51 protein-coding genes (1 of these 51 running past the window's edge) are annotated in these 56,918 nt (G+C 56.3%); 21 read left to right on the top strand and 30 right to left on the bottom strand.

The genetic code is table 11. The features are described from left to right. From RBB63_RS16980 to RBB63_RS16955, 6 genes are all read left to right on the top strand, one after another. Positions 1–783, top strand: the 3' portion of a protein-coding gene (locus tag RBB63_RS16980) for an ABC transporter ATP-binding protein (protein ID WP_309386179.1). The gene continues 75 nt to the left of window position 1, outside the view; the window shows 783 of its 858 coding nt (coding positions 76–858); its start codon lies beyond the left edge, outside the window; the stop codon is at positions 781–783. A gap of 28 nt (positions 784–811) precedes the next feature. After that, entirely contained in the window at positions 812–1,681 is an 870-nt protein-coding gene (locus RBB63_RS16975) for an ABC transporter ATP-binding protein (protein WP_309386178.1), read from the top strand. Between the two features lie 275 nt (positions 1,682–1,956). Beyond that, positions 1,957–3,513, top strand: a complete 1,557-nt coding sequence (locus RBB63_RS16970) for a DmsC/YnfH family molybdoenzyme membrane anchor subunit (RefSeq protein WP_309386177.1) — start codon at positions 1,957–1,959, stop codon at positions 3,511–3,513. Beyond that, entirely contained in the window at positions 3,510–5,726 is a 2,217-nt protein-coding gene (locus RBB63_RS16965) for a molybdopterin oxidoreductase family protein (RefSeq protein ID WP_309386176.1), read from the top strand. The genes RBB63_RS16970 and RBB63_RS16965 overlap by 4 nt, the downstream gene beginning before the upstream one ends. A 37-nt stretch (positions 5,727–5,763) precedes the next feature. Next, positions 5,764–7,527, top strand: a complete 1,764-nt coding sequence (locus RBB63_RS16960; protein ID WP_309386174.1) for a NirA family protein — start codon at positions 5,764–5,766, stop codon at positions 7,525–7,527. After that, entirely contained in the window at positions 7,514–9,295 is a 1,782-nt protein-coding gene (locus tag RBB63_RS16955; protein WP_309386173.1) for a sulfite reductase subunit alpha, read from the top strand. The genes RBB63_RS16960 and RBB63_RS16955 overlap by 14 nt, the downstream gene beginning before the upstream one ends. Here the strand turns inward: RBB63_RS16955 and aroQ are convergent. Together aroQ and RBB63_RS16945 are read right to left on the bottom strand one after the other, a co-directional pair. Beyond that, positions 9,292–9,741 (bottom strand): type II 3-dehydroquinate dehydratase, encoded by a 450-nt coding sequence (aroQ, locus tag RBB63_RS16950; RefSeq protein WP_309386172.1) that lies wholly within the window; start codon positions 9,739–9,741, stop codon positions 9,292–9,294. The two genes, RBB63_RS16955 and aroQ, sit on opposite strands and share 4 nt — an antisense overlap. Before the next feature lie 74 nt (positions 9,742–9,815). Continuing rightward, positions 9,816–10,571 carry a Nif3-like dinuclear metal center hexameric protein gene (locus RBB63_RS16945; protein WP_309386171.1) on the bottom strand — a complete coding sequence of 252 codons (756 nt, stop codon included), beginning with the start codon at positions 10,569–10,571 and terminating at the stop codon, positions 9,816–9,818. A 161-nt stretch (positions 10,572–10,732) separates the two neighbouring features. Between RBB63_RS16945 and coaD the strand changes: the two genes are divergently transcribed. Together coaD and RBB63_RS16935 are read left to right on the top strand one after the other, a co-directional pair. After that, entirely contained in the window at positions 10,733–11,221 is a 489-nt protein-coding gene (gene coaD, locus RBB63_RS16940) for a pantetheine-phosphate adenylyltransferase (RefSeq protein ID WP_309386170.1), read from the top strand. Between the two features lie 7 nt (positions 11,222–11,228). Next, positions 11,229–11,726 (top strand): hypothetical protein, encoded by a 498-nt coding sequence (locus tag RBB63_RS16935; RefSeq protein WP_309386169.1) that lies wholly within the window; start codon positions 11,229–11,231, stop codon positions 11,724–11,726. Between the two features lie 318 nt (positions 11,727–12,044). Here the strand turns inward: RBB63_RS16935 and RBB63_RS16930 are convergent, their stop codons facing one another. The 7 genes from RBB63_RS16930 to rpsB form a co-directional block, all read right to left on the bottom strand. Beyond that, entirely contained in the window at positions 12,045–12,569 is a 525-nt protein-coding gene (locus RBB63_RS16930; RefSeq protein WP_309386168.1) for a DUF456 domain-containing protein, read from the bottom strand. Positions 12,570–12,649: 80 nt separating this feature from the next. Next, positions 12,650–14,773, bottom strand: coding sequence for a hypothetical protein (locus RBB63_RS16925; RefSeq protein ID WP_309386167.1), 2,124 nt, complete (start codon positions 14,771–14,773; stop codon positions 12,650–12,652). A 99-nt stretch (positions 14,774–14,872) separates the two neighbouring features. Beyond that, complete coding sequence (locus RBB63_RS16920; protein WP_309386166.1) at positions 14,873–15,535, bottom strand: leucine-rich repeat domain-containing protein; 663 nt, start codon at positions 15,533–15,535, stop codon at positions 14,873–14,875. A gap of 2 nt (positions 15,536–15,537) precedes the next feature. Continuing rightward, the gene (locus RBB63_RS16915; protein WP_309386165.1) at positions 15,538–16,236 is read right to left on the bottom strand and encodes a hypothetical protein; all 699 of its coding nucleotides are present in this window, start codon (positions 16,234–16,236) and stop codon (positions 15,538–15,540) included. 51 nt (positions 16,237–16,287) lie between these two features. Beyond that, positions 16,288–17,529: an aminoacetone oxidase family FAD-binding enzyme gene (locus RBB63_RS16910; protein WP_309386164.1), complete on the bottom strand. Its 1,242-nt coding sequence runs from the start codon at positions 17,527–17,529 to the stop codon at positions 16,288–16,290. A 69-nt stretch (positions 17,530–17,598) separates the two neighbouring features. Continuing rightward, positions 17,599–18,195 carry a translation elongation factor Ts gene (gene tsf / locus RBB63_RS16905; RefSeq protein WP_309386163.1) on the bottom strand — a complete coding sequence of 199 codons (597 nt, stop codon included), beginning with the start codon at positions 18,193–18,195 and terminating at the stop codon, positions 17,599–17,601. A gap of 35 nt (positions 18,196–18,230) precedes the next feature. Further along, positions 18,231–19,091, bottom strand: a complete 861-nt coding sequence (gene rpsB / locus RBB63_RS16900; RefSeq protein WP_309386161.1) for a 30S ribosomal protein S2 — start codon at positions 19,089–19,091, stop codon at positions 18,231–18,233. Between the two features lie 383 nt (positions 19,092–19,474). Between rpsB and RBB63_RS16895 the strand changes: the two genes are divergently transcribed. Next, positions 19,475–20,350, top strand: a complete 876-nt coding sequence (locus RBB63_RS16895; protein WP_309386160.1) for an MYG1 family protein — start codon at positions 19,475–19,477, stop codon at positions 20,348–20,350. A 250-nt stretch (positions 20,351–20,600) separates the two neighbouring features. On the opposite strand, the gene mtaB is transcribed toward RBB63_RS16895, so the two are convergent. From mtaB to RBB63_RS16875, 4 genes are read right to left on the bottom strand one after another with little or no spacing between them, the layout of a single operon-like run. Then, positions 20,601–21,965: a tRNA (N(6)-L-threonylcarbamoyladenosine(37)-C(2))-methylthiotransferase MtaB gene (gene mtaB, locus RBB63_RS16890; RefSeq protein WP_309386159.1), complete on the bottom strand. Its 1,365-nt coding sequence runs from the start codon at positions 21,963–21,965 to the stop codon at positions 20,601–20,603. A gap of 54 nt (positions 21,966–22,019) precedes the next feature. After that, the gene (locus RBB63_RS16885) at positions 22,020–22,406 is read right to left on the bottom strand and encodes an Hpt domain-containing protein (RefSeq protein WP_309386158.1); all 387 of its coding nucleotides are present in this window, start codon (positions 22,404–22,406) and stop codon (positions 22,020–22,022) included. Continuing rightward, positions 22,399–22,770 carry a response regulator gene (locus RBB63_RS16880; protein ID WP_309386157.1) on the bottom strand — a complete coding sequence of 124 codons (372 nt, stop codon included), beginning with the start codon at positions 22,768–22,770 and terminating at the stop codon, positions 22,399–22,401. The genes RBB63_RS16885 and RBB63_RS16880 overlap by 8 nt, the downstream gene beginning before the upstream one ends. After that, entirely contained in the window at positions 22,767–24,449 is a 1,683-nt protein-coding gene (locus RBB63_RS16875; protein WP_309386156.1) for a SpoIIE family protein phosphatase, read from the bottom strand. Before RBB63_RS16875 ends, RBB63_RS16880 begins: the two co-directional genes overlap by 4 nt. An 88-nt stretch (positions 24,450–24,537) precedes the next feature. Here RBB63_RS16875 and RBB63_RS16870 point away from each other — a divergent pair, with 88 nt between their 5' ends. After that, on the top strand, positions 24,538–24,846 hold the full coding sequence (locus RBB63_RS16870; protein ID WP_309386155.1) for an STAS domain-containing protein: 309 nt from the start codon (positions 24,538–24,540) through the stop codon (positions 24,844–24,846). Between the two features lie 459 nt (positions 24,847–25,305). On the opposite strand, the gene RBB63_RS16865 is transcribed toward RBB63_RS16870, so the two are convergent. Continuing rightward, positions 25,306–25,641 carry a glutaredoxin gene (locus RBB63_RS16865; protein WP_309386153.1) on the bottom strand — a complete coding sequence of 112 codons (336 nt, stop codon included), beginning with the start codon at positions 25,639–25,641 and terminating at the stop codon, positions 25,306–25,308. Positions 25,642–25,787: 146 nt separating this feature from the next. Here RBB63_RS16865 and RBB63_RS16860 point away from each other — a divergent pair, with 146 nt between their 5' ends. Then, positions 25,788–26,636, top strand: a complete 849-nt coding sequence (locus RBB63_RS16860; RefSeq protein WP_309386152.1) for a hypothetical protein — start codon at positions 25,788–25,790, stop codon at positions 26,634–26,636. A 28-nt stretch (positions 26,637–26,664) separates the two neighbouring features. Here the strand turns inward: RBB63_RS16860 and lspA are convergent, their stop codons facing one another. Genes lspA through ileS form a run of 3 tightly spaced genes read right to left on the bottom strand, consistent with a single transcriptional unit; the run spans position 26,665 to position 30,933 of the window. After that, positions 26,665–27,234, bottom strand: a complete 570-nt coding sequence (gene lspA, locus RBB63_RS16855; RefSeq protein WP_309386150.1) for a signal peptidase II — start codon at positions 27,232–27,234, stop codon at positions 26,665–26,667. 5 nt (positions 27,235–27,239) lie between these two features. Continuing rightward, positions 27,240–28,115: a TraR/DksA family transcriptional regulator gene (locus tag RBB63_RS16850; RefSeq protein WP_309386149.1), complete on the bottom strand. Its 876-nt coding sequence runs from the start codon at positions 28,113–28,115 to the stop codon at positions 27,240–27,242. A 25-nt stretch (positions 28,116–28,140) separates the two neighbouring features. Continuing rightward, a complete protein-coding gene (gene ileS, locus RBB63_RS16845) occupies positions 28,141–30,933 on the bottom strand; it encodes an isoleucine--tRNA ligase (RefSeq protein ID WP_309386148.1) in 2,793 nt (930 codons plus the stop codon). A gap of 651 nt (positions 30,934–31,584) precedes the next feature. Here ileS and RBB63_RS16840 point away from each other — a divergent pair. Genes RBB63_RS16840 through RBB63_RS16830 form a run of 3 tightly spaced genes read left to right on the top strand, consistent with a single transcriptional unit; the run spans position 31,585 to position 33,127 of the window. Next, entirely contained in the window at positions 31,585–31,737 is a 153-nt protein-coding gene (locus tag RBB63_RS16840; protein WP_309386147.1) for a hypothetical protein, read from the top strand. A 12-nt stretch (positions 31,738–31,749) separates the two neighbouring features. Further along, positions 31,750–32,115: a hypothetical protein gene (locus RBB63_RS16835; RefSeq protein WP_309386146.1), complete on the top strand. Its 366-nt coding sequence runs from the start codon at positions 31,750–31,752 to the stop codon at positions 32,113–32,115. Beyond that, positions 32,108–33,127, top strand: a complete 1,020-nt coding sequence (locus tag RBB63_RS16830) for a sulfotransferase (protein ID WP_309386145.1) — start codon at positions 32,108–32,110, stop codon at positions 33,125–33,127. The genes RBB63_RS16835 and RBB63_RS16830 overlap by 8 nt, the downstream gene beginning before the upstream one ends. Here RBB63_RS16830 and RBB63_RS16825 read toward each other — a convergent pair. Together RBB63_RS16825 and RBB63_RS16820 are read right to left on the bottom strand one after the other, a co-directional pair. Further along, a complete protein-coding gene (locus RBB63_RS16825; RefSeq protein WP_309386144.1) occupies positions 33,124–33,600 on the bottom strand; it encodes a DUF1854 domain-containing protein in 477 nt (158 codons plus the stop codon). The genes RBB63_RS16830 and RBB63_RS16825 overlap by 4 nt on opposite strands. Before the next feature lie 34 nt (positions 33,601–33,634). Beyond that, on the bottom strand, positions 33,635–35,923 hold the full coding sequence (locus tag RBB63_RS16820) for an ABC transporter ATP-binding protein (RefSeq protein ID WP_309386143.1): 2,289 nt from the start codon (positions 35,921–35,923) through the stop codon (positions 33,635–33,637). 373 nt (positions 35,924–36,296) lie between these two features. On the opposite strand from RBB63_RS16820, the gene RBB63_RS16815 reads away from it, so the two are divergent. Further along, positions 36,297–38,006: an NAD-dependent malic enzyme gene (locus RBB63_RS16815; RefSeq protein WP_309386142.1), complete on the top strand. Its 1,710-nt coding sequence runs from the start codon at positions 36,297–36,299 to the stop codon at positions 38,004–38,006. Between the two features lie 45 nt (positions 38,007–38,051). On the opposite strand, the gene RBB63_RS16810 is transcribed toward RBB63_RS16815, so the two are convergent. Further along, entirely contained in the window at positions 38,052–38,642 is a 591-nt protein-coding gene (locus tag RBB63_RS16810) for a hypothetical protein (protein WP_309386141.1), read from the bottom strand. A 55-nt stretch (positions 38,643–38,697) separates the two neighbouring features. On the opposite strand from RBB63_RS16810, the gene RBB63_RS16805 reads away from it, so the two are divergent. Continuing rightward, complete coding sequence (locus RBB63_RS16805) at positions 38,698–40,350, top strand: ATP-binding cassette domain-containing protein (protein WP_309386139.1); 1,653 nt, start codon at positions 38,698–38,700, stop codon at positions 40,348–40,350. A gap of 3 nt (positions 40,351–40,353) precedes the next feature. On the opposite strand, the gene RBB63_RS16800 is transcribed toward RBB63_RS16805, so the two are convergent. From RBB63_RS16800 to RBB63_RS16780, 5 genes are all read right to left on the bottom strand, one after another. Further along, positions 40,354–41,355, bottom strand: a complete 1,002-nt coding sequence (locus RBB63_RS16800) for an alpha/beta fold hydrolase (protein ID WP_309386138.1) — start codon at positions 41,353–41,355, stop codon at positions 40,354–40,356. A 57-nt stretch (positions 41,356–41,412) separates the two neighbouring features. Then, positions 41,413–42,630 (bottom strand): carboxynorspermidine decarboxylase, encoded by a 1,218-nt coding sequence (gene nspC / locus RBB63_RS16795; RefSeq protein ID WP_309386137.1) that lies wholly within the window; start codon positions 42,628–42,630, stop codon positions 41,413–41,415. A gap of 2 nt (positions 42,631–42,632) precedes the next feature. Then, positions 42,633–43,712 (bottom strand): class I SAM-dependent methyltransferase, encoded by a 1,080-nt coding sequence (locus tag RBB63_RS16790; RefSeq protein ID WP_309386136.1) that lies wholly within the window; start codon positions 43,710–43,712, stop codon positions 42,633–42,635. Between the two features lie 22 nt (positions 43,713–43,734). Next, on the bottom strand, positions 43,735–44,211 hold the full coding sequence (locus RBB63_RS16785; protein WP_309386135.1) for a DUF1499 domain-containing protein: 477 nt from the start codon (positions 44,209–44,211) through the stop codon (positions 43,735–43,737). A 198-nt stretch (positions 44,212–44,409) separates the two neighbouring features. Then, complete coding sequence (locus tag RBB63_RS16780; protein ID WP_309386134.1) at positions 44,410–45,606, bottom strand: saccharopine dehydrogenase family protein; 1,197 nt, start codon at positions 45,604–45,606, stop codon at positions 44,410–44,412. A 186-nt stretch (positions 45,607–45,792) separates the two neighbouring features. On the opposite strand from RBB63_RS16780, the gene RBB63_RS16775 reads away from it, so the two are divergent. Continuing rightward, entirely contained in the window at positions 45,793–46,449 is a 657-nt protein-coding gene (locus tag RBB63_RS16775; protein WP_309386133.1) for a GOLPH3/VPS74 family protein, read from the top strand. Between the two features lie 275 nt (positions 46,450–46,724). Here RBB63_RS16775 and RBB63_RS16770 read toward each other — a convergent pair whose 3' ends face one another. Genes RBB63_RS16770 through RBB63_RS16760 form a run of 3 tightly spaced genes read right to left on the bottom strand, consistent with a single transcriptional unit; the run spans position 46,725 to position 50,419 of the window. Further along, the gene (locus RBB63_RS16770) at positions 46,725–47,429 is read right to left on the bottom strand and encodes an ABC transporter ATP-binding protein (protein WP_309386132.1); all 705 of its coding nucleotides are present in this window, start codon (positions 47,427–47,429) and stop codon (positions 46,725–46,727) included. 4 nt (positions 47,430–47,433) lie between these two features. Next, positions 47,434–48,669: an ABC transporter permease gene (locus RBB63_RS16765; RefSeq protein ID WP_309386131.1), complete on the bottom strand. Its 1,236-nt coding sequence runs from the start codon at positions 48,667–48,669 to the stop codon at positions 47,434–47,436. A gap of 55 nt (positions 48,670–48,724) precedes the next feature. Next, entirely contained in the window at positions 48,725–50,419 is a 1,695-nt protein-coding gene (locus tag RBB63_RS16760) for a S8 family peptidase (RefSeq protein WP_309386130.1), read from the bottom strand. Positions 50,420–50,524: 105 nt separating this feature from the next. Between RBB63_RS16760 and RBB63_RS16755 the strand changes: the two genes are divergently transcribed. Further along, entirely contained in the window at positions 50,525–51,001 is a 477-nt protein-coding gene (locus RBB63_RS16755) for a hypothetical protein (RefSeq protein ID WP_309386129.1), read from the top strand. Positions 51,002–51,009: 8 nt separating this feature from the next. Here the strand turns inward: RBB63_RS16755 and RBB63_RS16750 are convergent, their stop codons facing one another. Together RBB63_RS16750 and RBB63_RS16745 are read right to left on the bottom strand one after the other, a co-directional pair. Then, positions 51,010–52,248 carry a DUF1501 domain-containing protein gene (locus RBB63_RS16750; RefSeq protein WP_309386128.1) on the bottom strand — a complete coding sequence of 413 codons (1,239 nt, stop codon included), beginning with the start codon at positions 52,246–52,248 and terminating at the stop codon, positions 51,010–51,012. 18 nt (positions 52,249–52,266) lie between these two features. Beyond that, entirely contained in the window at positions 52,267–53,766 is a 1,500-nt protein-coding gene (locus RBB63_RS16745) for a DUF1800 domain-containing protein (RefSeq protein ID WP_309386127.1), read from the bottom strand. A gap of 141 nt (positions 53,767–53,907) precedes the next feature. On the opposite strand from RBB63_RS16745, the gene RBB63_RS16740 reads away from it, so the two are divergent. The 3 genes from RBB63_RS16740 to RBB63_RS16730 all read left to right on the top strand — a co-directional run bounded on the left by RBB63_RS16740 (position 53,908) and on the right by RBB63_RS16730 (position 56,845). Further along, positions 53,908–54,405 (top strand): hypothetical protein, encoded by a 498-nt coding sequence (locus RBB63_RS16740; RefSeq protein ID WP_309386126.1) that lies wholly within the window; start codon positions 53,908–53,910, stop codon positions 54,403–54,405. Between the two features lie 4 nt (positions 54,406–54,409). Next, positions 54,410–56,077 (top strand): apolipoprotein N-acyltransferase, encoded by a 1,668-nt coding sequence (gene lnt / locus RBB63_RS16735; protein ID WP_309386125.1) that lies wholly within the window; start codon positions 54,410–54,412, stop codon positions 56,075–56,077. A 165-nt stretch (positions 56,078–56,242) separates the two neighbouring features. Beyond that, positions 56,243–56,845 (top strand): hypothetical protein, encoded by a 603-nt coding sequence (locus tag RBB63_RS16730; RefSeq protein ID WP_309386124.1) that lies wholly within the window; start codon positions 56,243–56,245, stop codon positions 56,843–56,845. The last annotated feature ends 73 nt before the right edge of the window (positions 56,846–56,918 follow it).

Genomic DNA, 56,918 nt, shown 5'->3' with positions numbered 1-56,918 from the left:
GCATCTCTCTCCGTGGAGGAGAATGAGTTCATCGCCGTAGTCGGATTCTCCGGCAGCGGCAAGAGCACCCTGGTTTCCCTACTCACCGGTTTGTTGCGCCCCGATAGCGGCGTGATCAAGCTCAAGGGCAAGGAGGTCACCAAGCCGGGCCCGCACCTCGGCATCGTGTTTCAAAATTATTCACTGCTGCCGTGGCTCACGGTTTATGGTAACATCGAGCTCGCCGCCAAGCAGGTTTTCCCGCACTACAGCAAGGCGCAGCGGAAGGAGCACGTGGAGCGCTACATCGAAATGGTGAGTCTTACGCCAGCCCGCAACAAGAAGCCCAGTGAGCTCTCTGGCGGCATGCGTCAACGCGTTTCGCTGGCTCGCACGCTTTCAATGCAGCCTGAAGTTCTGGTGATGGACGAGCCGCTTTCCGCGCTCGACGCCTTGACCCGCGCCAATTTGCAAGACGAGCTCGTCCGCATTTGGGAAGAAGACAAGCGTACGGTGGTGATGATCACCAACGATGTGGACGAAGCCGTGTTGCTCGCCGACCGGATTGTTCCGCTGACCATGGGCCCGGGAGCCACATTGGCTGAGTCTTTCCCTGTAACGCTCGATCGCCCTCGTGATCGCACAACGCTGAATACGAACCCCGAATTCAAGCATCTGCGCAACGAGATCATCCACTTCATGACCGCCATGAACAAAGAGGCCAAGATGCTCCGCGTCGATAAGGGCCTCAGCATGCCGGACATTCAACCAATCGATTATTCCGCGACGAAGCGGTCCGCCTAACACCCTCAATCATCAACGCTGACATACCATGATTGACGAAAGATACGTAGAAATTTCCAACCTCGTTAAAGCTTATCCGAATCCCTTCGGAGAGGCCGTAAAGGTTGTCGACGGTTTTAACCTGACCATTAAAAAGGGCGAAGTGATCGGCGTGATCGGTCACTCCGGCTGCGGCAAATCCACGGTGCTAACCATGGTTGCCGGGCTCAATGACATCTCAGACGGCGGCATTGTGGTCGCCGGTAAGGAAATCGACGGTCCTGGGCCTGACCGTGCCGTGGTTTTCCAGGCGCCTTGTTTGCTGCCTTGGATGACGGCTTTTCAAAACGTCATGATGGGCGTGAAGCAGGTTTACCCGCACGCCTCCAAGCAACAGCGCCGCGTCATCGTGGAATACTCGCTGAGCGTGGTCGGCCTCGCTGACGCCATGCACAAGTATCCGCGTGAGCTCTCTGGCGGCATGCAGCAACGCGTCGGCATCGCCCGCGCCATCGCGCTGAAGCCCAAGGTGCTGCTGCTGGATGAGCCTTTTGGCCGCCTCGACTCATTGACGCGCATGGAGCTGCAGGACGTGATTCTCGGCATCCTTGACCGCGAGCACATCACCACGATGATCATTACACACGACCCGGACGAAGCGATCTTCATGTGCGACCGCATTTGTATGATGACCAACGGTCCACGGGCGAAAGTTGGGCAGGTGATGAAAATTGATTTCGAGCGTCCGCGCAGCCGTGAGGAGATCATGGAAACGGACAAATTTTACGCTTATCGTCAGCGACTCCTGCAGTTCCTGGACGATTGCGAGGCCGAAAAGCATGGCGGAGGGCCAATTCGGTTCGATCCAGAAGTCGAATCTGCGGCGTCAGATCCAGCTCAAGCGGCCTCCTCGATGTGATCGCTGCTCAAAACTAGCCATTTGGAACTGCTGATGAATCCCGATTATGACTAAATTTTTCATCAGTAGCGGTTTTTCAAAAACTCATTCCTTACGTCTGAAGTGTCAATTTCGCGGTCAAGGCTGCGAATTCTTAGAATTCATGCGTAATCGGAGTATGTATGAATTGCATTCATGTTATGCGTGAGCAAATAGCGCGTTGGTTTATGCTCCATTGAGGGCATTTGGCACATGCGCTGCATTACAATTGGCATCAAATTTATTGATCAAAGTAGATGATTTCCAATTTCCAGTCAGCTGACACCGAAGAAACTCCGATCGACCGGTTGTTGCGCGAACAGGCGCAGCTCCAAACACCGGTCGCGGACTTCTCACGTCGCTTCGACACTGGTGATTTTGAAGGCCCTTTTCGCGAGCTTATTCCCTTGGAGAATCCCAAGGCGGGCGAGCAGTTTGCCTTTGAAGTGGATCTTGATCGCTGCACTGGCTGCAAGGCCTGCGTGGCAGGGTGCCACAGCCTGAATGGCTTGGAAGAAAATGAAACCTGGCGCGATGTTGGTTTGATTCAAGGAGTCCGTGAAAACAAAGCTTACCAGCAGACGATCACCACGGCTTGCCATCACTGTGTGGACCCTGGCTGTCTGAACGGCTGCCCGGTCAACGCCTATGAAAAAGATCCGAAGACGGGCATTGTGCTCCACCTTGATGATCAATGTATCGGCTGCCAATACTGTGTGCTCAAGTGCCCCTACGATGTGCCGAAATATAGCAAACGTCTGGGCATCGTGCGCAAGTGCGACATGTGCTACAGCCGCCTTTCGGTGGGTGAAGCGCCGGCTTGCGTTCAGTCCTGCCCGACTGAGGCCATCCGCATCACCACCGTTAGTCAGGAAACTTTGCAACGCAAAGCGATGGAAGCGCACGCACCAGCCTTCTTGCCCGCTGCTCCTCACCAGTCCTATACCAAGCCGACAACATCATACGTTTCAGCTCGCACTGTGCCGCAGGACGCCGTGGCTGGAGACGCTACCGCCTTGCGACCGCAGCATGCGCATTGGCCGCTGGTCATCATGCTTTCGTTAACGCAGGTTTCGGTTGGTCTGGCGGCGGCGGCAGCGATCTGGTCGACTCACCAGACGCCACTCCTGGTTGCCGCAAGCCTCTTTGCCATGGTTGGTCTGGCGGCGAGTGTTTTGCATCTCGGCCAGCCACTAAAAGCTTGGCGTGCATTCCTTGGGGTCACGCACTCCTGGCTTAGTCGTGAGATCGTTACTTTTGGGGGATACGCACCGCTCTTGTTCGGCTTGACCGCCACTCAATTTTTTCAACTGCCGTTTGAAATTCCGAGCATTGCTCTTTGGGCGACGGTCGCCATCGGCCTGGCCGGCGTCTTTACCTCGGTGATGATTTACGCCGACACGCAACGTCCATTCTGGCGCTTTGGTTACTCCAGTGCGCGTTTCTTCGGCACTGCGGCGATTGCGGCGGGGGTAGGAGGATGCGTCTTTGGCGCCTGTCCTGTCAGTTTCATTTCTCTGACGTTGGGCATTTTCTTCAAAGGCTTGGTCGATGTCTTAGGCATGATTGAACTTTGCAATACCGAGTTCACGCCTGGAAAGCACTCAGCCCTTATTCAACTGGACTGCGAGCGTGAAGTCTTCCTCGCGCGTTGGCTTTTCACTTTAATCGGTGTGCTGATGCTCTGGTTCGGCGCTCAATCCGCCTTCGCCCTTGGTGGGGCTCTGCTAATACTTGGCGGGGAAATTGCTGAACGCTATCTGTTCTTTCGCGCCGTTGCTGCGCCCAAAATGCCTGGAGGAATCGCATCATGAAGACACGTTTTGCACCACGTCCTGAGTCCAATACTGCGTTCCGCCAATGGAATGGCCCGCTGACCAAGGAGATCGTCCAGCGTCCGTCGGAGTTCGGCCTGGGCCAACTGCCTATGTTGCAACAGCCGGACGCTACTACCGAAAGTGTATGCGGATACTGCGCGACGGGCTGCTCGCTGAAGGTCCATCTGAAGGACGACCAGGCGTTTAATCTATCTGCGAACAAGCATTATCCGGTCAATCTGGGCATGGCATGCCCGAAGGGCTGGGAGTCCCTCGCTCCGCTCAAAGCGAATGATCGCGCGACGACTCCGCTCCTGCGTGACGCGAGTGGCAAGCTCCAGCCGATCTCTTGGGAAGAGGCCCTGCTGGAAATGGTGACGCGTTTCAAGGGCATTAAGCGTGAGCACGGCGCGCAAGCTCTGTCTTGGTTGAGCACCGGCCAGATTCCGAGTGAGGAAATGGCGTTCTTGGGCTCTCTCTGCAAGTTTGGCATCGGCATGGTGCATGGTGATGGCAATACCCGGCAATGTATGGCTACTGCGGTTGCCGCTTACAAGGAATCCTTCGGCTTCGATTCGCCGCCATACACCTACCTGGATTTCGAAGAATCGGACGTCTTGATTTTTGTTGGGTCGAACCTGTGCATCACGCACCCGATCATGTGGCAGCGAGTCATGCGCAATCAGCGCAATCCCGAGATTATCGTCATTGATCCGCGGAGCACCGAGACGGCCATGGCAGCGACGCAGCACTTGCCGCTCAAGCCCAAGTCTGACCTTGCATTGTTTTACGGCTTGGCGCGTTTGCTCATTGAGAACGACTGGGTAAACGAGGAATTTGTCGACGCCAGCACCGACGGTTTTACAGAGTTCAAAAAGTTTTTGCTGGATGGCGACTACGACTTGTCGACCGTCGCAAACCTTTCGGGACTTGAGCCCGAAGCTATTTTCAAGGTAGCCCAGCAAATCGGTAGCGGCAAACGTGTGTCGCTTTGGTGGACAATGGGCGTCAACCAAAGCTACGAAGGCACCCGGGTCGCCCAGGCGATCATCAACCTCGCGCTGCTCACGGGCAACATCGGCAAACCGGGCACGGGCGCTAACTCAATTACCGGCCAGTGTAATGCTATGGGGTCGCGCCTCTTTAGCAATTCTACGAACTTACTGGGCGGTCATAAGTTTACCGTTGCAGAGGACCGGGCTAAAGTTGCTGGCATTCTGGGGATCGACGAATCCTGCATTCCACAGGGAGACAGCTGGAGCTACGATCAGATTTTGGAAGGTGTGGAGCGCGGCGATATTAAGGGGCTGTGGATTATCGCGACGAACACCGCGCACTCGTGGATCAATCAAAACCGTTGGAACCGCCTGCGCGAGAAACTCGATTTCCTTGTGGTGCAGGACATGTATCACAGCACCGAAACGGCGCAGATGGCCGACCTGGTTTTGCCAGCCGCAGGGTGGGGCGAAAAGGACGGCACGTTCATCAACAGCGAGCGTCGGATTGGCCGGACACGCAAGGTGAGTCGCGCGCCGGGCCAGGCCTTGGCGGACTTCCACATTTTTCAACTGATCGCACACTACTGGGGCTGCGGTGAGATGTTCAACCGCTGGCGTTCACCGGAAGCGGTCTTCAAAATCCTGACCGAGGTTTCTAAAGGTCAGCCTTGCGACATCTCCGGCATCGAAGGCTATGTGATGATTGAGCAGCATGGCGGCATTCAATGGCCGTTGCCTGCTGGCACAGAGTCGTTTGAGAAGCAACGTCGCCTCTTTGCCGATGGTAAGTTTTTCCGCCAGAATGGGCGCGCGAAATTCGCCTACGATCACCCTCGTGAGCTGCCCGAGCCGACCGATGACGAGTACCCCTTTACACTGATGACGGGGCGTGGCTCGTCGTCACAGTGGCACACGCAAACCCGCACGGGTAAGTCCGATGTGCTGCGCAAACTCTACCCCGCCAAAGCTTACATCGAGCTCAATCCACAAGACGCGCAGCGACTGGGGATTGGCCCGGAAGATTCGGTGGTGGTGCGCTCGCGTCGAGGCGCGATCACTGTCGTCGCTCACCTTACACCGATTACGCCGGTGGGTTCGGTTTTTGCGCCGATGCACTACCGCGAGGTTAATCAACTTACGCACTCTTCTTTCGACCCTCAGTCGCGACAGCCGTCTTATAAGGCGTGCGCCGTGGAGGTTCGGAAGGCCTGACATTTGACATTTTAACACGACTGACATCGACATTACCATGAACACGAACCAGGAATTCAGCCCGATTCAGAAGCAGTATTTGCAAGGCTTCTTCGCGGGCGTCTCCCAGCGAGGGTTCTTTGTTGGCCAGACCGCAAACGGGCAATTTACCAACGACCCCGGTGCGGCCAACGGCGGCAATTTAGCCGACGAAACCGTCTATGGCACACCCATTGACGAACTCTCCAAGGAAGAAAAAATCAAATATGATCAGCACGGTCTCGATATCTGGGATACGATGCTCGACAACGCTGCGAAAGATAAATTTCCCGAAGGCGGCGATGTTTTCCGTTATAAGTTTCACGGCTTATTTTACGTGGCGCCAGCGCAAGACGCTTTCATGCTGCGTTGCCGTATTCCGGGTTGCGTGCTGCAGGCGCATCAGATGGTGGGGCTTGCGGAGATCGCTGAAGACTGGGGCGGCAACTACGCGCACGTGACGACGCGTGGCAATTTCCAAATCCGCGAAATTAAGGCCAAGGACAGCGTCGACGTGATCGTAAAAATGCGCGAACTGGGCCTTACGGCACAAGGCTCCGGCGCAGACAACGTGCGCAACATCACGGCCTCGCCGACGAGTGGCTTTGATCCGTTGGAAGTGATCGACGTGCTGCCGTTGGCCAAGGCCATGCACCACTACATCCTTAACAACCGTGACCTTTACGACCTGCCGCGTAAGTTCAACATCGCCTTCGACAACGGCGGCGCGGTCAGCGTTTGCGCGGACACGAACGACATCGCGTTCTATGCGGTGCGCGTGGGCGAGGGGCATGACATCGAGCCCGGCGTTTACTTCCGCGTGCAACTCTGCGGGATTACTGGGCATAAGCAATTTGCGACCGACTGCGGGCTTCTGCTCAAGCCGGACGAATGCGTGACGGTTGCCGCAGCTATGCTCCGCGTTTTTCAAGAAAACGGTGATCGCACCAACCGTAAGAAGGCTCGCCTCAAATACCTTGTGGATAAGTGGGGCGTCGAAAAGTACCTGGAAGAAGTCGGCAAAAAGCTCGCCTTTGATCTACGTTACTTTGCGTTGCAAAGTTGCGAACCGCGTCAGCCGATTACGAGGCATGGCTACATTGGTGTTTATCCTCAGAAGCAAGCTGGACTCAACTATGTGGGCGTGACTTGCCCGGTGGGGCATATGACGCCGGAGCAGATGAAGGGCGCCGCTCGCCTCGCCAGCAAATACGGCAAGGGGGAGATTCGGCTGACAGCTTGGCAGAACTTTATCATCCCGCATATCGCTACAGAAGACCTTGACGCCTTCAAGGCTGAGCTCAAGGAGCTGGGCATGGGCTGCGAGCACGACCACATCATGAACGGTCTCGTGGCCTGCACTGGCAACGCTGGTTGCAAGTTTGCAGCCTCAGGCACGAAGGCGCATTCGCTCAAATTGGGCGAGCACCTGAAGTCGAGCGTGAAGCTTGACCAGCCGATCAACATCCACCTGACCGGTTGCCCGAACAGCTGTGCGCAGCACTACGTGGGCGACATCGGCCTGCAAGGCGTGAAGGTCAAAGTCGATGGCGAGTCCGTCGAAGGTTATCACATCGTGCTCGGCGGCGGAGTCGACGACGAGCAGGGCATTGCGCAGGAAGTCTTCCCAAGCGTGCCGTTTGACGAAATACCTCCGCTATTGGAGGGCGTTTTAAAAACTTATCTGGAAAAGCGCGACACCGGCGAAAGCTTCATCCAATTCACCCGCCGCCACTCAACTGAACAACTCAAAGAAATATTCTCCAGCCATGTCCTTAACTAGCCCACAAACTTTGGTTCCTTTCGTTCCCGATAACGCACCGTTCTCTCCCGAGCAGCGCGCTTACCTGAATGGCTTATTGGCCGGCATCTTCTCGGGGGCCGGAGCAACCGCGATGGGGGGCGCTGAAACGTCCTCAATGCCTGTGCGCCCGCTAACCATTCTTTTTGGTTCGCAAACCGGCAACTCTGAGACGCTTGCTAAGCAAGTCGCCAAGAAAGCCAACGCCGGTGGTTTTAAGGCTGAGGTGTTCGACATGGAGGCCTATCCGAAGGAGCGTCTTCCGAGCGAACAAAGCTTGCTCATCATCACCTCGACTTACGGAGAGGGCGATCCGCCTGATAACGCGCAGGACCTGTTTGACTTCATTCACGCCGATGATGCGCCGCAACTGAATGGCGTCCGCTACTCTGTGTTGGGTCTGGGTGATTCCAATTATCCTGATTTCAATCAGTGCGCCAAGCAGTTCGACACGCGGCTGGCCGAGCTTGGCGCCGAGCGGATGAACGACAGCGTGTATTGCGACGTGGAATTCGACGACGACTTTGCTGCCTGGCTAGATGCTTCGCTGACGGCGGCTGGTGAAGGTGAAGCGATCGCCCCAAACTCTGCGCCGCAAAGCTTGCCGGCGCCCGCCGATGAAAAGCCGGAAGGGTACAGCCGTAAGAATCCTTTCCCCGGCAAGCTGTTGAATAACTATGTGCTGAACAAGGAAGGATCTGGAAAGGAAATCCGCCATGTGGAGATTTGCCTCAATGACTCCGGCCTTGAATACGAGGCGGGAGACGCCCTCGGAGTCGCGCCGATCAACTGCAAGGCCCTGGTGGAAGAAGTCCTGGCAGCTTCTGGTTTCTCCGGGAGCGAGCCAGCCCCGAATCCTTTGGGCGGCGAAGTGACGCTGCGTGAAGCCTTGGCCGAGCTCTACGACATCACCAACTTATCGAAGCTCTTTCTGGCAAATTTGGCGCCGTATGCTCAGAATGAAAAGCTCAACGAGCTGCTCGCCGACGGCAATGGAGATATCGACGAGTACATTGCTGGTCGTCAGATCATTGACGCCCTGCTCGACTTCCCGGGCAAGTGGGACACCGCGCTGGACTTTGTGGAAATGTTTAAGAAGCAGGCAGCGCGTCTTTACTCGATTTCGTCGAGTCCGAAAGCGCATCCGGGGCAGGTGCATCTAACCGTGGGCGCCGTGCGCTACGAAACTCATGGCCGCAAACGAAAGGGCGTAGCCTCGACGTTTCTAGCCGACATGGAGCAGGGCGGTGAAGTCCGCGTGTTCGTGCAACCCAACAAGCATTTTAAGCCGCCAGCAAATGCGGAGACGCCGATGATCATGGTTGGGCCGGGGACTGGCATTGCGCCGTTTCGCGCGTTCCTCGAAGAGCGTATGTCTACTAAGGCTCCGGGTAAAAACTGGTTATTTTTCGGCGACCAGAAGAGTGAGTTTGACTTCATTTACGAGCCTCAACTGAAGCTCATGCAAGCTACGAAGTGCCTGACGCGGCTGGATCTGGCGTTCTCCCGTGACACGGCGGAGAAAGTCTATGTGCAGCATCGCATGCTGGAGCAGGCCGAGGAGCTCTTTGCCTGGCTGGAAGAAGGCGCGCATTTCTACGTGTGCGGCGATGCTTCCCGTATGGCGAAGGATGTCGACGCGGCGCTGCATGAGGCAATCGCCAAAGCCAGCGGCAAGAGCTACGAAGAGGCTGCCGAATACGTCGACAAAATGCGCAAAGAAAAGCGCTACGTGCGCGACGTCTATTAGACCAAGTCCGGGGCGCTGGGGTGGCCTGCGAGCCATTCCAGTGCAAATAGGTAGCCGCTCAGGCCTAGGCCGGTGATGACTCCTTTGGCGAGCGGAGCGGTGTAAGAATGTTTGCGGAATTCCTCGCGGGCGTAGATGTTGGAGATATGGACTTCGACGAAAGCCATGTCGCTGCTGGCTATGGCGTCACGCAAGGCGACTGACGTGTGCGTATAGGCTGCGCCGTTGAGGACGAAGCCGTCGAATTTATCCTCGGCCCAGTGGTGGATCTTCTCGACTATGTCGCCTTCGTGATTGGACTGAAAGCAATCAATTTCGACACCGAGCTCCTTGGCCTTGGCTTCGATCATGTCTTCCAGATCCGCCAAAGTCTGCGAGCCATAGATGGCGGGCTCACGTTTGCCGAGTCGATTGAGGTTTGGGCCGTTGAGGATGCCGAATTTCATGGATTGGGAGATTAAAGGAAAAAGATTAAAGGAAAAAGGATATTTATGGGGACGTCGAATACGCTTGCGAAGAACTAAAGCGGGCAGCCGGTTTCGATGAATTCCCAGTCGAGGCTGAATTTTTCGGCGACGTCTTCGGCCAACGCGCAGACGCCAAACGTCTCCGTGCGGTAGTGGCCGCCGAGGTAGATGTTGATCTCTTCTTCCTGTGCAATGTTGAAGTGCTCTTGCTTGAGTTCACCCGTGATAAAGGTGTCGATGCCGCGCTCTTTGAGTTCGGGAATCGCGGAGCGGCCACTGCCGGTTAGGATGCCAACGCGGCGGATGTGAGATGGGCCGGCCTCAATGCAGTTGAGAGTGTCGGGGAAGAGTTGTTGGAGCTTGGCTTTGAGCTGGGCTCGGTCGCCATGGGCTGGCGCTGTTACGGCGATGTCGTGGCCTTCGTAGCGAACGAAGCCCCCGTCGACCTTAAGGCCTAGCTTGCGTGCAAGGATGGCATTGTTGCCGATCTGGGGGTGGCAATCGAGGGGGAGGTGAGAGCTGTAAACCGCGATGTTGTTTGCGAGTAGCACCAATAGTTTTTTGCGGAGTTGGCCGACAATTGGCGCGGGCTTGTTCCAGAACATGCCATGATGCACGATGAGGAAATCGATGCCGAGATCGGCGGCTTTTTCGAAGGGGATGAGGCCGGCGTCGACTGCGGCGCCGATCTTGGTCACATCGCCATGGTTTTCAAATTGGAGGCCGTTTAATGAGCCAGGGAAGTCTTTAATTTCTTCACGGTGCGTGCGTTGATCGCAATATTCGACGATTTCTTTTAGGCGTGGCATGCTGGGAGCAAATAGCCGATAGCCAGCCGGATAAAGTATAAAATGAGCCTCAACGCTGAGCTTCAATTGCCTCACTGCTTTGGCGAAGCGTGCAAAATTGTGATGTGACGGGGTGTTGCAATTTCCCTTGATTTGTAGGGTGGGGCGGGCATGCTCTTGCCATGCGCCGAGCTATCTACCCAGGCACCTTTGATCCAATTACCAACGGGCACTTGGATGTGCTTGAGCGGGCCAAACACCTTTTCGATGAAGTGGTGGTGGCGGTCGCGCCAAATGATCCTAAAAATCCGATTTTCACGCAATCTGAGCGAGTCGAATTGGTTAAGGAAATGGTATGCGACATCGAGGGCGTAAGTGTGATGTTGCTAGAAGGCCTCACGGTGGACTTTGCCCGCAGCCTTGGCGCAGTCGCGCTGGTGCGTGGTCTGCGCGCGATTTCTGACTTTGAATACGAGTTCCAGATGGCGCAGATGAATCGACATTTGGCGGACGACATCGAGACTATTTTCCTCATGCCCAACCAGGAGTATTTCTACACGAGTTCGAACATCGTAAAAGCGGTGGCGAACTTTGATGTGGACCGTATCGCGCATTTTGTGCCAGCCCGGGTGTTGGAAGCCTTACGGGGAAAATACCCATCTCAAAGTTAGTTGCCCGATGCGTTATCTCGCAGTTATTTGGGGCCTGGGAGGCATCTTTTTACTCATTGGCAGTGCGGTCTACCGCTTGACGCCCTATGCGCTTGAGGCGCTGCAATCGGAGTTGTCGACATTGCAGTGGATTATTACGATTGGTTGGTCGTTGTTCATGCTGGTGGCTGAAGGTTACCGCGGATTCCAGAAGCAATTTTCCCCTCGTGTGGTTGCGCGCTCCAAGTATCTTTCGGCGCATCCGAAGCCTGTTCATGTGCTGTTCGCGCCGCTGTTTTGTATGGCGTTTTTCCACGCGACGAAAAAGCGGAAGATCGTGACTTGGTGTCTGACGATTGGCATCGTCATGCTGATTGTTCTCGTGCGTCAGCTCGAACAACCTTGGCGTGGCATCGTCGATTTGGGGGTGGTGCTTGGCTTGGCTTACGGCTTACTTTGGATCTTCATTTACGCCGTGCAGTGCTACGTGGCGGGCAAATTCGAGGTCGACCCTGAAGTCCGCTAGGGACACCGGGCTCCACCTTTTCGAACACTCCCAGAGCACAGATTATCCCTAGAGCACTTTTCATCTAGATAGGCCGATTCAGGTGGGGTAGAGATTGGATGCAGCGCAAGGCGGCTTTGATTGAGCGGGCTGGAAGCCCGTGATTGAAATGCCAACGCCGCGAACTTCCAATCTGGCCCCAAGCCCTAAACCGAGTGCTTTTCCGCGCCAGCGTTGTTGGCTTTTCGCTCACAGGCTTCCAGCCTGCGCCGCTCAAGCCGCCTTGCTGAACACGAAAAATCACTGCGGCCTGATCGGCCAATCTAGATGAAAAGTGCTCTAAGCACGGGTAAAAAAGACTTCGACGCAGAACCAGCCAATCATGGCCAGAGCGATGGCGAACTTCATCGCAAAGGAAACAAGCCCACCGACAACGGTGCCGATGCCGGCTTTGCCGCCTTCTTTCATGGTGCGGCCCGCAGAAACTTCACCCAGAAATGCGCCGATGATGGGCCCGAGAATCAGGCCAACAATCGTGCCTACGCCAGGAATTAGTGACAGCACAAACGGTCCGATAAGGGCGCCGAGCAACGCGCCCACACCACCACGCCAGGTTGCACCAAACTTACGGGCACCGTAATAACTCGCAATGAAATCCAGGACTTGCGCCAGGATTACGAGCCCAGCCGTAGTCAGGATATAGGGCAGGCCGATGCCGCCTTCGGGTTCCCAGAGCCAATATATCAGCGCGCCAATCCAGATCACAAAGCACCCAGGGATGACGGGGAGCAGCGACCCAATCAGTCCGATCAGAAAAATCAGGAACGTGACGCTGAGCGCCAGCCAATTGTAATCAATTTCCATCTATATGCTTTTTCGCCATTTGCCTACCGTGTATGAGTTCCAGTGGGAAGCCTTGTTCCCAATTGATCGACTGGGGCGCCTTAGGTTTCTTCGGCAAAGTCACCAGTGGCCTCGCGGAGGAGCTCTTTCTCGCGCTCTTGGGGAAGTGAATCAGGATTGGGCGCTGCATTCAGAAAACCGCACACTGTCAGGCAAAGCCGGATGTAGGGAGGGATTTTCTCATAATCTGTTCCCAGTGGAAAAGATTCCAACAGAGACCTTGCCAGCTCCGGTTGGTTGGATTGTTGATAGGCAAATGCCAACACGATATAGTAAATACTGTCTTGCGGATGACGCATGACCAGGGCTTCCAAATAGCTTCGACAGGCAGGCAAGTCCTTTTTGTACAGGGATTTGACGTATGCTAAAAACAGTTGCCGTGTTGGGTAGTTCTTCAGCGCTTCCAAAGAAATCTGCTGGGCAAAGTTTTCCAATTCATCACTCGAACCATTATAGTAGGTGTAGTTGAGGCAATCCGCGATTACTTTTGGGTCATTAGGGTAAAAGCGGAAGATGGAATTGAGGTATTCCATTTTCTGACGATGCGTCCCGTTCATCATGACGATGCGGCGAATCTCGATAGCGTCTCTTGAGTTCAGGGTTTGCTCCAATGCAAGACGAAGGTAGTTGGCATATTGGTAGAAATCTTCGCGTTCTCCAGCCAGCATTGCCTGCCATAAGTTCCTTTGTAGCAGAGTGAGACCATTTTCTTCGGCTTGATCCAGGATTGCCTGGGCAGCCTGAAGGTCCGGTTCTTTTCCGAGGACGAGGCGTTCGACATAGTGGCCCGTGTTGTCGATTTGCTCAGCGGAGAGCTCGTCCAATAGTTCGTAGAGCCCAAAATTTATTGCGACTTCGAGTGCTTTTTCCTGCTCAGCCGGTTTCTCCATGTCATAAAAATCGAGAATATCCCGAATGGCCTGCTCTCTGGTGATGGCATTGTTTTTCAGGGCGCACCCTATAGCCAGGGCGATGTATTCTGGCTCTGCATCTTCGTTTTCTTGGATGACTTCCAGAAGCTGCGCGAAGTCAATGCTCTGGATGATGTTTGGGGAAAGGTTGTCGGCAACGGCTAGGATCTGCTCCTGGATGGTTAAGCCCACATCGTCATTTCGGTATAAGTGTTCTTGCAGGTGTTCAATGAGCCTTTCCTGACGATCCGGCTCTAATGAGCCAATGTTGTACAAGACCAAAATCCGGTGCATGGTCTCGCTGTCGTCTCCTTCTGCGAGGGCTTGCTCGGCCAATTGAAATGCCTCCAATTGCTTCCCCATGGCCATGAGTATGCGTAGTCGAGAGTCCGTGATGCTGTGGCTGTTGGGAAAGTTCTCTTGGAGAATGCTCAGGTATTTGAGGCCGACTTGGGGGGAGCCGACGAGTGCCGAAATTTCAATGACTTTCAGTAATGACTCTTCGGTTTGGCCTTCGACTTTGGCTTTGCGTTCCGCCCACCAGAGGGCCTCTGGATTATAGATTTCCTCAGCAAGTTCGATGGTAAAGTCGAGAACTTCAGGGTTATCCAAGTCGAGAAGGGCGGCGGCGCGGCTTTTGTTATAGGCGTCGATCATACGCTCATCATCTTTTAGCTGTTGGGCCTGCTCATAAAGGTGCTGGCTACGCCATTCTTTGGCGGAGCGAAAGGCCCAGGGCCCCAGGATGATTCCGGTGATGCCCGTAATGATGGCGATCAAAAGCAAGGTGCGTAGCCACCAGCGCATATCCAGGAAGCGGAACAGCAATAGTATGCTGTAGTCGAAGAGACGCTCGACAAACTCACGGTACCCGCCCCAAGCCTCCTTGCAGGCTGCCCGAAACGACATACGCCGCATGATTTGCAAGAGCTTCCAGAGCCAGTTGATAAACTGAAAGGGCGCTTTCGCGACACTGAAGGTGAAATCGATAAACTTTGCGAAGCCTGAGCGTGCCCCTAACGAAAGACGCTCCATCTGCTGCCGCCGCTCCTCCTGCGCCGCTTTTGCCCGGTCTTTGCTGGAACTCAGCCACTGCGTGAGCGCATAGCTATTATGACTAAAAAAGTCGGCTATTTGTAGAAAGAACTGTGGCGTGCTATTGCGAACAAAGTGTCGAATCGTAAGCCATAGATCTTTGATCCGGCTGCCGATAAGCCAAATTAGGTAATGTAACTTGCTCGGTTTATCATCCATGAAAGCGGTGCATACTTGCTGATGATCGTGGCCTTGTCAGTCGCTATTTTGGACGAAATCTTAGGCTGAGCGTCAACGTTTCGACTTGGCTGCTGGTATTTAGGCGCTGAGTGGGTTGCTGCTGGCGTCCAGCTTCTGTAACAACGGCAGCTCCTTCAGGACATCAAGGGACGAAATGCGGTTTTCGTGGCAGAACAGCGTCTTTAATTGCCCCAGGCCGCGAATGGGCTCTAGTGATGTAATGGCGTTATCCCAACAATAGAGCTCTTCGAGGTTAGGCGCGCCTTGGATGCCCTCCAGTGAAAGCAGACCATTGTCGGTGATGTTGAATAACCTTAAATTCGGTTTATTTCCGAGGTCGATGATGCGCTTGATTTCGTTGTGGTAGAGGTTGAGCACTGTCAATTGGTCCAATTCTTCCAAGGAACCGAGCTCGGTAATGTGGTTTCCCTGCAAGAGCAACGTTTTGAGGCTATGCATGCTTTCGAAGCCGTAACTCGTCGTCAGATCGTTAAAGGAGAGATCGACGTGCTGAATCTTCGGATGGTAAAACAGGGTCTCCACCGTCTTAAGCCCAAAGCCGACAATGCGCAGACGGCGCAAGTTCGGAAACGCCGTTAATCCACTCAAATCCTGTAATGGAAAACGCGCTTCAGGGCGTGAGTTCAGGAAATCCGAAATCAGCTCCAGCGACTCCATTTTCGCTGGTTCTTCGCCGCGAGATTTCAGCAGCTCCAAAACTTGATCCCAGCCTTCGGACATGGCTAATGGACAATGCCCGCTTGCTTCGGGTCGACCTTTTCTGCGGTTGAAACATTATCGAACTTACCGGCCATGATATGGCTTGGACTGTAGGAATATTTCTTAAACTGCTCGTCGCCAAACACGATGATGTCGACCCAGCCAGAATTGTAAACGATGGTAATGCGGTTGCCCTCGTGTCGCCAAACGCCGGTTTCGCCAAAGACGCCTTCGACTCCCTGGGCGTAGCTGCTGCGCGCCGTATGATCAGGTTTCGTGATGAGGTAGAAAACATCGCCGTTTTCATCTTCTAGCTTCCAGACGCCGATAAATTTCGCTTCCGGCACTTCGGCAAACAGCGGCTGCTCCTTAATCAGCTTTGCAGAAGACGTATTGGTGGCTGCTCCGCTCAAGGCGCTGGTGGGACTGTAGCCATGCTTGGTGAAACTGCCATCCGCATTGAGCTCTAGTATGTCCGCCCAACCGCTGTCATACATAATCGTGGTCTTGTCGCCATGGCGATGCCAGTAGCCCATTTCGCCGAGAAAGCCATTGTCGCCTTTGGAATAATTGGTCCGGGCCAGGTTGCCTTCGTCGAGCCTGATGAGAAACGTGCCGCCATCGCCGTCGCCAACTTCCCATACTTCGGGCAACGAGTTTTCAGCATAGGCGCTAAGCGTGCAGAGGAGGGCGACAGAAAAAGCGAGGAAGAGATTTTTCATGGCAGAAATTTCTGATCGGATCATTTCCTTAATTTGGCCCTGGGGTCGATCTTAAACTGAGTTCACCGCCGTGGCTTGCGCGCCTGCAATCCAGCCCGTGGTCCAGTCGATTTGCAAGTTCAGCTCGGGCGAGATTGCGGTGGCGTTGAGCACATCTCCCGCAAAAAAGAGATCCGGCACGATCTGGCTGGCAAGCGTGCGGAAGTCGACTTCCGCGCTGGTGACGCCCCCAAGAACGCTGCTTACACTGCGGACGTTCTTCTTCTTGACGACCTCGTATTCGCCAATCGCGAGTTCGCGAATCAATGCAGAGCGTTGAGCCTGATCGAGTTCAGTCCAATACTCATTCTCATGGATGCCTGCGGCTTTCAGGAGGTTTGACCAGAGTTTGGCGGGCAACAGATCCTCATACGCCCCAACGCGCCCGCTTTGGTTGCGCTTTAGTTGTTCATCGATGAGCTTCGCCGCCGCGCGCGAACCGCCAGGAAGCCAGCTAATACGCAGCGGGAAGCGGTATTGCAGCTTGTTCAGATACTCAGTTTGTCGGGCAGATAGTTCCCAGGCTACAGGTCCGCTGACGCCCCAGGGCTCCAGACTGATTTCTCCAGTGACGCGGCGGTCAGTTTCGCCGATCCGCAGTTCGCAATGGTGGGGGAGGGCGCCAGTAAGACCTCGCAAGCGTGGATCGTCGACCGTTTGAAAACCAGTGAGCGCTGGATAGAGCTCGGACACGCTATGCTTGAGGTCGGTGATCACGCGGCGCATCGGGCTGCTGATCAGTCCACCGCCTGCTATGATCAGCCGATCGGCCTGCAAGGTCCGTTCATCAGTAAGCGTCAGCCAGAAGCCGCCGGTTGATTTAACATCGACCGCGCGGAGGGTCGCTTGTCGCAGGATATTGACACCGCTGTCGTTCAAGGCCTGTTCGAAGAAGTGAATCAGGTCGCTCGTCGTGGCGTTGGCCACAGCGACACGTCCGTCATCATGGATGTCCAGCGTCTGTCCATGGGCTTCCAGCCATGCCTCAAAATCGCCAGGGCCATAACGAGTAAATGGGCCAAGCATTTCTTTTTCCCCGGCAATCAGGAGAGCCGCCAGTTCGACGGGATCCCAAATTTCGCGCGTTAGGCCGCAGCAAAGCGGATCGCTGTTGCGCCAACTGGGTAGGATGGCCTCTTCACAAAGCAGCGTCACCTTATGGCCAGGCGCAGCTTGCGCGGCGCTGAGCGCGGCGAAGACGCCGGCCGGGTCGGCTCCGGCGATGATGATGTGGGGGGGAGGGGTGTCGTTCATCCAAGAAAAAGCCTTCGCTCCCGAAGGAGCGAAGGCCTGTGAAACTAGTCGTTGAACCGACGCATTTGCTTATTCGCCGATTTGGAAACGGGCGAAGCGGCGGATCTTGATGTTTTCGCCGATGCGCTGAATGTTCTCCGTGAGGAGCTCCTGGATGGTTTGATCCGGGTTCTTCACGTAGGACTGTTCGAGCAGAGCAACGGTGGAGAGATACTTGTCGATCTTACCCTTAACGATGTTTTCGATGATGTTGGCGGGCTTGCCAGCAGCTTGGGCTTCAGCGATTTCGCGCTCCTTGGCGATCACGTCTTCCGGAATTTCTTCGCGGCTGACAGCCATCGGGACCGGGTTGGCGGCAGCGATGTGCATCGCGATGTCGCGGGCCAGGGCCTGATAGGCGTCGTTCTTGGCAACGAAGTCGGATTCGCAGTTGAGCTCGAGCAACACGCCGACCTTACCGCCGGTGTGGATGTAGCTGGCGATGGTGCCTTCGCTGGCGTCACGACCAGCCTTCTTGGCGGCCTTGATCGCGCCGTTCTTCTTAAGGTGATCGATAGCTGCTTCTTGGTCGCCGCCGGCTTCGACGAGCGCCTTTTTGCAGTCCATCAAACCGAGGCCCGTGCGCTGACGGAGCTCGTTGACCATAGTTGCGGTAATTGCTGACATGGTTTTTCTAACGTTCGGGTTTTAATCGGTGGAAATTATTCCTTTTCGGCGGGTGCTTCTTCAGCCGGAGCTTCGGGAGCTTCAGCGACCGGAGCAGACTTCTTCGGCTCTTCGAGCACGATGTCGTCGGCGAAAGTCACTTCCGGTTCGTTCTCGGTGAAGTCCTGGCGAACGATCGGGGTCACGCCTTGCTGCGGTGCGTTGCGCACTTCGGTGCGGCGGGCGAGGCCGTTTTGGATCGCTTCCATGATGACTTCCGTTACGAGGCGGATGGACTTCACGGCGTCGTCGTTGCCTGGAATTGGGAGGTCGACGGTGGTTGGGTCGGAATTGGTGTCGACGAGGGCGATGACCGGGATCTTGAGGCGGCGTGCTTCGTTGACGGCAATGCTTTCGTTCTTCACGTCGATGATGAAGAGCGCCTTCGGAATGCCCTTGATTTCGAGCATGCCTTCAAAGTTGCGGTGCATACGGGCCATTTCGCGACGGATCGCGGCTTGTTCCTTACCCGGCAGCTTCTGTAGGGAGCCATCGGCTTCCATGCGCAGGTAGCGCTTGTACTTTTCGAGGCTGGCCTTGGAGGTGGTCCAGTTGGTGAGGGCGCCGCCCATCCAACGGTTCACTGCGAAGGGCATGTTGCAGGTGGTGGCGGCTTCGCGCAGGATTTCCTGGGCTTGGCGCTTCGTGCCAACAAACATGATGTCTTCGCCGCTGGCGACGAGCTCTTCGATGAAGGCATAGGCCTTTTCGAGAAGGGCGTAGGTCTTCTCCAGGTTGATGATGGAGATGCCGTGGCGGTGATCGAAAACGTAAGGCTTCGATTTCGGATTCCAGCGACGGGTCTGGTGGCCAAAGTGGACGCCTGCGTCCAGGAGGTCTTTTACTGTGATGTTCATTTGAGTCTGTCTCCGTATTCGCGCCAGTCCCGGCATTGGGCGAACCTTGGATATTGGGTTGGCTCGTCCGGTTTGGAGTCGCCTTTTTTACTTATCTGGTTGATAAACCAAAGCGATCCGGGAAGACGCCTTGGCAAAAGAAGAAGGGCGGAAGATTAGGCCCTGTAAACCCACTGGCAAGCAGGAATTCGCTTTTTTTCTGGAATGCGCAAGTCGCAGTCACGGGGCTGGTGCTTGTTGCGAAGCGAATTTTTACGATTAATGCCAATACCTTGCTGAGTTTGAAGCGATTTCAGGTAGCTGAAGCAATTTTACTTTGAATAGGCCGAAACCGGTGGGGCAAGACTTGACCTCGACGCGATTGTGCGTCGTTGTCGGCGGGCATGGATTTGGACAAGATTATTACCCACGGCGGTGGCTCGCACCGCGATGAATTTCTCGCTTGCTGCCTGCTGATCAGCGAATGCGCTGCGCCGATCGAGCGCCGCGATCCGACCGAAGAAGAGCTGGCCGATGTGCGCGTGGCCGTGGTGGATATCGGGCATCGTCATGAGCCGGAGCTGAGCAACTTCGACCACCATCAGTTTCCGCGTGACGCTACGCCGACTTGTGCGCTCTCGCTCGTGCTGATGCGCCTCGGCCTCTACGAGCACGCCAAGCAATTCTGCGATTGGCTGGAGTCGACGGAGCGCTTCGATTGCCTCGGCCCCAAGGAAACCGGTGAGTGGATCGGCGTGACGCCGGAGCAAATGCGCCGTCTGGATTCGCCCATCGATCCAACGATTTTGCGTCTCTTCGCGGCGCAGCGTGAGCACCGTCCCGGCGAGCCGCTGTTTGAAGTAATGCGCGCGATGGGAACCGAGTGGGCGGGCTACGTGCGCGGCATGGCGCAGCAATTGGAGTTTCTTGCCAAGCATGGTGAGCTGTGGACCATCGACGCCAATGGCGCGCAGTTTGAGGTGTTTGCCATTCTGGAGCGCGATGCCCCGCTGGGCGATTCCGCATCCGGCGTTGGCTTTCACCTGAAGGCTCTGGGCAAGGACGATTTAGTCGTCGCCATTGCCTACCCGGACAACCGCAGCGAAGGCCACGGCCTGCGTCGCTTCAACGACAGCGCGACGATGGAGTTTACACGCGTTTCCGAGGAAGCCGACGTGCACTTCGCGCACGCTCGCGGCTTCATTGCCAAGACCTCGGCCACGTCTGCCGAGCGCTTGAAGGAGCTGCTTAGCCAAGCTTGGGTGGGCGCCTCCGAATAAGGCCTATATTGGGGTGAGGCATAGAGAAATTGTGTCATTGCACCGTGTTTTCTTGCGCGGTTGACCAAGTGCTTGCAGGGGAAAAAAACAAGGGTAATTTTCTCAACTGACCAGGTCGTACCAACAAAGTGACCAGGTCACTTTGTTGAAATGACACGGTCATTTGCTCGATGTGACCGTGTCACTTGAGAAAAAATTGCATAGGTATAGCAAGGGAAGGGCGAAGCCTTTCGCTGAAGGAACGCTTAGGCTAACCGATCAATTTGCCCTCAACGAAATCGGCGCTAACCCGCTCCAGGCGGACGCGGGCAAACTCGTTGCGGAGCTCGGCGGCGGTGCGGCCACTGAGGCCATCGCCGCTCAGGACAACGCGCACGTAGTTATCCGTGAGGCCGCTGGCGGTGTTTTCGCGCGGGTCTTCGAACAGCACCTCGGTTTCGCGGCCGAGATTGCTTTCGTAAAAGGCGTAGCGACGCTCGGAGGACAGGCGGCGCAGGCGGGCACTGCGTTGATGGCGTTCCTCCATCGGCACGTGGTCGTCGCGGCGGGCAGCGGGGGTGTTGCCACGTTCGGAGTAGGTGAAGACGTGGCCGTAGGCGAGGGGGTTCTCGGTGAGCACGCGGCAGCTTTCGGCAAAGTCGTTTTCGGTCTCACCGGGGAAGCCGACCATGATGTCCGTGCCGATGCAAATGCCGGGCACGCGCGCGGCGGCGTCGTTGACGAAGGCCTCCCACTCGGCAATGTCGTAGCGGCGGCGCATCTCGGTGAGCACCTTGTCCGAGCCGCTTTGCAGCGGAATGTGCAGGTAGGGCATCAGCGCGTGAGAGGGGTCGTTCATGCGGTCGAACAGCTCGACCGGAATCGTGGTCGGCTCGATGCTGCTGATGCGCACGCGCTCCAGCCCGGGCAGTTGGGACAATGCGTCGACGACTTCTAGCACGGAGCGGTCGCTGTGCTGGTAGGTGCCGATGTTGACCCCCGTTAGCACCAGCTCTTTTACCCCGCGCGCCACCTGATGCCGGGCCTCGGCCATGAGGTCGCCGAACTCGCGGCTACGCGCCCGACCCCGGGCAAACGGGATGATGCAAAAGCTGCACATGAAGTCGCAGCCGTCCTGGATCTTTAAATTCGCGCGCCACTCGAAGGGCGTCTCGCCCGCAAAGTGCATGGTGAAGTCGTCGCGGTCGATGCGCTCGCGGACGATAACCGGCGCCGGATTTTTCTCAGCCTCACCGATGTAGTCCAGCACGTTCATTTTGTCGTGGTTGCCGAGGATGAGGTCCACGCCCTCGATGCCGGCAATCTCCTTGGCCCCCATCTGCGAATAGCAGCCGACGACGGCGGTGTAGGCCTCGGGGTTGCGCCGAATAAAGCCCCGGATTGCCTGGCGGCACTTGGAGTCCGCGAGCCGGGTGACGGTGCAGGTGTTGATGATCGCCAAGTCGGCCTCGTCGCCGAAGTCCACGATGTCAAAGCCCTGCGCAATGAGCTTTTCGCGCAGAATCATCGTCTCGCTTTGGTTGAGCCTGCAGCCGAGGGTGTGCAGCGCCGCGCGTCGCTTCACGCGGGTGCGCGATGCTGCGTATTGCGACTGACTGGCGAGAACCTGACTCATGCGAATCAAGGAGACAAAAGCGCCTAGCCAGATTTTTCAAGCGCGAAGGGGCCGCTATGCATAGCGCGCACCGAGTTCGCGGAGGCCTTGCTGGACGTGTTCATCCAGGCGCTGGGCGAAATTTTCGTGTCGGGTAAAGTTACCCATGCGCAGTTCCACTTCAACTTGGCGGGCGTAGGCGGAGGCGCGGGAAATGCCGAGGTTGCCCAAGCTACCCTTTAAATAATGCACCAGCGGGATCAGCTCATCCTGAGCGTCCGATTGGCAAAGCTCTTGCAGTTCTTGGATGCGAGGCGTGTAGGTCGCGTGAAATTCAGCAATTAACTCAGCGATGAATGCAGACATCGCTTCTTCTCCAATTGATATCTCCCAATGGCGCAGGTAATTTTCATCGAGCACTGCGACGTTGGCAGGCTCGATTGATTCCTCGAAGTCAGGCATGATTATTCAGCAGTTCCTGCACGGCGGATTGCAGTAGGCTAGGCGCGAAAGGCTTAGTGAATACGCGGTTGGCTCCGGCGTCAAGAAGTTGCTGGTGGACTTGGTGCTCGCCGTGTCCGGTCACCACAATCAAGGGCATTTGCGCCAGTTCTGGTTCTGATCGAACGAACTCAATGAGCTCCAGTCCGGATTTGCCCGGGAGCATTACGTCGATGATGGCGAGTTCCGGTCGTTCGGTTTTCAGCAGTTGCTCCGCACCGAGGCCTTCACGGCAAACGATAACTTTGCAGCTAAGCCGCTTGAGATTGAACTCCAGCAAGCGGATCATCAAGGGGTCGTCATCGGCAATCAGGATAGTACTCATAATTTTTGCCAGCAGAGAAAGGTTTGGTCGTCATTGGCGGGTTCGTGAGCGCCGTCGATTTCAGCGCGTAATTCTTTCCAAATTGATTCGGTATCGTTCTCTTTGCGCGCCATGAGGAATTCCACGAAGTTATCCCACCCCCAGAGCTCTCCATCACGCGACCACTCGAACAGACCATCAGTCACTAAAAGCACCCGGGCAGGGCCATCGAGCGAAAAGCGTTCGGCGGAGTATTCTGCATCTGCATAGATGCCCAACGGCGGCCCGGAGGGTTCAACGCTGAATGGTTCACAACCCTCGATGCAGCCGATCACTGGGCAATGCCCGGCATTGACGATCTCGATCTTACGCAGGTTTTTGGGGACTCGAGCAATTGCGCATGTCGCAAACATGGTCATGTCTTCGAGTTCCCGACAGAGTGTGCGGTTGAGCGCCATCATCAGGCCCACGAGTGAGTATTGGAACGTCACGCTGATGTGCAACGCCGTGCGGAACATGGCGGCTAGAAACGCTGCGGGCACGCCTTTGCCCATGACATCAATCATGCAGAAAATAATATCGCCCCCCCGGGTTTCGCAGATCTCCACGTGATCGCCCGATACTTCGCGCGCGGTGCGCCGTCGCACGAAAGCCTGCCAGCCATCGCCTGAGGTTAGCTGAGGCAGGGGCAGGAGGCAGTCCTGCATTTCGGAGGCAATTTCCAATTCGCGCAGCGCCTGATTTTCACGATCGCGGACCTGGGCGTTGCTGGCGTTCATCACGGCAATGCCAATGAGGTCGGCAAAGGTGCGCACGGTGTTGCGGACCTGGGCGCGCAAGTCCATCTCAGTCAAATGATTGGCCAGCAGCAGGGCGCCGCAAACATTGCCGCCTGCGATGATCGGGCAGATGATACCGCTGTGGGAGTTGGCCAGTTGCGGATCGTGCGCGATCTTGTCCTGTGCGGCCCAGCTGAACTCCTGTCCGTCCTCGACAACCTGAATAATATGAGGCGAGTCGAGGGGGGGCGTCGCAGCGACGGCATTGATTGCCAGTTCCGCCATGAGCGCGGATTCGATCACATCGCTGAGGTAGATCTGGCATTCGTCGTAAGGCGCCACGCCCTGGAGGTCGGCCAGTGCTTGCTCCAGGAAATCGACCACGGTTTCACTTTGCACGAGGGCTTCGCCCAGTCGGTAGAAGGCCGCCAAACTCTCGTAACAGGTGGAGAGCTCGGTCATCGCCTTTTCGACCAGCGTCTCTGGAGCATGTGCCTGGTTGAGTGCTTCATGGCGCCGGGTGACGCGGCAGAGATAGCCCTGGCTGCTACGCCAGTGCTCAGTGTGGTCTACGAGATTCGCCACCAGGAACAAGCCGCGTCCATGAATCGACGCTACGTGGGGCAAGCTCGGGTTTCGAGTCAGCGTTTCCGGGGGGCCATCGCCTGGATCGACCACTAAGAGGCTGATTTCTTCCTGCCAGATATCCCACTGGATGGTAATTATCTTTTCCGGATCGTTTTGGCAGCCGTGAATGACTGCATTGGCAAAAATTTCGGTTAAAACGAGCGCCCAGTCGGTAATCGCCTCGGGGGGGAGCCCCATATCCGCCAAGAACAAGGTAAAGTCCTCCCGCAGCGTGTTGATCTCGCTCAATCGCGCGGGGGCCATGTAGCGTTGACCGGACACAGGACCATTCATCTGGTTAAGGTAAATTAAATTAGCGCAGGGTTGAAAGCGTATTTTTCTTTATACGAAGCATGGGATGACTAAAGTTAGTCCATCTCCCATGAAACTGTTTGACCATCTCATCGAAGAAAAAGCCCAACTGGAAGTGAAAGTGCAGGTTAGCCGCTTTGACGCCAGTGTTTGCGAGGATTTTCGCGATTATATCGACAGTTTATGGACTAAAAATCTGGAATCCATCACACTCGATTTGTCCAACGTGCAGTTCATCGACAGTAGTGGCGTTGGCGCCTTGATTGCAGTGCAGAAGCGTCTGGGACGTGGTTCCGTCAATCTGCGCGGTGTGACTGGCCATGTTCGCAACGTCATCACGCTCCTGCGTCTCCAGCGCGAATTCACGCTCCTCGACTAGAGCACTTTTCATCTAGATTGGCCGAGTCAGGCCGCAGTGATTTTTCGTGTCCAGCAAGGCGGCTTGAGCGTCGCAGGCTGGAAGCCTGTGAGCGAAAAGCCAACAACGCTGGCGCGGAAAAGCACTCGGTTTTGGGCTTGGGGCCAGATTGGAAGTTCGCGGCGTTGGCATTTCAATCACGGGCTTCCAGCCCGCTCAATCAAAGCCGCCTTGCGCTGCATCCAATCTCTACCCCACCTGACTCGGCCAATCTTAGATGAACAGTGCTCTAGGCAACGCGCCGCTGCATTCATTTTCGTTCGTGCCTGAACAGACAATTCAAACTGAAATTGCTCTAAATGAAGGATGCGGTCCAAAAGAAAACGCCGCTCCCGAATAGGGTGCGGCGCGTTGATTTCGCAGTGCGATGGAGCTTTCGGAGATGGCTTAAAAACCCCTCCGGTCCAGCCGGAGGCTGGGTTAGAAGAAGCGCATTGTTTTGGAGGCCATGCGCTCGTGCTCTTCGTCGGTGCAGGGGGCGTTGGTGGGCACATCAGCTTCAGCGGAGTTTGCTTCCACGAGTTGATTGCTAAGCATGTAATTTTCTACTTCTTCGCCGCTCACATCGGCCAGCATGACGCCGTCAATTTCAACGCAGGGGGAAAGGCTTTGACCCGATTTTTCAACCATTTCGGCGTAAATTTCGGGGTTGTTGATAATGTCCCGGTCTTCAAACTCGATGTCATATTTCTTAAAAATAGCGCGTACGCCGTTGCTCCATCCGCAGTATGGTTTTAACCAAGCAATTACCTTCATAAGTTTATTTCCTGTTTGTGAGTTGTGAGTGAGTGTAGTTTCGTAGCACGGGATTATTTTTCACAACCTACATACAACTACTGAGAAAATCAAGGATGCGCGTAACTTAATTGTAGAAAACCGCAGTTGGTCCTTTGCTCCTGTACATGATGCCACCTAAGGTTCAGCAATTTCGATTCGTGCGCCTGCCCAATGATTTGGCGTTGGACGCAGCCGGTGTGGCGGTCATTTGGCGCCTGGCGTTGGCGCATGGGCTGGGGCTTAAAGCGTCTGCGGCGTCGCTCTGGGTGTTGGGAATGTCAGTGTGGCTTGTTTATCTCGGCGACCGCTGGTTGGATGTGCGTGGAAAGCGCCCCGAGGAGTTGCCGACACAGCGCCACTGGCTGATCGCGAAATGGCGCTGGCAGTTTCTGGGCTTATGGCTGATCGTGCTGGTGTTGGACGTGTGGGTGGCGCTGAAAGGGCTCACCACAGCGCAATTTCAGGCTGGTTTAGTGGTGCTCCTGTTGAGCATTGCTTACACGATCGGCATTCAGCGTCATGTGAAGGTGCGGCGAACAAAAGAGCTCCAGGTCGCGCTGATATTCGCCATTGGCGTGGGGGCTTTTTTTGCGGGAGAACACCTTAGCGCGGAGGTGTGGCTTTGGCTGATGCTCAAGCTTGTGCTGTTTGGTATGGCCTGCTTTACCAATTGCGTCCTGATGGCGCGGTGGGAAATGGACGCAGATTTGGCCCTTGGTCGACGCAGCTTACCGCTTGCCATGGCGGACCGGGCTGTGCGACTGCGCGACTGGGCGGTCGTCACTACGGTCTTGGGACTGGTCGTCTATTTCTTCTCAACGCCGATCCTATCGCACAGCGCCATTACCTTGGCGGTCTACGGGGTGTCCCTGCTTGCCATCGATCGGTGGGAATGGCCTCGGAATCCGGAAAATCGTCGCTTTTGGGCCGATGCCTGGCTTTTCGCTCTTGGCCTACTGGCTTGGCTAGTGTGAGCGCCTGCCGCAGCAAGCCTGCGCCTGCCTACTTCGCCGCTTGAGTTTTCTTTACCCGATGCTCTCGCCAGGTTTCCACCAGCGACAGCACCACGTAAATGCTCACACCGATCGTGATGCCGCAGTCAGCCACATTAAAGGCTGGATAGCGGTAGCTGCCGAAGTGGAAGTCCAAGAAATCCACCACATGGCCATAGGCAAAACGATCGATCATATTGCCAACGATACCGCCAATCAGCAGGCCAAAAATGATCTGCAACAACCCGCGATGGAGCTCCAGCTGTTTGCGGAAAAAATAAATGGCCCCCAGCGCGACGAATCCCAACAGGCCGAGCACGAACGAGTACCCTGAAAACATGCTCCAAGCGGCGCCGTCATTGTAGACGTGGATGATGTAAAAAAAGTTGGGGATGACGGCGATCATCCCACCTTCGTACGGATTGGCGCCCGCTGGAACTGAGTTGACGATCCACAACTTGGTTACTTGGTCGAGGATCAGCACCGTGGCGGCGATGATCCATAACCTTTTAAAACTGACTTTGGCCGCAGCGGCGTCCGTGTCGGCTGAGCTGCCTGCGGCCTGGTCGGTGGTGGACATCTAGTTTAGTTGTCGTCGTCGTCTCCACCCATGGAGAGGTCGTTGTCGTCCGCATCGCTGAACACGCCGCCACGGTGGCTCTTCTGCTTGCGGGTGCGCTCCATTTGGCGCTGACCTTCGAGCGAGTGGCGGGTGAACGGCACGGCGAGCAGACGCTCCTTGTCGATGGGTTCGCCGGTTTGTTCGCAAACGCCGTATTCGTTGTCGAAAATGCGCTGGATGGCTTCTTCGATTTCGTAAAGGGCTTCCTGCTCGTTGGATACGAGGCTCAGGGCGAAGTCGCGGTCAAAGGTGTCGGTGCCCGCGTCGGCCATGTGCTGGCCATAGCCTGAGAGGTCGCCGGAATCGTCACGGTTGGAGCGCTTCAGGGTGTCCGCAGTGTGGAGTTCAAGCTCGGCGGTGACGTGTTCGCGCAGCTCAAGCAAAAGCTTGTAGTGCTTCTGCCACTTCTTCGGAACTTGGCGACCGGGGGGGACGTCGGAGCTTTTGCGCTCCGTCGGGTTGAAGCCAAGGATGTCAGCCAGCGATGCGGCGTTGTGCGCGCGGTTCTCGACGGGCTTCTCTTCAATTTCCTGTACGGCCTTGGCGGCTTTTTTGGCGACCTTGGGCTTGTTTTCTTCGGATTCCGGCTTCTTGGATTCCAGAATCTGCGCAACATCCTCCATCGTGAATACGACGGGTGTCTTGCCCTTCTTCACCTTGAACATGGAGGGCGTGTTGCTGCGGCGGCGGGCGCCGAGCACAAGAGCCTTGGTTTGTTCGTCAGGCACATTTTTAGCCGCAGGCGCATCCGACTTGCCGTTGGACTTATCCGTCGCGGGTGTCTTGGTGGGGGCGTTCTTGGACGACTTTTTGGATGCTGATTTCTTTTTTGCGGGCATAATTGGTGTGTTTTGAAGTAAAGGGTTAAATTAGGTTTAACGCTTTGAGGGCGTCGCGGTCGCGTGGTGAAACATTGCCAAAGTCGCCAGCGGGCACAAGTTCCTCGACCCAACGCCAAGAGCGCGGGCAGCGTTCGCCGTCGGCGTGGGCAGCGGTGATCTCAACTTCGCCATCAGTCTTCGTGGCCAAGGTGACTTGGGAAACGATAAATAGTTCCGGCAAATCTGCTTCATATTTAGTCAGAAGCTTGAGAAGCGGATCTTCTTCCGTCGCCGTGATCGAAACTTTCGCCTCGAGGTTGGCCCCGATGACCTTTTCTTCACGCAGCTTTTCCAGGGGCAGGTTGACCTGCTCTTCGCGGAAGTTGATGACGGCGTCGATGTCGGCCGCAACCTGGGCGTCGAACGGGAAGTCACTCGCCTTGGGCCAGGCTTGCAGGTGGATGCTGTCGTCGGCCAGCTCTTCGCCGCTGACATGGAAGCTCCAGGCTTCGTCGGCGGTGAAGGTGAGCACCGGCGCGATGACGCGCACCAACGCACGGAAGATCAGGTAGATCGCGGTCTGCGAGGAGGCGCGCTCGGTCCACTCCGGCGCAAAGGTGTAGAGGCGGTCCTTGAGGATCGCATGATACACGCGCGAGAGGGTGACGCCGACAAAACGGTCGATTTCCTGATAGGCGCGGTGGAACTCGTAGTTGTCCATGGCCGTCGTGACACGCTCCACGAAGCCAGCAGTTTGCATGAGCGCCCATTGGTCGATCGGAGTCAGGTCGGCAGGCTTCACGGCGTCGGTCTCGTAGTTGAAGCCAGCAAGATTGCCCAGCTGATACATCAGCGTGTTGCGGACGCCGCGGTAGACATTCGAGACGAGCTTGAAGTGGTTTTCCGACAGGCGGATGTCGCCACGGTAGTCCTGCGAGGCGACCCACAGGCGCATGATGTCCGCGCCAAACTTCTTCACCCAGCCGTCGGAGCTCATCGCGCCCTTGGACTTGGATTCTTTCTCTCCCTTTTCATTTACAATAAAGCCGTGGGTGACAACTTCCTTGTAAGGCGCTGCGCCATCGGCGATGACACCTGTCCAGATCGAGCTCTGGAACCAGCCACGGTGTTGGTCGCTGCCTTCTAAATAGAGGTCGGCGGGCCAGGAAAGCTTTTCGTTCTGCTGGAGCACCGCGCGGTGCGAGCAACCAGAGTCGATCCACACGTCGAGCGTGTCGCCGCCCTTAGTGAGGGTCTTACCGGCAAATTCGGCGGGCAACTCAATACCGTCGAGGAGCTCTGCGGCGGATTGCTCAAACCAGATATTGGTGCCGTGTTCGGCCACCTTGTCGGCGAGGGCCTTGATGACGTCAGAGTCGATCAGGGGGTTCTTGTCTTCGTCGTAGAAAACGGGAATCGGCACGCCCCAGGAGCGCTGGCGGCTGATGCACCAGTCCGGGCGGGTTTCCACGGCGCCGCGAATGCGCTTGATGCCGGCTTCGGGCGTCCACTTTACCTGTTCGATTTGTTCCAACACCTTTTCACGCATGTGATGTGCGTCGAGCGAGACGAACCATTGGTCCATCGCACGGAAGACGACGGGAGTCTTCGAACGCCAGCAATGCGGGTAAGAGTGCTCGTGCTTCTTGACCGCCATGAGCGCGCCTTTCTCCGTGAGGATACTGAGGACGGCGCTGTTGGCCGGGCACTTGCCCTTGGTTTCGAGGACGGTCACGCCAACGAGTTCAGCAGGAACCTGGCCATCATCGACATAGCAGCCATTATCGTCGAGCGGGCAGTAAATATCGAGGCCGTATTTGAGGCCGGTCAGGTAGTCTTCCAGACCGTGGCCGGGGGCGGTATGCACGCAGCCGGTGCCGGACTCGGTGGTGACGTAGTCGGCGAGCACGACCGGGCTCTTGCGCTCGATGAACGGGTGGTTGGGCTGGAGGCTCTCCAGCTTGCGGCCCAGATGCTTTTCGCCCAAGGTCGCGCCTTCGAGCTCGCAGCTTTCGATGAAGTTTTCCGCAAGCTGCGCGACAACCAGGTAGGTTGCGCCGTTGTGCTTTACTTCGACGTATTCGAGGTCCGGGTGCACAGCCACCGCGAGGTTCGCGGGCAGCGTCCAGGGAGTCGTTGTCCAGATGACGATGTAAAGCGGGCCGTCGATGTGGAGGAACTGATGGCCGGGGATTTCGAAGCGAACCCAGATCGACGGGCTGACGTGGTCGTGGTATTCGACTTCAGCTTCGGCCAGCGCCGTTTCGCACGGGATCGACCAGTAAACCGGCTTCTTGCTGCGGTAAACCAAGCCCTGCTCGACGAACGACGCGAAAGTGCGCAGGATCGTCGCCTCGTAGGTCGGCTTCATGGTCTTGTATTCCTCGGCCCAGTCGGCGAGGACGCCGAGGCGCTGGAATTGACCGCGCTGCTTCTCGATGAACGATGCGGAGAACTCGGCGCAGGCTTCCCGGAGCTGGGCAGGGGAGAGGTCTTCGCCCTTTTCGCGCAGCTCCTTGGTGACCTTGAATTCGATCGGCAGGCCATGGCAGTCCCAGCCCGGCACGTATGGCGCACGGAAGCCCTGCATGGACTTGTAGCGCAGAATGGAATCCTTGAGAATCTTGTTCAGCGCGGTGCCAATGTGCACATCGCCATTGGTGAACGGCGGGCCGTCGTGCAGCACGAAGGATGGGCCCTGGGCGTTCTGCTCTTGAATTTTTTCATAGAGCCCCATTTGCCGCCAATGCTCCAAGCGGGAGGGTTCTCGTTTGACCAGATTACCCCGCATGGGGAATTTGGTGTCGGGAAGATTTAAAGTGTCTTTTAATTCCATTGCCTGACGGCCTTGACGCCGGTTGGCGCACTTATTTGCAAAAGGCGGGCAGTCTGCTGCTTTCACACGCTAAGTCAAGGGCGGTTTTAGCCATTTGTTTGGGGCGATGTGCTGATGTCATGTTCTGGTGAGTTGCTGGTGGTTCCGTTTTTTACGGCATAATGTACGAAAATTGTAAAAAACCCTTGCGGGCATCGTTCAAGTCGCCCAATAGTAGGTAGTATAACCTATATTTGCTGTGGATGATGCTTTATTTAATCAGTGCAAGTTAACTGACTTCGCCGAGAACGTTAGTAAATTGAGAGTGCTGTTAGCAGAGTTGTACGAGGGCACGAGCTATGGGGTACACAATGAGGTGCTTAAATTTTGTTTCCGACTCGATGAGAAGTATGCCGAAAGCAAACAATTCATGTTATTTTTGCTAATCATCGGCGGGACGTTGCCCGAGAGCACCAAATTTTATGATTTTGAAGGCGAAGATTCAGTTGAGTCGTTTATCAGGCGCCTGCATACGCATTATTGCATTGAGGGCGTCGCATAAGGTTCAGTGGCAGAAGCGGACTACTCAATTTGCTTTCTAAGTTTAAATAAATGCTGGAGCTGATATTTGCCTTGCGAGGTTATCGTTAAAATCGCATAAACCTATCCTGCATGGAGCATTTAGCTTATATTGGCCCGGGTCTGAGTGGTGGGGTGTTTGCCGTGATTATTGGCGTTATCACGTCGATATTTTTGGCAGTCGTTGCGATCGTTTGGTATCCGATCAAGCGGCTACTGAAGAAAAAGGATCGGACGGACGGCTAATCACGCTCGTCGATGGATTATATCCTCTCGCTCTTGCTGGCGCTGGTAGTTGGCGAATTGTTTTACCGGGCAGTAAAACTTGGCGCGCATTTAGACATTCTGCGATATGCAAACCGCTCAGTTCGGGTAATGAGCTCTTCAGTGATTTCAGACCACTGGAAAGAAAGAGTTCTACTGATGTATTCCCGGATCATCTTAGCGAAGACATTGATTCTGGCGGGCGTGCTCTTGATTCTGATTTTACTCGTTGCAGTCTTTATTTACATTGGCGACTTGCTCGGCACCGATTTTGGCGCGTTTTTAAGCAGTTGGACAGGGATCATATTTTTGACCGTGATCATGGTCGTAATCTCTTGGTTAAGGAAGCGTTTTGGCTGAGCAACAGTATGGTTTCTTTTCACGGTTACTACACCGCGTAGCGCTTGATCAGCGATGGATCGCCGAGGCTTCCTTTGACCTGGAGCTCGCGACGGCTAAAGTGGATTCCAGCCAGTTCGTTGATAATCAACATGTCTACATTGCCGGATTTGCCCGGGCAGGGACGACGATGCTGCTCAACCAGATCGCGGCTTCCGATCAATTTGCATCGCTGACGTATGCGGATATGCCGTTTGTCTTGATGCCGGGCATTTGGAAACGCATTGCCGGTGGCTCCAAGGCGTCAGCGCTTAGGGAGCGTGCGCATGGGGACGGCGTCTTGGTCAATGAACACAGCCCCGAGGCGCTCGAAGAGGTTTTCTGGCGTATCTTTTATCAGCAGAAATATCTGGAAGCGGACCATCTCAGGCCGATGGACATTACGGATAAAGCCATCGAGCAATACCGCGCCTACGTGGGCGCCATTTTAACCAAATGCGAGCGCAGTCGCTATCTGTGTAAGAACAATAACAATGTTTTGCGGATTCCTGTGATCCGCCGTGCTTTTCCGAACGCGCGAATCCTGATTCCATTTAGGGATCCACTGCAGCATGCGTGGTCAATTTATCGCCAGCACCAGCGATTTTTGAAAATCGAGCACGAAGATCCTTTCGTTCGCAAGTACATGGATATGGTCGGGCATTATGAATTCGGGTCCGGGCATCGTGCGTTCCGCTTTGAAGATAAGCCGAATAACACTTTCACCCCGGATCAACTCGACTATTGGCTGGAGCGTTGGTTAGAGGTTTATCGGCATCTGCTTGATTTAACGGATGAGCAATTGACGTTTGTTAGCTACGAATGGCTTTGTGAGAGCACGGATCATTGGTTGATGCTGGCCGAGCATCTGGCCTGTGATGCTGGCCATCCTGCTTTTGAGCTACGTGAGCAGCCAGTGGAGGCCCCATACACTGATTCACTACTGTCTCAATGTCGGGACCTCTACGCGCTCATGTCTGGAAAAATGCTTTAGCCAACGAGCATCCAGAGATGCTTCGCGCTTTCTTTGTCCAATTGGTCCAGTGGCGGCAGGCGATAAAGGTCGCCGAAGACGTCTTCCACCAAGTAGCCCCCATCGTCGACATTGCGTGGCCAGGCGTCGAGCGCAGTCTGGAATTGGCGTTCGCCCGCCGCAGTATTCACCTTCCAAATGCGGAGCTCGAAGTCTGTTTTGATCTCGTGTATCGCGGTGACCTCAAACGCGAAGCTTCCTGCGGCAATGGCTTCTTCCAATGCGGTCGCGGATGACTCATCCAGTGAGTCAGCAGTTTCGATGAAGGCGAATTCCTCGTTCTTGTCATTACGCAAAGATAAGTACCGGTGTGGATCGCTCAGGGGGAAGCACTTAACCGGGCGCACAAGCGTGGCGTCTTCGCCTTCATACCACGCGGTTAGGCGACCAGCGCCACAGGAGGCGAGTTGGAGTGGTTTGGTTGAATTCATCATTCGTTGTGGGTAGATGGTTGGCTGATCGATTGGGTTAGATGGCGAACTGTTCGTGGAGTTCGCTCTGCATGTCGTGGAGCTTGCGATAAACACCGTCTTCAATTTCCAGTAATTCCTGATGCGTGCCTTCTTCGACGAGTTGGCCGTTTTTCATGACGAGCAAACGGTCAGCTTGCTTCAGGGTGGAGAGACGGTGAGCGATAGCGATAACCGTGCGTCCGCGCACCAAGTGATTGAGCGCTTCCTGAATCTTGCGTTCAGTCTCGGTGTCGACGTTGCTGGTGGCCTCGTCGAGAATGAGAATTTTCGGATTGTGCAGAATGGCGCGGGCAATGGATATACGTTGACGTTCTCCGCCTGAGAGGGTGTGTCCGCGCTCGCCAACGACCGTGTCGTAGCCCAATGGCAGTTTGCAAATGAAGTCGTGCGCATTGGCTGCGCGGGCGGCCTCAATGACATCGCCAAAGGAAGCGTCGCGCTGGCCATAGCGTATGTTTTCCAGCAGCGAACCGTGGAATAGAAACGGCTCCTGCAACACCATGCCGAGGTGCTGCCGATAGCTGGACACATCCACTTCGGCCAAGTCGAGTCCATCGACCAGAACCTTGCCGCCGGTTGCAGTGTAGAACCCGGCAATGAGGTTGGTGATCGTGCTTTTGCCGGCGCCGGATGGGCCCACGAGGCCAATCATTTCGCCAGGCTTGATGTGGAACGATACATTACGCAGCGTTTCGTGCACGCCGTCGTAGGAGAAGTTCACATTATCCACGACGATTTCGCCGTCGACATCTTCGACCGTATTGCGGTTGCCTGCGAGCGCGGGGTCTGGCTCCGTGTCGATGATTTCAAAGACGCGGTGCGCCGAGCTAACCGCCCGGTTGAGCATGCGGGTCAGTTGCCCCAGTGTGTTGAGCGGCTGGAAAAACAGGCCCATGTACATCAGGTAGGCGACAAAGGTGCCCACCGACAGTGGCTCGCCCCATTGGCCAAATACGCGGGGCAGGGCGAAGGCCCAAACAATTAGCGTCACGAACTGAACTGTGCCCATGAGCATCGGCCAGAATTTCGTCCAAACATCGTGTACGGACTTGAAGCTTTCAAAGGCCTTTTGGTTGCGGTCGCCGAAGCGTCCAATTTCCCGTTTTTCCTGGCTGAACGCCTTCACGACGCGCATGCCGGGTATGGTGTCGGAAAGGACTGCCGTGACGTCCGACCATTTGCGCCAAGCCTTGAGGAAGTATTGGTTGATGTGCTTGCTGTGTGCGTAAAATGCATACAGATATGCCGGGATCGGCAGGACGAGTATTAGGCCCAATTGCCAGTCCAAACCTATCAGCATGGCGCCCAAGCCGATGAGCATGATGACCGCCAGAGTCGACTCCACCACGCCAAAGGCAATGAAGTCCCAGAGGCGGTCGGTGTCGGAGCTGACGCGGCTGATGATGCTGCCCGTTTGCTTCTTGGAGAAAAAGGTCAGGCTGAGCTTTTGCAGGTGGCCATAGAGGTCGCGGCGTAAGTCGTGGGCCACATACTCGCCGAGATAGGCCAACCACTTGAGCCTGAGCCACACGCAGATTTCGCGCACCAAATAGAGTACGGCGAGTCCGCCCAGGATGACGAAGCTGATCTTGGTGGCCATTTCGCTGGTGATCTCGCCGTCTTCCATGGGCGTGAGCACCTTATCGATCAGGTATTTGGTGGCGTAGGGCGCGACCAGGTTGATTGCGGTGTAGATCAGTGCGCAGACGAAACCGATCGTCACTTCCTTCTTGTAGGGCAGCACATATCTGAGCAGTCGCTTCATGATCTGGAACTGGTCCGACATCACGGAACTCTGCGCATCCTTAATCTTGCTGCTGACGGATTCCGCGTAGGCGCGGTCTGGGTTTTCCGGGGAAACGCTGTGTCCCTTCACCTGTTGATCCACGACAAAGCGAATGTTCTCCATCGACTGCTTTTGTCGCCGCGAGTAGTTGACCTGCATCAAGGGCAGTCGGGAGTCGAGCCGCAGGAAGAGCAGGGCGCTGGAGCTGAGGCCAGGCAGTTCGGTGACGACTTCAATCTCTGCGCGGGAAATGCGTTCAGGGGCAGCGTCATCGGCGGAAGCGAAGTAAAATACCTCGTCATGTCCGAGCACGAGCCAGCCTTGCTGAAGCTTGCCGGTGGCGGTGAGGTCCGCCATCGCGTACAGCACAGGCCCACGCCCATTGTTGAGTGATTTGATGCGATCGATGAGCGCAGGAGGGATTTGGGCGGGCTGGCCCGCGTAGCGTTCGATTATCTGGCGGTCCAGTTGGAGTCGGTCTTGAGTTTCAGTAGGCATGGTCTGCAGTCAGTTAAAATAAAATCAGCGGTGGCGCAAAGTATCGGAAAACAAAAAATCCCGGGCTGGTTAGGTCCCGGGAGTGCGTGGAAACGATGGCGTGATCGTTATGCGGCGATGAAGGGACCCGAAGTGGCGAGAGAGAGCATCATTGCGAAGATATACATCCAACCGCAGCCTGAGGCATTCTCAATGCCGGAAATATTATGCGGTGTGTTAATCTTCATAGCTCGTAGGTCCTTTCTTGGAGAACGTAGAACATGACGGATTAATTCCGCGCGTCAACCCAACATTTTGTTACAGATTGATGACACGGATCGTTGGCGAGATTTTCCAATCGCCACTCTCTGCACGAGCGTTTATCCGTAGCTGTATGATCGACGCCCTACCGAAAACGAATCCTGCTACCGGCGAGCAATACCTCAGCGTGCCGCTGAGCGGCCTGTCTCTTTTGCACCATCCGTTCCTCAATAAGGGATTGGCCTTCACGGCGGAGGAGCGTTTTCAACTCGGACTCAAGGGGCTGCTGCCTGCTGCGGAGCGTGATATTGATTTACAACTGACCGAGGTGCTCGATGAACTCGAACGCCAACCCTCTGATCTGGATAAAAACATTTTCCTCAACAGCCTGCTGGATCGGAACGAGACGTTGTTTTATCGCATTGTGCAGGATCGAGTCAGTGAGATGGTGCCGCTGATTTACACCCCGGTTGTGGGCGAGGCCATTGCGAACTATAGCCATAATTTCAACCAACCGCGCGGCATCTATTTGAGCTTCCCGGATCGCGACCGTATGGATGAAATCCTCGAGCACCGCGCCTTTAAAAACGTGGATGTGATCTGCGTGACTGATGGCGAGCGGATACTGGGACTGGGAGACGAGGGCGCGGGCGGTATTGGCATCACCGTGGGTAAGTTGGCGCTTTATACAATTTGTGCGGGCGTCAACCCCAGCACCTGCCTGCCAATCGGCCTCGATGTGGGCACCAACAATGAGTCTTTGCTCAATGATCCTGAATACATTGGCTGGCGGCATGAGCGCATACGCGGTAAGGATTACGATGACTTCATTGCGCAGTTTGTTGACACGGTGAAGCGTAAGTTTCCGCATGTTTATTTGCACTGGGAAGACTTTGGCAAAGCGAACGCAACGCGCATTCTTAACACGTACCGCCCGCAGCTTTGCACGTTCAATGACGACATTCAGGGCACCGGCGCCGTTGCGCTGGCGACGTTGTTGGCGGCGCTGAAGACAACCGGGCAATCGATCACGGAGCAGCGTGTGGCCTTCCTCGGCGGTGGCACTGCCGCAGTGGGCATTGCCGATAAAATTCGCCTGATGATGATGCGTGAGGGACTCTCGGAAGAGGAGGCTTACAGTCGCTTTTATCTCGTGGACATCAATGGCGCGTTGCAGGAAGGGCAGGACTTGGCCGACTTCCAGAAGCCCTATGCGAAACCGACCAGCGCTTTTGCGGATTGGGATGTCCAGGATTCCGCGAACATCACTTTGGCTGAAGTGGTGAAGCACGCTGCGCCTACGGTGCTCTTTGGCGTGTCTTCGCAAACCGGCGCCTTCACGGAGGCGATTATCCGCGCAATGGCGGACCGTGTGGAACGACCCATTGTCATGCCTTTGAGCAACCCAACGAGCAAGTGCGAGGCCATCCCCCAGGATGTCATCAACTGGACAGAGGGGCGCGCCGTGGTGGCGACTGGCAGCCCGTTTGGCGATGCGATTTACCAGGGGCGCACGATCCCGGTCACGCAGTGCAACAATGCGTTTATCTTTCCCGGAATTGGGCTCGGCGTCGTGGCGACCAAGCCAACGGCCGTGAGTGACGGCATGATCTTCGCCGCAGTCGAATGCTTGGCCAGCCATGCGCCTTCGTTGGCGGATCCCAGCGCCAAGCTCTTGCCTCCACTGGAAAAGGCCCGCGAAGTGTGTCAGGACATTGCTTTGGCGGTGGGGGCGAAAGCGTATGCCGAAGGTTTGGCTACGGTGGGCTCGATCGATGAGCTGGAATCTCTTGTGCGTGGCAAAATCTGGCAGGCGGATTATTTGCCATACCGCGCGGAGTAAATTGCCTCTGCGAGGGCTGCGTAGGCGACAAAGGCAGCGGGCAATTTATTGCAGTTGGAAGAGCGTGCCCGCCAAACCGCGCGCGGAGGCTTCATCGTCTTCTTCATCCGTGGCGCCGGTCGCGTTGTTTTGCGTAAAGGCGCCGACAAATACCTTGTAGAAAGCCTCCAGCTCTTCCTTGCTGGAAGCGCGAAACTCAATGGTCTTGGCATGCGTGGTCAACGGGTAGTCTTTAACCACTGGCTGCTTGCCGGATTCCAGCGTTGAGCGGCCTTTTTCCGCCATTTTTGCGACTTGGGGCGGGATGTTGGGCTTGTAGTCGTTGGGGCCGCTGGGGGTGGCTTTTTGCAGGTCTTGCAGGCTGCCCATCTGGGTGTGGTAAATGCGTAGCTGGCAGGGGCTGGAGGCGATGTCGACGACGACCTCGGTCACCGCATAAGGGCCAGCCTGGTATTCTTGCAACGAAATCGAATTAATGCGGTCGTGGCGCCCATAAAAAGACTGCAAATTCTCCGGCAGCTCGATCCCGAACAACCGCTTGTTGCGCAGGGCGTTTTCTTTGACTTGGACCGCCTGGAGCGGGGTTAACGCCACGAGAGCGCCAAGGAGGAGAGAAATGGGGATGGTTTTTCGCATTGCCACAACTTATGTCAATCAATCCTGTTAAACCACGCAAATGCTTTTTTGATTCATGCTTCGTTGCAAAAATATGATTGTCCGCGCCGGCGGTCAGGGCCCCATGATCCTCCGGGGCGCCTCGGCGGAATTCCTCGAAGGGGGGCTCAACGCTGTCATCGGCCCTTCCGGTTGTGGCAAAACCACGCTGATGAAGGCCATCCTCGGCATTCTGCCCTCCGAGGGGCAGGCCTACTGTGGCGATCAGGAAATCAAGCGCTCGGAGGATTTGGTCGGGCGCGTGGGCTTTGCGCCGCAGTTCAGCATTGCCCAGCCGAAGCTGACGGTGGAGGAGTCGATCCGATTTACGCTCCAGCTCAATGTGGCCGACGCCGCCAAACGTAAGCAGCGCCTCGAGGATATTTTGGAAACCATCGGTCTTGCGCAGCATCGCGAAAAGCGGGTGGAGTCGCTATCCGGCGGTCAACTGCGTCGCCTGGGGCTTGGCCTCGAAATGACGCTCGATCCGCAGTGCCTCGTCTGCGACGAAGTGACCTCGGGCCTCGACCCGCTCTCCGAAGACCAAATCCTGGCTTTGTTGCGCTGTCTGAGCGAGCGCGACGGCAAGACTTTCCTGTGCATCATTCACAACTTGGCCAAGCTCGAATTGTTTGATCGCATCACCGTGGTCTACGAGGGGGATGTCGTCTTCCAGGGCGACAACGCAGAGCTCTGTGAATATTTTGGCATCCCGGATGCGCTGCACCTCTACGACTTACTGAATCAACACGATCTAAGCTACTGGCAGGAGCGTTGGGCGGCTGCGAAGGCTCAGTTGGAAACGCCAGCGCCCAAACCGGCGCTACATCCGACCGAGAAGCGTCCATCGATGGGCGCGCAGTTGGCTACGTTGTTAAGCCGCCGCATGCTGCTCTTTTTCCGGGACACGGGTTATCTGTGGCTGACGCTCGCGATCACCTTTGGTTTCCCGTGCCTGGTGGTTATTTTCGCGCTCGATGGCTTGCCGCAAATCGAAAGTCTGGCGCTGGAGCGAATCGACACGCTGGAGCAAATGAAAGAGGAGGTCCAGATACGCATTGAGAAAATGGAGACTGCGTCGCTGGTCACTGGGCTGATCATGTTTCAGGTGATCCTGCTCACGCTCATGGGCTCAAACAACGGCGCGCGCGAAATCGCAGCCGAGCGCACCATCTATGAAAAGGAGCGTTTGTCGGGCCTCAGTGTGGGCGCCTATGCGCTGTCGAAGCTGATCTTTGTCGGTGTGCTGGCGGGGCTGCAAGGCGCGTGGATGACGGGCTTTGTGAAGGTGATTTGCCAATTTCCGGGTCCGTGGCTTGCGCAAATCGCGGTCTTGGCGGCGGTCTGTGTTTCGATGACACTGGTCTGCCTGGGCTTTAGCGCGCTGTTTCGCTCGGCGGAAAAAGCGTCGCTGCTGTCGATCTATCTGGTCGGTTTTCAACTGCCGCTTTCCGGCGTGGTCCTGGCCTTGCCGAGTTACTTGATCTGGGTCTGCCGCCCGTTCATCAATGCCTATTGGGGCTGGGGCGGCTACATGAGCTCCATGATCGACAGCCGCATTTTCGATGCCTATCGCGACTCGAATTCCGAGTGGATTACCTCGCCAGCCTTGGCCTTAACGGTGCTTGGTTTGCAAGGAGGCGTCGGGATCGTGATGGTGGCCATCGGTTGCTCCAAGAAACAGTGGTAGCACTCAGTTGTGCTTATCCAAAAATGCCTCATACGGCCCGATAAATTGGTCATACGCCTCAATGTGCGGTAAGTGGCCGATTCCGGGAATTTCCACCAGCTCTGAATCAGGAATGGCTTCGTGAGCGGCGCGACCAAGCGCAGGATAGTTGCCGAGCAGCTTTTTCTGCTCCGGAGAAACTAGGTTCTTGCCGAGCGCGGTTGTGTCGCGTTGGCCAATGATGAGGAGTGTCGGCATTGTCAGCTCGGGGAACTCATACACGACCGGCTGCGTGTAAATCATGTCGTAGGTCAAGGCTTGGTCCCAAGCCATCAGCGAGTAGTCTGGGCTTTCGATGAAGTAAACAAGCTGGTCGACCCAAGGTTGGTAGGCGGGCTTCCATTTGCCGTCATAATAGGAGTCGAGCTGGTAGGTTTTGATTTTATCGGCGGACTTTTTGAGCTCGCTGGCATACCACTGATCGACGCTCAGGTAGGGAACGCCCTTGGCTTTCCAGTCCTCCAGGCCGATGGGATTAAGCAAGGTCAATGACTCTACTTGCTCGGGATACATCAGGGCGTAGCGGGTGGCAAGCATGCCGCCCATTGAGTGACCGAGGAGCTGGAATTTCTCGATGCCCAGCTCTTTCAGCAGCGCATGATTGTTTTCCGCGAGCTGTTGAAACGTGAATTGATAATGCTGCGGCTTGCTGGATTTTCCGAAGCCGATCTGATCCGGCAAAACGACGCGATAACCTGCTTGAGAGAGGTCCTTGGCGGTTTGTTCAAAATAGGAGCCATTGAAATTCTTCCCGTGAAACATCACGACGACACCCTTGGGCTCTCCCTTGGCGGGAATATCCATATAGACCATTTCCAGCGGCTGCTGCTGGCTTTCAAAAGCAAAGGTCTTCACCGGAAAAGGGTAGTCCACTTTTTCCAGTCGAACGTCGGCAAACAGGGCGGTACAGGTGAGCGCCAGCAGCGCGCAGGCGCGGGCCAGAGAGTTGGGGAGAGTGTGCGTCATTGGCCCAACTGAAAGCCCGGACTGGACAGTGTCAAACTCCACCGCCAAAGAAAGCCCTTAACTTAGCCGCTCGGCAAAGTCCCGGTAGCCGAACTTGCGGATCACGCGGAGGCCGTCGGCCTGACTAAAGGTCGCAATCGAGGGGAGGGGAACGCCATTGAAGGTCGACGTCTTGACCATGGTGTAGTGCGACATGTCGAGGAAAACGAGTCGTTGGCCGGCTTCCAACGGAGCCTCAAAACTGTAGTCGCCGATCACGTCGCCCGCCAGGCAACTGGGCCCTCCGAGGCGGTAGGTGTAGGCGTGTTCGTCGGGCTGGCCGGCATCTAAGATGTTGGGCCGGTAAGGCATCTCCAGCACGTCGGGCATGTGGCAGGTCGCGGAAACGTCGAGGATCGCGTTTTGAACGCCGCCAGCTTCCAGCACATCGAGCACAGTGGCGATTAGCACGCCGGTGTGCAGCGCGACCGCTTCGCCTGGCTCCAGGTAAACTTCCAGCCCATAACGTTCGCGAAATGTCTTCACGATGCGGTCCAGGCGCGCCAAGTCGTAATTCGGTCGGGTGATGTGGTGTCCGCCGCCGAAATTGAGCCACTTAAAATTACCCGTCTTGATGAGGTCGCCAAACTTTTCGGCAAACGCATGGGCGACGCCTTCCAGGGCGTCGGAATCCTGTTCGCAGAGCGCATGGAAATGCAGGCCATCGAGCTCGCTTAAATCGGTCAAGCCTGCTTCGGCCATCTGGCGGTCGAGCTCGGCGCGTGTGATGCCCAGGCGGGAGCAAGGCGATGCTGGATTGTAGAGGTCGGTCTCGACATCGGAATGCTCGGGGTTGACGCGCAGGCCGACTTCGACCTTACGGGGCAGGGCGTCGAGTGCGGGCTTGTGCCGCCGCCATTGGCGCACGGAGTTGAATACGAGCGTGTGCGCGAAGCGGCCCAACATTGCGATGTCGTGGTCTTTAAACGCGGCGGAGTAGACATGCACTTCCTTGCCAAAATATTCTTCGGCAAGCAGCGCTTCGTGCAGGCCGCTCGCGGTCGAACCGTCGAGGTATTGGCTGAGCAGCGGGTAGGTCGCATGCATGGAAAAGCCTTTTTGCGCGAGGATGACCTTGGCCCCGGAGCGCTCCCGCACGCCAGCGAGAATCTGGCAATTACCTTCCAGCCGGTCGAGGTTCACCACATAGCATGGCGAGGGCGCGTCAGCGGCGGGAATGTCGCGCAGAGCTTGTAGGCGCTCAGGTGTCAGCGGTGGTGTGGGATCTTGGGCCATGTTTAGTTGCGCGTCACGAGCACGGCAATTGAGTAATAGTGAAACTGATAGCGCACTGGATCATGGGCAAAGAGCTGAACAATGCGCTGGTAAACTTCCTCCAGTCGTTGAGTGCGGTCGGCTTCCGGGAAGAGGTGGGCTAGAGTGGTTTCGGTTACTGCGCGGAAGACCTCCATGTATTCGTGAGCCCATTTGAGGACATCGCCTGACTCCGCATAGCGTTGGTTAAAGTCCACCGGAACCTCCCAACTGGCGCTACGTTCGATGGTGAATGCGCGCCGCAATTCATCGTTGGTGGTGAGCGGCTCCAGCAGTTCATCAAGCTTTCTCCAGACAACTGGAAAAATAAAATCATCGAGGGCTTGTTGGGTGCATTTGCCTTCGGCGATCATGGCGCGAATCACGTCATTGAGCGCATCGAGCCAGCCGTGAGCGACACTGCCGTCTTCATCATTGCGGCCAAAAATCTGGACCAGCATTTTGCCGCCGGAAACGAGCTCTTCTGCGCGACATTTGAAGAAGGAAACCAAGTCGCCCGCCGCCTGAGCATGGACGGCGGCAACCTCGTCCGGGTTGATCTCTGCGCCTTGTTCAGGCTTGGCGTAGGGCGTGGGGAGGAACGCGCCGACTGTGTTGTGCAGTGGGCCAACGGGCTTGTCCTTGCGCCAGCCCAGCATGTTGAATGTCGTCACGACATGCAGTGAATTGGCTGGCGCCAAACGCTCATAGGCCGAGCCGCCAATGACGGCGGGCAGCACGTCGTCGCCCAAAATATTGACTCCGCCGGGAAACAACTTGGCGAAGACGGAGTTAAAATCATTACTGGGCAAATCTGCCAGCGAAGGCTGGATGCTCGCCGCGCCGCGCTCGCGAAGCGAGGGGATCAGTTGCTGGAGCATTTCGACGGAGTTTCCTCCCTGGGAGCAGCCCACGTCCAGCGTGCGGATTTGCTTATCCTGCGGTAACTGTAGATCCTCGAGCGAATTGAGCAGCCAGGGGAGGCAGTCGTTGATCGACGCTAGCTGTGGCGCGGAATGGGCGTTGTAGTAGCCATCGCCCTTCATGTGGTATTGTTTGCTCATGATCGTAATGCGTGGCTGGAGCTTACTTCAGCACATGCATTTCACGCAAGCGCTCACGCAGCGCTTCCAGTTGATCACGGTTGGAGCCCAGATCGCCAATGCTGATGCGTGAAGTGGCGTAAACCTCCAGGCGTTCTGGGTTGCTGCGCGCCTGAAAAACCAAGTCGTTGTTGAAGCCGAGAACGGTCGAAATGGCAACGGCCTGGATCTGTTTGCTGTTCCGGCGAACGTAACGGAAGCTCTTATCGGCGCGCAGCACTTCTTCCAGGGAATCCAGGGCGAACTGAGTGTGGCCACGGCAGATGAAGGGCTCGATGTAGGCTGCACTCTCTGGAACGACTTCGCTGCTGACGCCCATGGCGGAGTCTTCCATCGCTGGCAATTGGCTGACGTCACCCCATTCCAGCATGGGCGCATTGCGGGAGTTCCAGGCCAGGACTACGCCGGAAACAACCACAATGCAGGTGAAGCACGCCACGTAGAGGCACACCTTTTCCATCAAAGTGAGCGGGCGAGCTTTTTCGCCGGGCCGGAAGCGAGCAGATAGAGACGAGTAAATGCTAAACCTTGGCGCCTGAGCACTCTTGATCCGCGGGCGCTTCCCAGACGAGTTCGAACGCGAAGCCCCCCCGGAGCGCTTACTGCTGCGGCGCTTACTTTTTTTTCCTGAACGGGATGATGACACGTAGGGCATATATCACTCCAGAGGCAGATCAATCACCTGCCAAGGGAGGCCACGCAGGTTGAGCTGTTCCATGAAGGGATCCGGGTCGAGTTGTTCCATGTTCCAAACACCGTCTTGGCGCCATTGGCCAGTGACCATCATCATGCCGCCAATCATCGCAGGCACGCCGGTGGTGTAGCTGATGGCTTGGCTGGAAACTTCGGCGTAGCACTCCTCGTGGTCGCAGGTGTTGTAGATGAACACGCGCTTTTTCTGGCCGTCTTTATAGCCGACGATGTCGCAGCCGATGCAGGTCTTGCCCTTGGTGCGGGGACCGAGGCTGGCCGGGTCGGGCAATACCGCCTTGAGGAATTCAATTGGCGCAATCTTTTGGCCGTTGAAATCGATGGGCTCAATCGACGTCATGCCGACGTTTTCCAGCACGCGCAGGTGCGTCAGGTATTTTTGCGAGAAAGTCATCCAGAAGCGAATGCGCTTGAGGCCCTTGATGTTCTGGCAAAGCGACTCCAGCTCCTCGTGGTAGAGTAGGTAAGCGTCCTGTGGGCCAACGACGGGGAAGTCGTAAACCTGATGCACGCTCATGGGCTCGATTTCCTTCCATTCGCCTTCTTCCCAGTAGCGGCCGTTTTGCGTGATCTCGCGGATGTTGATTTCCGGGTTGAAATTGGTCGCAAAATGGTGGCCGTGGTTACCGGCGTTGGCGTCGAGGATGTCGATGGTTTCGATCTCGTCGAAGAGGTGCTTCTGGGCGTAGGCGCAGAAAACGTTCGTCACGCCGGGGTCGAAGCCGCTGCCGAGCAGCGCCATGCGACCGGCGTCCTTAAAGCGGTCCTGGTAAGCCCACTGCCACTTGTATTCAAACTTGGCTTCTTCCGGCGGCTCGTAGTTGGCGGTGTCCAGGTAGTCCACACCGGCGGCGAGGCAGGCGTCCATCAGCGGTAGGTCCTGATAGGGAAGCGCGACGTTGAGCACGAGGTCCGGCTTTTCGGCCTTCAGAAATTCGGTGGTCGACTCGACATTGTCGGCATCGATCGCGGCGACGCGGATCTCGCGTCCTTGCTTGGCCTTGATGTCCGCAGCGATTGCCTCGCACTTGGACACCGTGCGCGAAGCGAGCACGATCTCAGAGAAAACTTCCGGCGCCTGGGCGCACTTGTGGGCCACGACGTTGCCGACGCCTCCCGCTCCTACGATGATGACTTTTGCCATGCCGCCCCAGTGAGTGAATTTTTATCCATTTCACAAGAAAAAGCGTCTCCCACCGCCCGAAGTCTTGTTGCAATTAACGCCCCACAAATTCCTGAGTATCGACCAACTTCCCCACCTCAACACTTCCGTCCCTCAACACCTTTTTTAATCTTCCTGTCGCGGGCAAAGTTCCCCATGCTTGCGCCTATGTCTCTACGATTCGCGGAAGAAATCATGTTGCTCGCGCTGGATGACCAATCCGGCAAACTCCATCCGTTGCCCGAGGGCTCGCTCGGCCTCGCCATTTCCGGGGCCCTCATTATGGAGCTCGCCTTCGCGGGCGTGCTGGATTCCGACGATAAAAACGTGACCGTCATTTCCCGTGAGCCAACCGGCGACGCCTTGCTGGACCAGGTGCTCGCGAAGATTCCGCAGGAAAGCCCGCTTTCGATCCAGCGTGCGCTCAACGCCGTGAACGCTCATGTGGATGATTGGAAAACCGCACTTTTCGAGGAGCTCAAAGAGCGTGGCATTCTCAAGCAGGAAGAGCATCGTTTCCTTTTTGTCCTCAAGGAGCGCCGCTACCCGGTGATCGACGACAGCGAAGAGCAGGAAGTGAAGTCCCGCATCCGCGAAGTCGTGCTCGACCACACCGCCATTCCCGACCCGCGCGACGTGGTCATCATTTGCCTCATGGACGCCTGCGACCTGAGCAGCGTCGTGTTCTCTGATGAAGAGCGCGCCGCGAACAAGCAGCGCATTGAAACCATCGCCAAGATGGACTTCGTCGGCCAAGCCCTCAGCCAAGCCGTCTCGAAGATCCAGCAGGCCCTGCTCGAAGTCATGGCCTATTCCGGCATGTAGGCAGCGTCCCGCTGCACCGGCGGATGCTTTGCATCCGGATTTTCGCATTGCGAAAATGGCTTGCCCAACAGAATGAGGGCGGGCGACGTTTACACGCGAGCCGCCGCGTAGGAGTGGTCGCGTAAAGTAGCATAGGCGTCCCGCCTGTGTTCAGTTAGATGGATTGGGAGCACAGGCGAGACGCCTATGCTACTCTCAATAGCGACTCACCTTCGAGCGCGCCCGCTCAAGCCATTTGCGCAATGCGCAAATAACTGAGTGCAGCGGCACGCTGCCTATCGGTCCAGCGGGACGCTGGCGTTGGTGAAGCGGCCGTTGTGGAGGAAGAGACCGCGGTCAGTGCGCTTGGCGAATTCCGGGTTGTGGGTGACGAGGATCAGGCTCGTCTTCTCTTCGGCGCAAAGCGTGAGGAGGAGGTCCATGATGTGCTCGCCGGTGCGCTCGTCGAGATTGCCCGTGGGCTCGTCAGCGAGGATGAGCGGGGGCTGATTCATCAGGGCGCGGGCAACGGCGACGCGTTGCTTTTCGCCGCCGGAAAGCTTGGTGGGGACTTGCTTGGCGCGCTCGGCGAGGCCCACGCGTTCGAGCAACGACTCGGCGCGCGCGCGGTCTTCGCTGCGAACTTTGCCAATGAGGCGGCGGGCCAGGAGCACGTTCTCAATCGCGCTCAGCTCGGGCATCAAATAGTAGGCTTGGAACACAAAGCCCATGAAGGTTGCGCGCTGACGGGCGCGCCAGTCGGCAGACTTCTTCAGAGCGTCTTCACCGGCCCAAAACAGCTCGCCGCTGTCGGGATTTTCGAGAACGGACAGCAGGTAGAGCAGGGTGGTTTTACCGGCGCCGGACTCCCCGCGAATGGAGAGCGATTCGCCGTAGGCCAGGGAGACGTTGGCTTCGTCGAGCACCTGGATGGGGCGGGTCGGCGTCTGGAACGTTTTGCTGAGGCCGCGGGCTTCGAGGATGGCGGATGATTCACTCATGGTCTTATTCCGCGCGAATGGCGTCCGAGGGTTTCATGCGGGCGGCGCGCCACGCGGGGTAAAGGCCAGCCAGCGCGCCAACGACGAGGCAAAACAGGTAAATCAGCACAAAGTCCATCGCACGGTAGGCAACCGGCAGGTCGGTGATCGGCAGCGGATAATGCTCCTGAAACGCGTCGCCTTGGCCGGTCGCGTAGAGCATGAGCTTGATCAGGAACGTGCGCGATGTGATGAGCACTACGCCGAAAATGGTGCCCACGATGCAGCCCATCATGCTGACGAGCACGCCGTCCAAGCAGAAGATCGCGGCGAGCTGGCGCGAGCGTCCGCCCATGGCGTGGAGCAGGCCGATTTCGCGCGTTTTTTGGAGCGCGGTCACGATCAAAATCGCGCCAATGCAGAACCCGGCAATGATCAGGATGACGAACAGCAGGAAGAGCATGATTGTCTTCTCAAACTGCAAGAGGAACAGCAAATTTTCGTTGGCCTCCATCCAACTGAGGGACTGATAACCCTCGCCGAGATCCTGCTCCAGTTGGCGGGTGAATTCGAAAACGTTGTCCGGATCGTCAATCAGCAGCATGACGCCGTGAATGCCGTCGCCGAGGCCATAAAGCTCCTGCATGGTGCGGCGAGTGACGATGATGGTGTTGTTGTCCACCTCATTGAAGCCCGACTCGAAAATGCCCGACACCTCAAGCTCCATCGGCAGTGGCACTTCGTCGCGTTTAATCTGCTGAAGCATGAGCGGCGAGTAGAGGTTGACCTCGTCGCCAACGCTGACCTTCAACTGGTGTGCGACCCCGATGCTGATGATGACTTTCTGGTCGTTGAAATCATCGATGCTGCCGATGTCCATGTAATCTGCGAGCGGGATCACTTGGTTGTCTTCCCAAGGGTTGAGTCCGGTGATCTTCGGGAACGACGGCCGGTTCTCATACTGCATCATCAGCACGCCAGTGGTGTAAGGCGTGGCGGCGGTGACGCCCGGGTATTCGTTCAGCATATCCAGCAGCTCCTCATAGTCGTAGATGATGCTGCCGCTGAAGACGTGGGCGTGGCCGAAGGTTTCCTCGACCTTGCTGCGAATGCGGTCGCCGAGGCCGTTCATGACGCTGGCGAAGACGATCAAAATCGCCACCCCAAGCGCGACGCCGGTGATGGATATCCACGCAAAAAACGACGCCGCCCTTCCGGTCGGAAACAGTTGTTTAATCGCGAGATACAGATACCAAGGCATTGCGGAAAGCTAGCAGTGAGACAATGAACCTCACGCAATGCAAGCCTGCGATGTCTTATTGAATTCTTGCTTCGATAAACGTTTTTTCGCCGTCTTCGTCGAGGGCGACACCGTAAGCGGTGACGATCACATTGTTGTCCGTATTGATGTCTTCGGCTTCTTCGGTGCTGATGACCGTGCCAATCGCAGCGGGCTGACCGGTGGTGAAAAATTCGACGGGAATCGTCGCCTCATATTCCACGACCTGCCCCGGGGCAATCGGGCCAAACTGAATTGTAGAGCGGTTGTTCTGTGCGCCAATCATCAGCGTGAGAACCGGGCGATTCACCACCGTGGTGCCGCGGTTTTGAATGCCGATGCGGACGGGCAGGCCAGCGTTATTCGCCAGCGCGGCGTCGACGTAGTGATCCGTCACCGCGAGGTCCACAATGCCGCGTTCCTCGGCGCGCATGACGCGTGCGAGGTCCAGCACGCCATCGCCGAGAAATGGGTCGCTGCCGGGCTCCCCGCGATCACTGGCTTGCTTCAGGACGACATCGGCGGCCTCGACGGCGCTGCTTCCGGTCTCGGACATGTAGGCGGCGATGGCCGCGCTGACTACTGGCGTGGCGGCGGATGTGCCGCTGAATAAAATATTGTCGTTGTCGTTGTAGGCGGCGGGCAGACCCACGCCTGGGGCGGCGATGTCGGGCCATTCGCCGCGAAGTCCGGCGTTGGGATACTCGGCCCAATGAAGCCCTGCGTCGACGGAAGTCACGGCGATGACATCCGGGTAAGCCGCCGGGTAGGTGATTTGGTCAAGGCGGTCATTGCCCACGGCGGCGACGATCACGACGCCTTTATCGGTTGCGTAGGCCACCGCGTTGCGAATCGCGGGCGTGTCGCCCCAGCCGCCGAGACTCAAATTGATGATGTTCGCGCCGTGATCAACTGCGTCGACGATGCCTTTGGCGATCGTAAAGGTGTTGCCGCTGTCTTCTCCCATGGCCTGGTAGGCCAGGATTTCCGCAGCCGGGGCCAGGCCGCGCGGTTGGCCCAGATCGCCATTGCCAACGATGAGCGAGGTGACGGCGTTGCCATGCCCGTTGGCGACGAGTTCCTCGATCAGCGCATAGCGGTTGATCCGGGCTCCGCGCAGGGCCGGATGGTTCGTGACCCCTGAATCGATCACCGCGATGCGGACGCCCTTACCCCAGTCGGAAATGTCGTCTGGCGCGCCGAGGAGGGCGATCCAGTCATCGCCAAAGGCTTGAAGATGAGCGCCGTCGCTCGGAGCGTTGATCGGCTCCGGCAGGGCGACGCGGAGGTTATCGGAGGTGTCGATAATGCGGACGCCCAGCAGGTCGCGTAGCCGGTCAAGGCCGCCAGGCGGTAATTCTACGCGCAGCATGCCCAGGGAGCCAATGCTGTCGGTCATGGGCACCCCGGCTTTGGTGAGGATCCGTATGGCCTCATTGAGGGCCGCCTTGTCTTCAAATTGGAGAATGACCTCGTTGGGGATAACGTCGCCGGTTTTGCCAGAGCGCTGGTTGCGCGGCAGATTGGCGGGCATAATCGGCTGGCGGGCAAGGCTATCGTCTGCGGATTTCGTGGGCGACAGGCGAGAGGTCTGTGGGGGAGGAGTTTCCGCCTGGCTCACGTCTGGCGTACCACGAACTGGGCTTGCTTGCTGCCGCCCATACCAGAATGCCCCCCCAATGGTGACGAGCACCAGGGCGGTCAAGGTGAAGATAGTGGCGTTGCGACTCATGACGCTTAGAGATATTCAACAGGAAGTTGATTCCAACTACAACAGCAGGTTTTGGTAAAAGTTGCGATATTTGACAATGCCCATTAGATATCGTAATGTATTTACATGGACCCCGCAAATTTGATCGTTAGCTACTTGTTCTTCAGTATTTTGGGTGGTTTGCTCGCAACGGCTGCTTTTTCCGGGCTGCTTTATTTCTTTGAGCGGACCAACATTACCCAAGGCAACATGATCGTCGCACTTGGGAGCTTGCTCACTCATTCCCGTGAGCGGGCGGCGCAGGTCGGGCTGATTATCCACTTGGTGTCCGGAATCTTTTTTGGGCTGATATATACTTGGGCGTTGATGGCGATTGGCGCCCAAAGCTTTGGCGCGGTGTTTTTGTTAGGGGGAATGTTCGGAGTGCTGCATGGCGCTGTGGTCGCTGTTGGTTTGGTCGCCTCGATTTCGGACTTTCATCCATTGCCAGAGTATCGCAAGGCTACCTGGGTGGTGGGCTTCACTCATGGTTTGGCGCACGTGGTTTACGGCTTGGTGATGGGCTTCAATATCGCCTGCTCCGGCTTGGCCAAAGCGGGTTAAGCTACCCCCTAGATGATGGGCAGGGTGTCGAATTGACCGCTGATGACCTTGCTTGGATCGGCCTGAAACCAATCCTGAATGACCGTGGCGTAAACTTGGCGGAAATCGAACTCGTGGCGCAGGTCTTTGTTTTCCAGGTTCATTAAGTCGGGTGGATTGCCCAGGAGCGGCGTTTGCAGGTTCTTGCCCAGCATGAAGAGGGGAGCGGCGGCGCCGTGGTCGGTGCCATTGCTGCCATTCTGGTTCGGGCGTCGTCCAAACTCAGAAAAGACCATGGTCAAGACCTGGTCGTCCAGGTGATGCTTTTGCAAGTCTTGTTGAAATGCGCTGAGTGCGTTGGATAACTCGCTCAGGCGTTGGGCGTGTCCGCCAGCTTGGTTGGCGTGGGTGTCGTAGCCGCCCTGGGAGACGAAATACACCCGGGTTTCGAGACCGTTGGCAATCATCGCCGCCACGCGTTGCAGAGATTGCCCCAGGTTGCCCTGGTAGTTGGCCTGAGGCTTATAGCGGTCGACGATTTCCTGCACGCGGCGTTCGGTGACAATCGCGTCCATCATCATGTGCTGCAGGTAGTTGCCTGAGTCAGATGCTGCCGGCGCTTGGGTGAGCTTTTCGAGAAGCTCGATCTCAGAATCCTTCTTTTGGCGGATGCGACCTCGCGCTGGCATGCCAAATACCGAGTGCGCTTGCTCAGACATAAACAGGCCAGGCGTTTCATTGCTGATATGCAGGCCTAGCGGGTCGGCGCTGGTGTGTCCGGCGCCATCGCAGTAATTATCAAAGTAACTGCCGATCCAGCCATCGCGGCCAATGATGTCGCTGTCGGTGGCGGTTTCCCAAATTTCGGTGGAGCGAAAATGGCTGCGATTGGGGTTGGGATAGCCGACGTTCTGGATGATGCTCAGATTGCCGTCTTTAAACAGGCGCTCAAGGCCGCCACAACTGGGATGCAGCGCGATGTAGTCATCAATTGGCCGGTAGCCTTCCTTGATGCCCAAGTCTGGCCGCAGGCGATAATATTCATCGTCTTGAAAGGGAATGCAGGTATTGAGCCCGTCGTTGCCGCCTGCCAACTGGATGAGCACGAGGATCTGCCGATCTTTCTCCGGCGCCGCGACGTTTGCGCGGGCGGTGGTCGCGAGAAAACTGGGCGCAAAGCCGCTGAAGGCAACCATGCCCAGCCCCCCCATCGAGCTGCGGAGGAATTCGCGACGGGTGACGGCAATAGGCGTGTTGCGGTTATACATAGCGGTGCGGATTTGAAATTAAGAGACCTGATAGGCTGGAGATTGGAGCAGCGCGAGCAGTGCCTGGCGCACGTGGTCTGGCCGTTGGCGGGGTGGGACTTTGACGTGTTGGATCAACTGGTCCTTGAAATCTTCAGACGGCTCACGCGGCAGAAAATACCGGCAGAGGTGATTGATGAGGTCCGGCGAGTCCTTGTTTAGCAGTGGCTCGAGGCGTTCTTCATTCACAAAAAATGGGCCTTTGCCTTCTTCGACCGCTTCCTCAATGCGCATTTGTTCGTCGGCGTTCAGACGCTCGAAGTTCGGCGGATAAAGCAGGTTGCGGACGAGCTGTTGGCGGGCGGAGAGGGTGGACGAAGTAATCCAGTGTTTTCCGCCGAGCCAGCCCCGGACATTGGGCGGATTCTGGAACGATTGCCCCATGCTGCGCAGTTGGTTTTCCAGCCGCCCCGGGACGGGCAAAATGTCCAGATTCATGTCCTGACACAGCCCGATGTAATAATGGATTGGGGACTTGATGAGCTCGCCCCGGAACTGTGGGTCGAAGAACAGCTCGCTGGTGAACATGGTTTGCAGGAGCCAGCGTTGGTCGAAACCGCGCTTGGCCCATTCGTCGCCCAGCGGTTGCAGAAATTCGTCCGGGATGGCCGTTTCGCTGATGTAGAACAGGCCAAGTTCACGCGGCAGGAATAGCTTGGCGCCGGGCTGTTCGAAGATCATTTCAATGACTTCATCGCCGTTCCAGCGCCCAACTTGGCCGAATATGTTTTTGACGCCGTTGTCGTAGGCATGCGGGTTGAACTTAAACTCCGCAAAGTAATATTCAGAGCCGCCCTGATTGTAGCCAGTGAAGGCGCGCGCGGCGTTTTTGACATCCTGCTCGGTGTAGTTGCCCTCGCCAAGGGTGAAGAGCTCCATGAGTTCCCGCGCGAAATTTTCGTTGGGCGACTCTTTGGTGCTGCGGTTGAGGTCGAGGTATTGGATCATCGCCGGTGAGCGGCTGATCGTTTTGGCCAAGTCCCGGTAACTGTCCAAACCTTCGCGGCGCAAGAGATTCTGGTGGTCGTAAAGAACGCCCGCGCGTTTGACCTTCTCGTAGGAAACAACGAATACGCTTTCGAGGAAAAGCACGTATTTTTCCTGAGGAGCGTTCTCCGGTTGGCGGGCAAAATCAATCCAGGCCAGACCAAATTCGCTAAAGGCTTCCCGCTCGGCTTTGCGGATTTTATCCTGAATTTCCCTGCGCGTCTGGTCGTCCTGATTCCGCATGCCGCGACGCAGGTAGATAATCTCCTGCTCGGCGTCCCAGGTTTTGGTCGGTACCGGAAATTCTCTGCCCTTGAACGCGTCGCGAACCGTTGCTTCCAAGCCTTGATTGACGGCGCGTTGGACATCCGCAGGGCGGGCGGAGAAGCCAATGCGTCTCAGAAGGTGGGCGGCGGTCTCCGTGTTCCACCGCTCCGGTGGCAGGGGTTGCCAGGCTTGGAGGGGGCTACGGTTGCCAAATACGAGACTCATGAGATGTTATAAAACCCGGGGCAGGGCGAGAAGTTACAAAGTTTTCATGTAAACGCTGATGTTAGTAAGAGCGCTTGGGTTACAGTTTATTTTTCAGAAAATTCAATTGCAATACGGAAGCGACGGGCGGATTAGTTCGGCATGGTAAATAAAATCTACTCGCTGCTCCTTCTTTTGGGCGCTGCTTTCTATTGGACAGGTTGCAGCAATGTTGATGTGCAGGCTGATCCGGCTGATGTGCAGAAGATCGCTTCCGCCACTACGATTTACCTGTCACCGGAAATACCGGTGACAGATGGTTCACGCGCCCCCAGGGAAGGATTCGACAAAAAAGTTCTGGAATCCATCCAAAAGGAATTGTCAGGCAAGGGCTACACGCTCGTTAGCGATGCCTCGGATGCTGAAATCACCATGTCGGGGTCATATGAGATGGGAGTCGTGATTCGGAATAGCACTTCTGCGGAGATGAATTCCGGCTACAATACCAATACTCCGAAACGTCGGGTGGATTACTTGACGCTGACCGCTGATAAGTCTGGAACTACGCTGTGGACGGCAAATGCGCCGGTGATACTCGAAACGATTCCCAGCGATGTTGCCATGCTGATGCAAAGTTTCCCTGAGAGCAAAGGCCATTAAGCAGATGCTGCGTCGCCGCTGGTTACTTGGCTTATTCGCAGGCATTGTCTCGGGGCTGCTGCATTTTGCTGCATTCCCCCCCTTGGGAGTGGCGGAAGCGGCCTATGTATTCGCAGTGCCCCTGCTGTTGTGGCTTTTGGGCAATCCCTCGAGACGGAGCACGCTCCTGTGCGTTTTTCCGGGTTTCTGGCTTAGCTGGTTTTTGCTGATCGCTTGGTTGCGCTATGTCCACCCCCCGATGGGGATGGTGGGGCTCGTCATGCTGTCGTTCCTCCTGGGGCTGTTTCCGACTGGATGGGCTCTGATGGCCCGGTGGCTGCTGCCAACAGCCATGAAGCGAGGTTTCGCGCCGCGATTGCTGGCGTTAACTGGGCTCTCAGGGCTCTGGGTGATCCTGGAATGGCTGAAGACGTGGGTGTTGACCGGTTTCCCCTGGGCGCCCTTGGCATTGAGCCAATGGCAGCGTCCGCCGATGCTGCAAACGGCTGAATACGGCGGGCAATACGCCATATCGTTCATCCTGATCTTCTTTAACCTGACGCTGGCAGTGTATGTTTATCGTCTCTTTTGGCTTCCGTTGGCCGAGGCGAGTGATTCGGACGATGGCGATGGTCAGGAAAGCAGCGAGCCTGCTTCGCGTCTTAAGCTTCGCTGGCGCTTTTGTCCGGAATTTTACGTGGCGCTGGCTTTGGTTTTCCTCTCGGTGTGGCTTTATGTGCGGACGGTAGCGCAGGCGCAGGAACGCAAGCCGATGTTTAACTTTGCGGTTGTTCAGCCCTGGATTGCGGCAGATCTTAAGTGGACGCAGGAGATGGTGAATGAAAACCTCAGCGTACTGAGGCGGCTAACCGAGCAAGCGAGTATCCTGACGCCAAAGCCGGACGTCATTCTTTGGCCTGAGGCTGCGCCACCTTTTCCGATCCTGGATGACAAAGGTGATCGCAGCATGGAGCTTTGGATTCAGGAGGGAGTCGATAAAGTGGGCATCCCTTTGCTGACTGGGGCTTTAGCAGAGTTTCCCAATGGTGAATGGGCGAATGCGCTCTTCTTGCTTGAGCCGGAAAAAGGGCTCTACAACGGGTACTACGCCAAGCGCCGTCTGGTGCCATTCGGCGAGTACATTCCCATGCGCGATGCGTTGTTTTTTGTCAGCACGGTGGTGCCGCTGGATATCGATTTGCAGCCTGGGGACCACTCCCGTCCACTGCCATTAACGGTGAATGGCGAGACTTGGGAGGTTGGCGCCTTGATTTGCTATGAGGACATTTTTGCTCGCTTGGGCAGAGAGGTTGTTCGGGAAGGAGCTGATGTCATCGCAGTGGTGACCAATGATGGCTGGTATGGTCAGGAGGCTGGCGCCTACCAGCATGCGGCTCACTCGGTCCTGCGGGCCGTGGAAACGCGTCGCCCGGTCATGCGTTGTGGCAATCACGGATGGAGTGGATGGATTGATGAATATGGCAATGTTCGCGGTGTGCTGACTGGTCCGGATGGGCTAGTCTATGCGCGGCAGACGGAATCCTTCGCACTCAGCTATGACCCAGTCTGGCGCGACCGACTGACGTTCTATGCCCGCTATGGCGATTGGGTGCTCTGGCTAGGAGGCGTGCTTTTGATTGGAGCGGTTTGGCAGCGGAAGCGCCAACAGCTTAAATTTGAAAACACACCTTAAGGGGGGACAGGTTAGGTTCCGGAAGTCGTCGAAAATGTGCTTTTTTGCTGACCTTTTGAGGATCGGTATTATGCTCGTAAGTCGCTTCTAATACTAACGATTTTTGCTGCTGTGAAAAATTCACTTCCCTTGGGGACGTCTTTAAGGCGTCTTGCTATTTGCGTCATGCTCATCGGTCATTTTCTGGTTGCCGGTTGCGCCAAGAAATCGCCTAAAGAGGACGTTGCGCCGCTACCCAAAGCTGCTTCCAACTTCATCGCAAATAACGAGCAAGCAGATGTCGAAATGCCGCACACGGTCGATGTCGCCACTGAGTTTCCAGCCGCTCTGGAGAGCGTGCAAATTGGCTCCAGGAAGCCCGAATTACGAGGCGTAGAGGCGGGGCATAACGTGGTCAGGGTGGAAAAAGCGCCCGCCATTTCCAAGCCCGGGCAAGCGACTACACCGAAAGATCTGGAGCGTGATTGGGATGGCACTGTTTTGATTCCTGCCGGCACTCAGATGTCTCATGCTCACACGGATAACGTTGAGTTTGGGCGGATCGAGGCGCACCCGCTTGCTGATGGTTCTTTGCGTGTTTGGGTGCGCGTCAAAAATATAGTGGACCGCGATCTGGAAATACGAATCGCCTGTAATTTTCAGTCAGTCACTCAGGAGCAAATGAAGACAGCCTTTGTCTCGACTGAGATTCCAGTTGGAGACGCGATCGACGTTTATTTCATGTCCCCAATGCCCAACGTGATCAGCTACACGATCCTTGCGCGCTAGTGTGGTGTCAGCGAAGTTCGCTGCATAAATACTGAACCTTACCGAGGATCAGATCTGCGTCCGCTGTCCACTT

Origin of the sequence: Cerasicoccus frondis, assembly GCA_031296915.1 — a bacterium.
GTDB lineage: Bacteria > Verrucomicrobiota > Verrucomicrobiia > Opitutales > Cerasicoccaceae > Cerasicoccus > Cerasicoccus frondis.
The sequence above is the reverse complement of the archived record's forward strand: the minus strand, read 5'-3'. Positions and strand labels throughout refer to the sequence as shown.

Coding starts and splice junctions, on each gene's coding strand:
- RBB63_RS16770 (WP_309386132.1), bottom strand. CDS start 47,429: ATGAGTGAATCATCCGCCATCCTCGAAGCCCGCGGCCTCAGCAAAACG.
- RBB63_RS16920 (WP_309386166.1), bottom strand. CDS start 15,535: ATGTCCGAAGGCTGGGATCAAGTTTTGGAGCTGCTGAAATCTCGCGGC.
- RBB63_RS16755 (WP_309386129.1), top strand. CDS start 50,525: ATGGACCCCGCAAATTTGATCGTTAGCTACTTGTTCTTCAGTATTTTG.
- RBB63_RS16835 (WP_309386146.1), top strand. CDS start 31,750: ATGGATTATATCCTCTCGCTCTTGCTGGCGCTGGTAGTTGGCGAATTG.
- RBB63_RS16815 (WP_309386142.1), top strand. CDS start 36,297: ATGATCGACGCCCTACCGAAAACGAATCCTGCTACCGGCGAGCAATAC.
- RBB63_RS16935 (WP_309386169.1), top strand. CDS start 11,229: ATGCGTTATCTCGCAGTTATTTGGGGCCTGGGAGGCATCTTTTTACTC.
- RBB63_RS16760 (WP_309386130.1), bottom strand. CDS start 50,419: ATGAGTCGCAACGCCACTATCTTCACCTTGACCGCCCTGGTGCTCGTC.
- RBB63_RS16925 (WP_309386167.1), bottom strand. CDS start 14,773: ATGGATGATAAACCGAGCAAGTTACATTACCTAATTTGGCTTATCGGC.
- RBB63_RS16895 (WP_309386160.1), top strand. CDS start 19,475: ATGGATTTGGACAAGATTATTACCCACGGCGGTGGCTCGCACCGCGAT.
- RBB63_RS16730 (WP_309386124.1), top strand. CDS start 56,243: ATGCTCATCGGTCATTTTCTGGTTGCCGGTTGCGCCAAGAAATCGCCT.
- RBB63_RS16975 (WP_309386178.1), top strand. CDS start 812: ATGATTGACGAAAGATACGTAGAAATTTCCAACCTCGTTAAAGCTTAT.
- RBB63_RS16790 (WP_309386136.1), bottom strand. CDS start 43,712: ATGAGCAAACAATACCACATGAAGGGCGATGGCTACTACAACGCCCAT.
- RBB63_RS16870 (WP_309386155.1), top strand. CDS start 24,538: ATGAAACTGTTTGACCATCTCATCGAAGAAAAAGCCCAACTGGAAGTG.
- RBB63_RS16965 (WP_309386176.1), top strand. CDS start 3,510: ATGAAGACACGTTTTGCACCACGTCCTGAGTCCAATACTGCGTTCCGC.
- RBB63_RS16875 (WP_309386156.1), bottom strand. CDS start 24,449: ATGAATGGTCCTGTGTCCGGTCAACGCTACATGGCCCCCGCGCGATTG.
- RBB63_RS16880 (WP_309386157.1), bottom strand. CDS start 22,770: ATGAGTACTATCCTGATTGCCGATGACGACCCCTTGATGATCCGCTTG.
- RBB63_RS16955 (WP_309386173.1), top strand. CDS start 7,514: ATGTCCTTAACTAGCCCACAAACTTTGGTTCCTTTCGTTCCCGATAAC.
- RBB63_RS16740 (WP_309386126.1), top strand. CDS start 53,908: ATGGTAAATAAAATCTACTCGCTGCTCCTTCTTTTGGGCGCTGCTTTC.
- RBB63_RS16970 (WP_309386177.1), top strand. CDS start 1,957: ATGATTTCCAATTTCCAGTCAGCTGACACCGAAGAAACTCCGATCGAC.
- RBB63_RS16860 (WP_309386152.1), top strand. CDS start 25,788: ATGATGCCACCTAAGGTTCAGCAATTTCGATTCGTGCGCCTGCCCAAT.
- ileS (WP_309386148.1), bottom strand. CDS start 30,933: ATGGAATTAAAAGACACTTTAAATCTTCCCGACACCAAATTCCCCATG.
- aroQ (WP_309386172.1), bottom strand. CDS start 9,741: ATGAAATTCGGCATCCTCAACGGCCCAAACCTCAATCGACTCGGCAAA.
- RBB63_RS16820 (WP_309386143.1), bottom strand. CDS start 35,923: ATGCCTACTGAAACTCAAGACCGACTCCAACTGGACCGCCAGATAATC.
- RBB63_RS16910 (WP_309386164.1), bottom strand. CDS start 17,529: ATGAACGACACCCCTCCCCCCCACATCATCATCGCCGGAGCCGACCCG.
- RBB63_RS16805 (WP_309386139.1), top strand. CDS start 38,698: ATGCTTCGTTGCAAAAATATGATTGTCCGCGCCGGCGGTCAGGGCCCC.
- RBB63_RS16945 (WP_309386171.1), bottom strand. CDS start 10,571: ATGCCACGCCTAAAAGAAATCGTCGAATATTGCGATCAACGCACGCAC.
- lspA (WP_309386150.1), bottom strand. CDS start 27,234: ATGTCCACCACCGACCAGGCCGCAGGCAGCTCAGCCGACACGGACGCC.
- RBB63_RS16850 (WP_309386149.1), bottom strand. CDS start 28,115: ATGCCCGCAAAAAAGAAATCAGCATCCAAAAAGTCGTCCAAGAACGCC.
- RBB63_RS16930 (WP_309386168.1), bottom strand. CDS start 12,569: ATGGAAATTGATTACAATTGGCTGGCGCTCAGCGTCACGTTCCTGATT.
- RBB63_RS16780 (WP_309386134.1), bottom strand. CDS start 45,606: ATGGCAAAAGTCATCATCGTAGGAGCGGGAGGCGTCGGCAACGTCGTG.
- RBB63_RS16865 (WP_309386153.1), bottom strand. CDS start 25,641: ATGAAGGTAATTGCTTGGTTAAAACCATACTGCGGATGGAGCAACGGC.
- RBB63_RS16825 (WP_309386144.1), bottom strand. CDS start 33,600: ATGATGAATTCAACCAAACCACTCCAACTCGCCTCCTGTGGCGCTGGT.
- RBB63_RS16750 (WP_309386128.1), bottom strand. CDS start 52,248: ATGTATAACCGCAACACGCCTATTGCCGTCACCCGTCGCGAATTCCTC.
- RBB63_RS16785 (WP_309386135.1), bottom strand. CDS start 44,211: ATGGAAAAGGTGTGCCTCTACGTGGCGTGCTTCACCTGCATTGTGGTT.
- RBB63_RS16775 (WP_309386133.1), top strand. CDS start 45,793: ATGTCTCTACGATTCGCGGAAGAAATCATGTTGCTCGCGCTGGATGAC.
- RBB63_RS16885 (WP_309386158.1), bottom strand. CDS start 22,406: ATGCCTGACTTCGAGGAATCAATCGAGCCTGCCAACGTCGCAGTGCTC.
- rpsB (WP_309386161.1), bottom strand. CDS start 19,091: ATGAACATCACAGTAAAAGACCTCCTGGACGCAGGCGTCCACTTTGGC.
- RBB63_RS16915 (WP_309386165.1), bottom strand. CDS start 16,236: ATGAAAAATCTCTTCCTCGCTTTTTCTGTCGCCCTCCTCTGCACGCTT.
- RBB63_RS16960 (WP_309386174.1), top strand. CDS start 5,764: ATGAACACGAACCAGGAATTCAGCCCGATTCAGAAGCAGTATTTGCAA.
- RBB63_RS16745 (WP_309386127.1), bottom strand. CDS start 53,766: ATGAGTCTCGTATTTGGCAACCGTAGCCCCCTCCAAGCCTGGCAACCC.
- lnt (WP_309386125.1), top strand. CDS start 54,410: ATGCTGCGTCGCCGCTGGTTACTTGGCTTATTCGCAGGCATTGTCTCG.
- RBB63_RS16840 (WP_309386147.1), top strand. CDS start 31,585: ATGGAGCATTTAGCTTATATTGGCCCGGGTCTGAGTGGTGGGGTGTTT.
- coaD (WP_309386170.1), top strand. CDS start 10,733: ATGCGCCGAGCTATCTACCCAGGCACCTTTGATCCAATTACCAACGGG.
- tsf (WP_309386163.1), bottom strand. CDS start 18,195: ATGTCAGCAATTACCGCAACTATGGTCAACGAGCTCCGTCAGCGCACG.
- RBB63_RS16810 (WP_309386141.1), bottom strand. CDS start 38,642: ATGCGAAAAACCATCCCCATTTCTCTCCTCCTTGGCGCTCTCGTGGCG.
- RBB63_RS16765 (WP_309386131.1), bottom strand. CDS start 48,669: ATGCCTTGGTATCTGTATCTCGCGATTAAACAACTGTTTCCGACCGGA.
- mtaB (WP_309386159.1), bottom strand. CDS start 21,965: ATGAGTCAGGTTCTCGCCAGTCAGTCGCAATACGCAGCATCGCGCACC.
- nspC (WP_309386137.1), bottom strand. CDS start 42,630: ATGGCCCAAGATCCCACACCACCGCTGACACCTGAGCGCCTACAAGCT.
- RBB63_RS16800 (WP_309386138.1), bottom strand. CDS start 41,355: ATGACGCACACTCTCCCCAACTCTCTGGCCCGCGCCTGCGCGCTGCTG.